The following is a 57,671-nucleotide window of genomic DNA, read 5'->3' on the forward strand; positions in this document are numbered from 1 at the left end:
AGGCGAGGAGGTCGCGTCGACCTTAATCAAGACGCTTCGGTGCGAGTGGATCCACGGCTTCATCGCCGACTTCTTCAACACTATCCACCTGAAGCAGACATTCGGCTCGCAGCTCGCTCCAGCAACGCGCCTATCGCCCCAACATTTCAATGGCAGACCGTACAGGCCGGCGGGCGGTGCAAGCCGTAAGCTCGCGCTTGCGACATATCACCTCTCGAAATGCCACGGCTGCATGCTAAGAGACTCAAAACATCAAACGGACTGAACTGAGGAGGCGGCCGTCATGACAGGCGAAAGCAAGAAGGCGGCTCGATCCGACCTCGACGAAGCAGCGCTCTATTTCCATAAGCATCCCCGTCCCGGAAAACTTGAAATCCAGGCGACGAAGCCACTGGGCAATCAGCGCGACCTGGCGCTTGCCTATTCGCCGGGGGTCGCCGCCCCCTGCCTTGAAATCCGCGACGACCCGGCAACCGCCGCCGACTATACAGCCCGTGCCAATCTGGTCGGCGTTGTCACCAACGGTTCGGCGGTGCTGGGCCTCGGCAACATCGGTCCGCTCGCCTCCAAGCCGGTGATGGAAGGCAAGGCGGTGCTGTTCAAGAAGTTCGCCGGCATCGATGTCTTCGACATCGAGATCGACGCACCGGGCATCGAGCGCATGGTCGAGACGATCTCGGCGCTGGAACCAACCTTCGGCGGCATCAACCTGGAAGACATCAAGGCGCCCGAATGCTTCGAAGTCGAGGAGCAGTTGAAAGCGCGCATGGGCATACCGGTCTTCCATGACGACCAGCACGGCACCGCCATCATCGTCGCCGCCGCCGTGCTCAACGGGCTGGAATTCGCCGGCAAGTCCATCTCGGATATCAAGATCGTCACGTCGGGCGCTGGTGCTGCGGCGCTTGCCTGCCTCAACCTACTGGTCTCGCTCGGCGCGCGGGTCGAAAACATCTGGGTCACCGACCGGTTCGGGGTCGCCCATAAGGGCCGCGTCGAGGAGATGGACCGCTGGAAAGACCCCTATGTGAAGGACACCGAGGCGCGCACGCTGGCCGACGTTCTGCCCGGCGCCGACGTGTTTCTCGGCCTGTCTGCCGCCGGCGTGCTGAAACCGGAACTGCTGCACCACATGGCGCCCAAGCCGCTGATCCTGGCGCTGGCCAACCCCAATCCCGAGATCATGCCGGAAGCGGCACGGGCGGCGCGACCCGATGCGATGATCTGCACCGGCCGCTCCGATTTCCCCAATCAAGTCAATAACGTACTCTGTTTTCCTTACATCTTCCGTGGCGCGCTGGATTGCGGCGCAAGTGCCATCAACGAAGAGATGAAAATGGCCGCCGTTCGGGCGATCGCAGCGCTTGCCCGCGAAGAGCCGTCCGACGTTGCCGCGCGCGCCTATTCCGGCGAGACGCCGATCTTCGGCCCGGAGTTCCTGATCCCCTCGCCTTTCGATCCGCGGCTGATCCTGCGCATTGCCCCTGCCGTCGCCAAGGCAGCTTGCGAGACCGGCGTCGCGACCCGGCCGATCACCGATTTCGCCGCCTATATCGACAAGCTGAACCGCTTCGTCTTCCGTTCTGGCCTGGTCATGAAGCCGGTATTCTCGATGGCCAAGACGTCGAGCGCCAAGCGCGTCATCTATGCCGACGGCGAGGACGAGCGCGTGCTTCGCGCCGCGCAGGTCGTGCTCGAGGAAGGCATTGCCGAACCGATCCTGATCGGTCGCCCGCATGTCATCGAGGTGCGGCTGAAGCGCTATGGGCTGCGCATCAAGCCGGGCGTCGATTTCGGCCTGATCAACCCGGAAGACGATCCGCGTTACCGCCACTATGTCGACCTTTTGATCGAGCTTGCCGGCCGCCGTGGGGTGACTACGGAAGCGGCACGCACCATGGTGCGCACCGACAATACAGTGATCGCCGCCCTTGCCCTGAAGCGCGGCGACGCCGACGCCATGGTCTGCGGCCTTGAGGGCCGTTTCGAGCGCCATTTGCGCAACGTCACGCTGATCATCGGGCCACGCGCCGGCATTAGGGATCGCGACCTGTCGACGCTTTCCATGCTGATTTCGCAGCGCGGCATCATTTTCCTCACCGATACCCATGTCTCCGTCGATCCGACCGCCGAGGAGATTGCGGAGATGACCGTTCTGGCGGCCGAGGAGATTCAGCGTTTTGGCATCGAGCCCAAGGCAGCCCTGCTTTCGCATTCGGATTTCGGCTCCCGCGATTCGCCAAGCGCCATGAAGATGCGGCAGGCGGCGGCGATCCTGGCGCGCATCGCGCCCGACCTGCAATGCGACGGCGAGATGCATGCCGACTCGGCACTGTCGGAGCAGCTGCGCCAGCGCGTCTATCCGCATTCGCGGCTGAAGGGCGAAGCCAATCTGCTGGTGTTCCCCAATCTCGATTCGGCGAACATCACGCTGACCGCGCTGCGCACGATGATGGACGCGCTGCATGTCGGCCCGATCCTGCTCGGCACCGACAGCCCGGCGCACATATTGACGCCGTCGGTGACGTCGCGCGGTGTCGTCAACATGACGGCACTGGCAGTGGTCGAAGCCGCGCATAAGGCGCAAGCCATCGTCGAGCTGGGCTAGCCATGGGCCTTCTCAGATTGGCTTGAACCGGAAATGCCCTGTCTGCCTGAAGGCAAACAAAGTGTCCTCTTCCCTGGCGCCGCCGCCGATATTGTGAATGACCAGTCTTCTTGTCGGTACCAATGTGGAGCGATTGGACGACACGATGGCAATATGCGGCAGATTGCCGGGCAGCATCTGGGCGACGAGATCCCCAGGCCGATAATCGGCGGGGTCTTGGCTGACGGGCAAGGCGGCACCGCGCCGCTCGAAATAGACCGCAAGATTGGGCACACGGCGGTGGTCGATGTTGCGGTCCGGCGCTTTCAAGCCCCAAGCCTTCGGATAGGCGGCAAAATTGGCCCGCATATCCTCATGCACCAATTTTTGCAGGTCGAGATCGAAGGCGCGGCGATAGGCACGGATCACGACATCCGTGCACACACCCCGCTCGGGCTCAACGTCCCCGCCCGGATAGGCCAGGCGTGTATAGGTCGGATCGTAGAGTGTGGTGACGCCGATCTGCTCACGGGCAGCTTCGACCAATTTGGTACCCCAATCCGGCGTGATGGGCTTTTCCTGCGCCAAGGCAACCGGCATCGCCAGGCACAAAAGACCAAATTGCAGTGCGGCTCGACGGGTAATCGCGGTCATGCCAAGCCTCCGGGCATTGCTGGATCCGGGCATTCTTCTGGGCGAATACGCCTTTTTTCGTGCAACGCCAGGATGTCGCGGATCTGGCTCTGTCCGAATATGTCGTGTGGCGTAGTCGATATGACAGCACCGGTCCTGATCGAAGCCGCGCACAAGGCGCAAGCCATCGCCGATTTGGGCTGAAGGCGGAATCGGCGGTATGCTAAACAAACGGTTAACCGCAAGCGCGGTAGCTTTCTGAACGACAGGCAGTCGGAGTTCCGGAGGGATGACGGGCGCAAGTTGGAAGCTGACGCGGGCCGCTGCGCTGCTCGGCGCCGTGGTGCTGTGCGGCATTGCCGCCACTCAGGCACAGGCCGCTTCCCGCCTCTGCCGCCAGCTTGAAGCCGATCTTGCCGCCGCTTCTCGTGGTGGCGGCGGCAAACCGGCATTGCTCAGGAAATATGACGACGCAATCGTCCGGCAGCGCCAGCAGATTTCAAAGGCCGTCAGGCAGGCCAGCAGCGCCGGCTGCGGCTTTTCGCTGTCTCGCCGCAACGCCAACGCATGCGCAGCACTCGACGCCACCATCGATCGCATGGCAGCCAATCTCGACGCCCTGCAGGCCAAGCGCGGCGACCTTGCCGGCGGTGGTTCGCGACGTGATCGTGCGCGCATATTGACGTTGCTTGACGCCAATGGCTGCCGCGATGATGCGGCGGCGCCGACGCCCGCGCCGGTCCGCGAAGCCAACCGTGAAAACGGCAAGCGAAACCTGCTCGACCAGCTTTTGGGCAGTCAGCCCGAAGAGGCCGACCAGGCTGAAGAACTGAGCCAGCCGGGCAACATCCGCACCGTGCTCAACAGCGCCGACATGGGCCAGCCCCAAGGCGAATTCCGCACCATGTGTGTGCGGACCTGCGACGGCTATTTCTTCCCGATGTCGAATGCTGCCTCGCTGGGCGATTTCGAGCGCGATCAGAAGAATTGCGAATCGAGCTGCCCCGGCACCGAGATGCAGGTTTTCTACACGCGCGGCGTGAACAGCGATTCGGCGTCGATGACGTCTTCGGTGACGGGCAGGCCTTATATCGAACTGCCGACGGCCTACCTCTACAAGCAATCCGACATGCCGCGGCCGCCGACCTGCGGCTGCAACGCCGCGCAGAATTTCGAGATCATCGCCGGCAACCCGCCAACCCGGGAACAATCCGAGGCGAATGTAGAGAGTACCCCGTTCATTCCGCTGCCGGTTGCCAGGCCTGATCCGGGCGCCGACCCGGAGTCCTTGGCCAATGCGCAAGACGGCCTCGACCGTGGGGCGATCAGACGCCTTGCTGTCAAACCTGTGCCCTCGCCGACATCGCTGCCGCCGCCGGAGCAGCGCAAGGTCAGGGTCGTCGGGCCAACGTTCCTTCCCGACCCAGCAACGGCAACAGATCTGCAAGCTCCGGACCCGAAGGCTGTCCCGTAAGCGCCAGCCTGAGCGGCATGAACAGCGCCTTGCCCTTACGGCCGCTCGCCGCTCGGATCTTGCCCGTCCAGTCCTTCCAGACGGTGCCGTTCCAAGGCTCTTCCGGCAGCAACTCGAATGCCTGGCGAAGAAAGTCGCGGTCCTCGTCGGAAAACTCCGCCGGCTCCTCTGGACCGTCTCGAAGCGTACGCCACCAGATCGCCGCATCGGCCAGCCTGTCGAGATTGCCGCGCACGGCCAGCCAGAAAGACTCGGCCTGTTCGCCGGAGATGCCGAGCACGATCAGCCGGTCGCGCGCCTCGGAAAACGGCATGTGATGCAGCAGCGTGCGGTTGAGCACGAAGAGCTCGTCCGGGTCGAATTTGGCGGCGGATTTCGATGTTGCAGCCGGATCGAAGCGCTCGACTAGCTCGGCCATCGTTGGCACCGCCACGACGTTTTCCGAGGTGCCGACGAGCACCGCCAGCGAAGCGATCGCCATCGGCTCGATGCCGCTCTCACGCAGGCTCTGGATGGACAGCGCGCCGGTGCGCTTCGAAAGTCCCTCGCCTGATGCCGTTGTCAGGAGATTGTGGTGGCCGAACACCGGCGGCTCCGCGCCAAGTGCTCGGAACAGGGCTATCTGGACGCCGGTATTGGTGACGTGGTCGTCGCCGCGAATGACATGGCTGACGCCCATGTCGATGTCGTCGACAACCGAAGGCAATGTGTAGAGGTAGGTGCCGTCCTCACGCCGCAGAACCGGGTCTGAAAGCGAGGCGAGGTCGACCGTCTCTTCGCCGCGCACCAGGTCGTTCCAGTGGATTTCGGTGCGCTCCGGCTGTAGCGGATCGCTGCTGAAGTTGGGCAGCAGAAAGCGCCAGTGCGGCCGCCGGCCATCGGCCTCATATTCCGCCACCTGCTCGGGTGCCAGCGTCAGCGCCTCGCGGCCATAGACTGGCGGCAGGCCACGCGTGCGGCGCACCTTGCGCCTCAGGTCGAGCTCTTCAGGCGTCTCATAGCAAGCATAGACGAGGCGCGCCTCCTTCAGCCTCTCCAGTGCGGCATCGTAGATTTCGACCCGCCGCGACTGGTACTCCGTGGCATCGGGGAAGATGCCCAGCCAATGCAGGTCATAGAGGATAGCGTCGGAAAACTCCTGCGTCGAACGGGCGACGTCGGTGTCGTCGAAGCGCTGGATGAAGCGGCCTTTGTTCTTGATGGCGAACAGCCAATTGAACAAAGCGGTGCGCGCATTGCCGATATGGATGCGGCCGGTCGGTGACGGGGCGAAACGGACGGTAACTGTCATGAGCGGGGCGTACCGGATGGTTTTGCTGTTGACAAGACGCGCCCCCGCGCTCGGCGGCAGACATAGAACATGACAAAGGCGAAGAAAAGACTGCAGCGCCGCACGTCTATCAAGACGCGCGGCACCGCAACCGTCAGATCACCAGGCCTTTGGTCAGTTCAAGCGCCTGGCGTTCGAACAGCCGGCGGTAGATGCCGCCTTGCAGCCGGATCAGTTGGTCATGCGAGCCCTCTTCGACGATGCGGCCGCGATCGAACACCAAAAGCCTGTCCAGCGCCCGCACCGTCGACAGCCGGTGGGCAATGACCAGCGTCGTGCGGCCGACCATCAACCGCTCCATCGCCTGCTGGATCAGCACCTCCGATTCCGAATCGAGGCTCGACGTTGCCTCATCCAGGATGAGAATGCGCGCATCGGCAAGAAAGGCGCGTGCGATTGCAACGCGCTGACGCTCACCACCCGATAGCTTTACGCCACGCTCGCCGACCAGCGTGCCATAGCCTTTCGGCAAATTGGCAATGAAGTCATGCGCGCTGGCCAATCGCGCCGCGTGCTCGATCTCGGCCTGCGTGGCGGCCGGCCGAGCATAGGCGATGTTTTCGGCCAGCGACCGGTGAAACAGGATCGGCTCCTGCTGGACGATTGCGATCTGTGCGCGCAGCGACGCCTGCGCCACATTCGCAATATCCTGGCCGTCGATCAGGATATTGCCCGCAGTCACGTCGTAGAGGCGCTGGATCAGCTTGACGAATGTCGTCTTGCCGGAGCCCGAATGGCCAACCAGCCCAACCCGTTCGCCCGGCGCGATGTCCACCGAAAAGTCGCGATAGAGCGGCAGGCGGTGGCTGCCATAGTGGAACGTGACATTGTCGAAGGTGATACGGCCATCGGTGATCCGGATCGGTTTGGCTCCGGGCCGATCCTCGATGCCGAGTGGTTCGGACTGGAAGTCGACCAGTTCCTCCATGTCGTTGATCGAGCGCTGCAGATTGCGGATATGTGTGCCGATGTCGCGCAGATAGCCTTGCAGCACGAAGAATGAGGTCAGCACGAAGGCGACATCGCCGGCGCTCGCCTGCCCCCACGACCACAACAGCAGGGAGAACCCGATGACCGCTGCCCTCAAAAGCAGCAGCATCGTCCCTTGCGTGGTGCCGTTGACGGTGCCGCGCATCCAGGTGCGGCGCGTGCGACCGCGCCATTTGGCGACGACCTCGGCAAGCCGCGTCTCCTCGCGTTCCTCGGCGCCAAAACCCTTGACCACGGCGTTGCAGCTTACCGCGTCGGCCAGCGAGCCGCCGAGCCGTGTATCCCACGCATTGGCAAGCCTTGCCGCGGGCGCGACATAGCCAAGCGACAGCATCGTCGTCACCGCGATGAACAGAACCGAACCGGTGGCGACGACAGCACCCATCAGCGGCCAGAACCAGCCAAGCAGCAGCGTCGAGCCGACGAGCATGACGACCGATGGCAGCAGCGCGATCAGGATCGTGTCGTTGAGCAGGTCGAGCGCCCACATGCCGCGCGTTATCTTGCGCACCGTCGATCCGGCGAAGCTGTTGGCGTGCCAGTCGGTGGAGAAGCGCTGGACGCGGTGGAAGGCGTCGGCGGCGATATCCGCCATCATCTTCAACGTCAGCTCGACAATGGCCATGAAGGCGAGATTGCGCAGCACGACACCGGTGAGCGCCAGGGCCACCAGCATCGAAAAGGCCGCTGTCGCCGCGTTCCACGCAACATCGTCGGCCGCAGCACTGCTGGCGACGGCATCCACCAGCCGGCCGGAATAGAGCGGCGTCAGCACGTCGGCCAAGGTCGACAGCAGGAATGTGCCCATAATGCCGGCAAGCCGCCACGGCTGACACCGCCAATGGCTGAGCGTGAAGCCAAGAACGCTGCGAAAGGCGCCCGCGCGCAAATCTATTCGAAAACGAGTCATGATGTCATTCGGGCGCAAACGAGCCCGATCCCACGAAAGTAGAAATTGAAAAACCGCGTCGGCGCCGTTTGGCGCCCGGAGATGCGGAGGTTTGGCGTATTTGGCGGCCCTGTAGAGGGGCGGCGACCGGCAGCGGCGAAATACCTGCCTCGGTTCAGCCTTGCCGCGAGGCTATCTCGCGGCGCACTGACCAAGACCTAGGCTTCGCAGCCTCGCATAACGATGTCAAATCCTGGCATTCGGTTCCTCCTGAAGGGGAATCGCGGAGAGGTGTTTATAGAGACGCCTCAACGCCGCGCCAAGTCAGTAGATAGCCAAAAGCGCATCTGGTCCAAGCAGTGAGACGATTTTGCAACAATCGCGGGTTGTGCGCTGCCTCTGTTCAGGTTGCCGGGATGCGGTCGAGGCGCATATAGCGGCCATCGGTGGAAGGCCTGAAGCCGAGCTTCTCGTAAACCGCATGGGCGTCGTTGGTCGACAGGCTCCAATGCGTGACCGTCTTGACGTCCGAGTGGTCGATAAGCGCCTGGACAAGCCGGGTTCCGATGCCTTGTCCGCGATACCCGGGCCAGACAATTATGTCGGCGAGATAGGCAAATACCGTACGGTCGGTGATCGCCAGGCCGAAGCCGACCTGATTGCCGCCGACATAGGCGCCGACGCACAGTGAGTTGGCAAAAGCGCGGCGGTGCAGTTCATCGCTGCGGCCGCTGCCCCAATAGCTCGCCTTCAAAATGTCGGATGTCGCCCGGAAGTCGATCCGCGACAGGTCAAAGCTAATTTCAAGGTTGGCCATGGCTAAACCGTTACGCAGGCCAATGGCCTACCCGCGATCCCTGAACCGGTTGGTGATGGGATAACGGCGGTCGCGGCCAAAGTTCTTCCTGGTGATCTTCACGCCGGGCGCCGCCTGCCGGCGCTTGTATTCTGCGACGTAAAGCAGGTGCTCGACACGCGCCACCGTCGCCCGGTCATGGCCGCGCGCAACGATCTCGTCGACGCCCATCTCGTTCTCGACCAGACACTCCAATATGTCATCGAGCACTGGATAGGGCGGCAGCGAATCCTGGTCGATCTGGTTCTCTCGCAGTTCCGCCGAGGGCGCCTTGTCGATGATGTTGGTCGGGATCACCTCGCCGGACGGACCGAGCGCACCCGGCGGCACATGCGCGTTGCGCCAACGCGACAATGCATAGACCTGCATCTTGTAAAGATCCTTGATCGGATTGAAGCCGCCATTCATGTCGCCGTAGAGCGTCGCGTAGCCGACCGACATCTCGCTTTTGTTGCCGGTGGTGACCACCATCGAGCCGAACTTGTTGGAAATCGCCATCAGGATAGTGCCACGTGCACGGCTCTGCAGGTTCTCCTCGGTAATACCTTCCTTGGTGCCCTCGAAAAGCTGCGTCAGCGCGTGCAGGAAACCTTCGACCGGCTCGAAGATCGGCACGATATCGTAGCGGCAGCCGAGTGCGCGGGCGCAGTCCTCGGCATCCTTGAGCGAGTCCTTCGAAGTGTAGCGGTAAGGCATCATCACGGCGCGCAGCCGTTCCTCGCCGAGCGCGTCGACGGCAAGTGCCGCGCAGATCGCCGAATCGATGCCGCCTGAGAGGCCGAGCACGACATTCTTGAAGCCGTTCTTGTTGACGTAATCGCGCAGGCCCAACATGCAGGCGCGGTAGTCGGCCTCCTCCTTCTCCGGGATTTTCGACATCGGTCCGTCAGAGCAGACCCAGATGTCATTCTTTCGCTTCCAGGTGGTGACGTTGACCGTCTCCTCGAACTGGCTCATCTGGAAGGCCAGCGTCTTGTCAGAACCTATGGCAAACGATGCGCCATCGAAAACCAGCTCGTCCTGGCCGCCAAGCTGGTTGGCATAGATAATCGGCAGTCCGCATTCGATGACCTGGCGGATGACGATCTGGTGGCGGACGTCGACCTTGCCGCGGTAATAGGGCGAGCCGTTCGGGACCAGCAGGATTTCCGCGCCGCTTTCGGCCAGCGTCTCGCAGACGGCAACCTCGCCCCAGATATCTTCGCAGATCGGCACTCCCACGCGCACGCCGCGGAAATTGACCGGCCCCTGGATCTCGGGACCGGCCTGGAAGACGCGCTTCTCGTCGAACTCACCGTAATTCGGCAGATCGAGCTTGTAGCGTTCGGCAAGGATCTTGCCGCCATCGGCAAAGATGATCGAATTGTGCGTGCCGGTCTTGCGCTTCAACGGCGTGCCGATGACGAAACCCGGGCCGCCGTCGGCGGTATCGCCGGCGAAATCCTCCGCCGCCCGCTCGCAGGCCTTCAGGAAGGCGGGCTTCAGCACCAGATCCTCAGGCGGATAGCCGGCAAGGAAAAGCTCGGTAAACAGCACGAGGTCGGCGCCTTGGCGGGCGGCATCCGCCCTCGCCTCGCGTGCCTTGGCAAGATTGCCGGCGACGTCGCCGACCGTCGGATTGAGCTGGGCGACGGCGATGCGCAATATGTCTGGAGCGGTCTTGTCTGTCATGCCCGTGGGTTTAGCGCGGCAAAATTCGTCGAGCAATGGCGTTCGTTTGGACCAAACAGTCGATCCTATTCGCCCATATATTCGCGCAAGGCTTCCGGCGGATGGTTCTCGCCGATCGACATTGCCAGAATGCGCGAAATGTGCCGGCGCGGCAGTCCGGTTTCCGCCGCCCAGGCGTTTATCTGCACTTGGATCTTGCCCAGGTCCTTCTTCGATGTCGGGCTCTGCGCGAGGTCGAGCCCGGCGTCGCGCAGCGCTGCCGCCATGTCGGCCGAGACGATGAAGGCGTCCCACTCCAGCCAGCGCAGAAAATACTGGCCGGTATTGCCGCCGAGCCGGCTGCCATGCTTGCCGAGATAGGCCATCAATCCGACCTGGTCATCCGCCGGCCAATTGGCCAGGAACTTGCCGAAGCTGCCATGCTCCTTCGACACGCGCTCGACGAAGGCTGCGTTGTCGCGTACGGATTTGATCTTCTGCGGATTGCGGACGATGCGCTTGTCGGCTGTGAGATCGTGCCAGAAATCGTCAGGCTGGAACAGCAGCCGCTTCGGCTCGAAGCCAAGAAATGCTTCCTCGAAACCCGGCCATTTCTGCTCGATGACGCGCCAGACAAAGCCGGCGGCAAAAACCCGCTCGGCCATAGTCGACAGGATCCGGTCGTCCGCAATCTTTGCCACCGCGGCATTGTCGGGCATAGGACCCAGCAGCGACGTCAGCGCTGCCTCACCGCCTTTGCGCTTCGCTGCACGGGCGCGAATTTTCTGAAAATCCACCATTGTTTCCTGACCCCATCGCGTCAATCTACCACTTCCCGTAGGAACCGGCAGCTTCTACCTCATCGCGGACGACGGAGGCGACGATGAACAAAACGATCGAGGACCTGGCAAGCCGCTGGCTGAAGCGAAAGCCGGACGGCCTCAGCGCGCTCGAAAGCCGGGTACTGCAATCTACGCTCGAGCGCACCACGATCTCCAAGGACACCAACAAGGCCGTCGCCTTTCACCAGACGTTTGGAGATCGCCTGGCCGACACCATCGCCCGGATCGGCGGCTCTTGGTCCTTCATCCTGGCATTCATTGGCTTCCTGATCCTGTGGACGGCAGGCAATGTCTGGCTCTTGTCGCGCGCCGCCTTCGATCCCTATCCCTTCATCTTCCTCAATCTCGTGCTTTCCATGGTTGCCGCCCTGCAGGCGCCAGTGATCATGATGGCGCAAAACCGCCAGACGGAGCGCGATCGAATCGACGCCGCCCACGACTATGAGGTTAATCTCAAGGCCGAGATCGAGATCATGGCGTTACACGAAAAGCTCGACGAACTGCGCCACAGCCAGATCATCGGCATGCGAGACGAGATCGCCCGGCTGGCCGAGCAGGTGAAGCGCATCGACGACATTCTGTCGAAGCAGCGAACGTCTTCATGACGGAAGTCATCCATCGTCTCATTGAGCAATATGGATTGGTCGCGGTTTTTCTGGGCTTCGTCGCAGAGGGCGAAAGCGCCGCAATTCTTGGCGGTTTTTTTGCGCATCAGCATGTCTTCATCCCGTGGCAGGCGTTTCTCGCAGCCGCGCTCGGCGCCTTCGGTGGCGACACGTTCTTCTTCATCTTGGGACGGAGCTTCGCCGACCATAAATTCGTGATCAGGCTCCGAGCCCGGCCGGGCTTCAGCCACGCCTACCGCCTTGTCACCTCTCATCCCAACATTTTCGTGCTGTCGAACCGCTACATCTATGGCCTCCGCCTGGTCGGCGGCATCGCCGCCGGGCTGTCGGGCATTGCGGCGGCGCGCTTCGTCATCCTCAACGCCATCTCATCGGTGGTCTGGGCGGCACTGTTCTGCACTGTCGGTTATGTCTTCGGGCTGGGCGCGGAGCACATCGTCGGCCAAGCGCTGGCTCGTCACGAGCGATTACTGATCGCTCTGGCAATCGGCCTTGTTGTGGCCATCCTCGGCTGGCTCGCGGCCCATATCGTCGCCATGAAGGAACTCCGCAAGGGAAGCTGATCGTCAATCAATGCCGAGCGCGCGATCACCCTTCTCGAGGATCAGCGGAATGATCAGGTCTTCCTCGTCGGCAAGATGCCGGGTCAACATGGCGATCAGCCGGCCGTTCTCGTCGGCATAGGCATCGGCGGCGAAACGCTGTTTGTCTTCGCTCTTCTGAAGCGTGCGGATGAAGGCATTGCCGCCTCGGCATTGCGCTCCAGTCCCTCATGGATTGTGTGGTGATCGGCATCGAGAATCTCGAAGCCGCGCTTCAGACGGGTCTCGGCCCTGGCGAAGACCGGGAAATAATGATGGTCCTCGACATTGTGATGGCCGTCGAGATTGCCGAGGAAATGGTTGAGGCGCGGCGCGAACCAGCGCGCGAATTCCGGCGCGTTCAGCCTACTTTCTCGATAATCGCCGATACCATTGGTGAGCATGCCGCCAAGCTCGCGGAACATGTCGTGCCGCTGCAGCCACATATTGGCTATGCCGTGGATATTGGCATGCGCCTGCCAGTCCTCGCGCGGATATTTTTCGACCAGCCAGCGCAGATCGTCCGGCAGGCCCTCACGTTCAAGCAACAGAAATCCGGTGGTATCGGCCATGTCGGGCCCCTCAGTTGACCTGCATGTAGTGTCTGAAACGTCAGATCGGTACCCCGAGGATCCGCTCGATGACGGCGACGCCCCATACCCCGGCAGCGATCACCACCGAAATCAGCACCGCCAGCGAACCGCAATCCTTGGCCAGTTGGATATCGACGTTGAATTCGCGGCTGAACGCGTCGCATGCCGCCTCGATGCCGGTGTTCAGCACCTCGATCATGATCATGAGCAGCACCGCGCCGATCAGCAACGCATAGCCGCGCCACGATTCCGAAAGGAACCAGCCGAGCGGCAAGGCAAGCACGAGCAGCGTCAGCTCCAGCTGGAAGGCCTCCTCGCCGGCGGCCAGTTTGCGAAACGCCCGCACCGAATTGTAAAAAGCGTCGATCAGTCGCTGCATGCCAAAACCCTTCGGAATCACCGGCAGGGGATAGCGCAATGGCTGGACCAAGGGAATAAGGCGGCCTCTGCAAAGAATCAGCCGGCTGCCACCTTGATCGACGGCGTCGACTTCTCGAACTGCGGCAGCCCGTCATCGATGGCGTAATAATCGCCCTTGTCGCCGACGAAGATATGACATTCGCCTTGGAGCCTAGTTGGCGCGTCGAACAGCCCTGCCATGACCGAAACATAGCCGTCATCGCTCGGCTTCCAGAACAACAGAGAGCCGCATGTCTTGCAGAAGCCGCGCCTGGCGAACGAAGAGGCCTCGTACCAGGTGATGCTCTTCGCGCCGGTGATTGTAATGTCGCGGTCGGCAACGTTGGTCGCCGCATAAAAATGCCCGCTCTGCTTCCGGCACTGCGAGCAATGGCAGTAGACGACACCGCGTAGCGGTCCTAGTGTCTGGAACCGCACTGCCCCGCACAAGCATGATCCGGTGTGACTTTCAGCCATGTCGGCCTCCCGATGCAATTGCCATCGCCTGGCAGGATTCCAGTTTTGCGCGCGTTAGGCACGAGCAAATGCGACACCGGCGGGATTGAATACAAAAAGCGCCGGTTTTCGCCCGGCGCTTCTTCAATGACATCAAAGTTCAGATCATATCAGCCGTTAACGGCCTGCTTGTGCTGGACCGGATGGGTCTTCTTGAGCAGATCGGAGACCAGGAACGCCAACTCGATCGCCTGGTCAGCGTTGAGGCGCGGATCGCAATGGGTGTGGTAGCGGTCCTGCAGCTCTTCGGCGGTGATGGCGCGGGCGCCACCGGTGCATTCCGTGACGTTCTTGCCGGTCATCTCGACATGGATGCCGCCCGGATGCGTGCCTTCGGCGCGGTGCACCTCGAAGAAGGTCTGCACCTCCTTCAGGATGCGGTCGAATGGCCGTGTCTTGTAGCCGGCGGCCTCGATCGTATTGCCGTGCATCGGGTCGGACGACCACACCACGCTGCGGCCTTCCTTCTGCACCGCGCGCAGCAGTTTGGGCAGATGGTCGGCAACCTTGTCGGAGCCGAAGCGGGCGATCAGCGTCAGCCGGCCGGGCTCGTTCTCCGGATTGAGCAGGTCGATGAGCTGCAACAGGCCATCCGGCGTCAGCGACGGACCGCATTTCAGCCCGAGCGGGTTCTTGATGCCGCGGCAATATTCGACATGCGCATGGTCGGGTTGGCGCGTGCGATCACCGATCCAGATCATGTGGCCAGAGGTGGCGTACCAGTCGCCGGAGGTCGAATCGACGCGGGTCAGCGCCTCCTCGTAGCCGAGCAGCAACGCTTCGTGGCTGGTGTAGAAATCCGTCTCGCGCAGCGCGTAATTGGTCTCCGAGGTGATGCCGACGGCCTTCATGAAGTCCATCGTCTCGGTGATGCGGTTGGCGAGCGATTCGTATTTCTCGCCCTGCGGGCTGTCGGACACGAAGCCGAGCATCCATTGATGCACGTTCTCCAGGCTGGCGTAGCCGCCCTGGGCGAAGGCACGCAAAAGGTTGAGCGTCGCCGCCGATTGGCGGTACGCCATCTCCTGTCTTGCAGGATCGGGAATGCGCGACTTGGCGTCGAACTCGATGCCATTGATGATGTCGCCGCGATAGCTCGGCAGCGTTACACCGCCCTTGGTCTCATTGTCGGACGAGCGCGGCTTGGCGAACTGGCCGGCGACACGGCCGACCTTCACCACCGGCTGGGCGCCGGCGAAGGTCAGCACCACCGACATCTGCAGGAAGACGCGGAAGAAGTCGCGGATATTGTCGGCGCCATGCTCGGCGAAGCTCTCGGCGCAATCGCCGCCCTGCAGAAGGAATGCGTCACCGGCAGCGACGGCTGCAAGCTGCTTCTTCAGCTTGCGTGCCTCACCTGCAAAAACCAACGGCGGAAACGTGGCAAGCTGGGCTTCCGTGTTCCTCAGCGCGGCAAGATCCGGATAGGCAGGAACCTGCTGGATCGGCTTAGCTCTCCACGAATTCGGCGACCATTTCGTCATCGAAGCACCTAACGCTCTTTCACACGGACGCCATCGCCCGCCAATCCGCCCCATATGGGGTCGCGGCTCCATACACGAAGCCGATTTCCTATTCTAGACCGGAAGTGGTCGCGTGGCGAATGAGCACGGCACTGCGAAAGTGCCGATGCGGCTGTGCCCAGAGCACCAGCCACGCGCTGCTACGCCGCCTTCTCCACCAGCCGCGCCAGCTGCGTCATGACAACCGCTGAGCCAGCCAGCCGCTTCTCGGGCGTCGCCCAGTCACGGCTGAAGACGACGCTCTGGTCGGGTCGGATCTTGGCCAGCGAGCCCTGTTCGCCGATGAGCTTGACCAGCCCGACCGGATTGGGGAATTCCCGCTTGCGGAAATGGACGACGACACCTTTCGGCCCGGCGTCGAGCTTCTCCACGTTGGCCTTGCGGCAAAGCGCCTTGATGAAGACGATCTTCAACAGATGCTTTACCTCTTCCGGCAACGGTCCGAACCGGTCGATCAGCTCGGCGCCGAAAGCATCGATCTCTTCCGTATTTTCGAGATCGCCAAGACGGCGATAGAGCGCCAGCCTGAGCTGCAGATCCGGGACGTAGCTTTCCGGGATCATCACCGCCGTGCCGACGGCGATCTGCGGCGACCAGCCGCCGTCCTGCACCTCGCCGGAATCCTTCACTTCGGCCACCGCCTCCTCCAGCATCTGCTGGTAGAGCTCGAAGCCGACCTCCTTGATGTGGCCCGACTGCTCTTCGCCAAGCAGATTGCCGGCGCCGCGGATGTCGAGGTCGTGGCTGGCCAGCTGGAAACCGGCGCCTAGCGTATCGAGCGATTGCAGCACTTTCAGCCGACGCTCGGCTGTATCGGTTAGCTTGCGGTTGGCGGGCAGAGTGAACAGCGCATAGGCGCGCACCTTCGAACGGCCGACGCGGCCACGCAACTGATAGAGCTGAGACAGGCCGAACATGTCGGCGCGGTGTACGATCAGCGTATTGGCGGTCGGTATATCGAGGCCGGATTCGACGATGGTGGTCGACAAAAGCACATCGTACTGGCCGTCATAAAAGGCATTCATGATATCGTCGAGCTCGCCGGGCGGCATCTGGCCGTGGGCCACCGCCACTTTCAGCTCAGGCACGGATTCGCTCAGGAAATCATGGATTTCCGTGAGATCGCTGATACGCGGTACGACGTAGAAGGAATGGCCGCCACGGTAGCGCTCGCGCAGCAGCGTCTCGCGGATGACCAGCGGATCGAAAGGGGAGATGAAGGTACGCACGGCCATGCGATCGACCGGCGGCGTGGCGATCAGCGACAGCTCACGCACCCCGGTCAAGGCAAGCTGAAGCGTTCGCGGGATCGGCGTCGCCGACAGCGTCAGAACGTGGACGTCGGTCTTGAGATCCTTCAGCCGCTCCTTGTGCTTGACGCCGAAATGCTGCTCCTCATCGATGATCAGCAGGCCGAGATTCTTGAACGAGATCGAGGAGCCGAGCAGTGCGTGCGTGCCGATGACAATGTCGACTTGGCCTTCGGCGACGCCCTTCTTGGTCTCGGCCAGTTCCTTGGCGCCGACCAGCCGCGAGGCCTGGGCAACGCGGATCGGCAGGCCGGAGAAGCGCTGCGAGAAGGTCTTGAAATGCTGGCGCGACAACAATGTCGTCGGCACCACCACCGCGACCTGAAAGCCTTCCATCGCCGCGATGAAGGCGGCACGAAGCGCGACTTCGGTCTTGCCGAAGCCGACATCGCCGCAGATCAGCCGATCCATCGGCTTTCCAGCGCCCAGATCACCCATGACCGAATCGATTGCCGTTTGCTGGTCGTCGGTTTCTTCATAGGGGAAACGCGCCGCAAACTCGCCATAGAGGCCTTCCGCCGACACCAGCGCCGGCGCGGCCCGCATTTGTCGCTCGGCGGCGATGCGGATCAGCTGCCCGGCCATGTCGAGCAGGCGTTTCTTCAGCCGTGCCTTGCGCGATTGCCAGGCGCCGCCGCCAAGCTTGTCGAGCGTCGCCTCGGCCGAATCCGAGCCATAGCGCGACAGCAGCTCGATGTTTTCCACCGGCAAGAACAGCCGATCGTCGCCGGCATAGTGGATTTCAAGGCAATCGTGCGGCGCACCGACCGCCTCGATGGTGCGCAGCCCGATGAAGCGGCCAATGCCATGGTCGGCATGCACGACGATATCGCCTGAAGACAATGCCGAAGCCTCGGCGATGAAGTCGGACGCGCGCTTCTTGCGCTTCGAGCGCCGGATCAGCCGGTCGCCGAGAATGTCCTGCTCGGCGACGACGACCAGTTTCTCGGTCTCGAAGCCGGATTCGAGCGGCAGCACGGCCAGGGCCGCCTGCCCTGGCTCAAGCCTTTCGGCTTCGGCAAGCGTCGCCACCGGCTCCAGATTGCCAAGGTGATGCTCGACCAGGATCTGGCCGAGCCGGTCGAGCGAACCTTCAGTCCAGCCGGCGACGACGACACGGCGGCGTGCAGCGCGCTCGTCGGAAATGTGTTTGACGACGACGTCGAAGACGTTGGCGTTAGGGTCGGCGCGTTCCTCGACGAAGCTGCGGCCATGGCGCGAGCCGGCATGGAACACCTTTTTCGCACCGGCATCGGGCGCGTCGAAGGAGGTGAAGTCGATCGCTTCGCGCGGACCAAGCGAGGCAATCAGGTTCTCGGGCGACAGATAAAGCTGATCCGGCGACACCGGCTTGTAGGGCACGGCATCCTTCAAGGCGCCGTCGGCCTGTTTTTTTCGCGCCTCGTAATGATCGAGGATCAGAGTGTGGCGCTCGGCCAGTGCCTCATGCGCCAGATGATCAAACACCACGGGCGCATCCGGCAGGTAATCGAACACGGTTTCCAGCCGCTCATAGAAGAACGGCAGCCAGTGCTCCATGCCGGCAAACCGCCTGCCCTCGCTGACCGCCGCATAGAGCCCATCGTCGCGCGAGGGCGCGCCAAAGGCTTCGATGTAGGCGCGGCGGAAGCGGCTGATGGTTTCCGGCGTCAGCGCCACCTCGCTCATCGCCTGCAGCGCCATCGACTTGCGTTGGCCGATGGTGCGCTGGGTTGCGGTGTCGAAGACGCGGATCGATTCCAGCGTATCGCCGAAGAAATCGAGGCGCAGTGCCTCCGTCCAGCCGGGCGCGAAGAGATCGAGAATGCCGCCGCGCACGGCAAATTCGCCGATGCCGCGCACCGTCGGCACCCGCTCGAAGCCGGAAGTCTCCAGCCGTGACACCAGCGCGTTCATGTCGATCTGGTTGCCGGGCTTGGCGTGAAAGGTCTGCGCCTCGACGAGTTCCGCCGGCGGAATGCGTTGAAGCAAGGCGTTCGCGGTGGTGAGAATGACGGCGCGGTGCGGCTTCTTCGCCAGCGCGATCATCGCTGCCAGCGCATCGAGCCGCCTTGCGGCGGCGTCGGCGCCGGGCGAGACGCGGTCGTAAGGCAGGCAGTCCCAGGCCGGCAGTTCCAGCACCGGCAGGCCCGGCGCGGCAAAGGCAAGCGCCTCGACGATCGCCGGCAGACGCTGGCCGTCGCGCGCCACGAACAGCACCGGCTTGTCAGGGGCGATCTCGTGCGCAGCCTGCACCAGCGCAAAGGCTTCGTAGCCGTCGGCGACGCCATCGACGATGAACTGGCCGGCGCGGCCTTTCGGCAGACCGATCGTAGGGATAAGGCTCATGGCTACACGTTGTTCAGAAGGTCATCTCCCGGCGCGAAGCCAGGATTTTTTGCAGGACGGTACAGTCGATATCCGCCGGAACCGGGCGTTCGCCAGTGACGAGAGGCAGGAATTCGGTGTCGGGAATGTCGAGGAGCCTCTCATATTGGTCGATTTCGTCGCCGGTCAAGGCGCCGATCTCGGCATCGGCGAAGCTGCCGAGTATAAGGTCCATCTCGCGCATGCCGCGGTGCCACGAACGAAACAGAAGCTTGCGGCGGCGGGCATCGAGCCCCTCGCTTGATCGTTTCGTTCCGGTCATCTTGCAACATCCTTGCCCAGGCGGCGCATATAGCGTGGATAGAAGGCGGTGTCAGCCTTGCGCTACAGTCGCCGCAACATAAGCTGACATCATGCGTCCCTCCCTCCTCGATCCGCTGTTTGTCCCGATCACCTCGCTTGCCGGGGTCGGGCCAAAAGTTGGCGCCCTGATCGAAAAAGTCGTAGCAGCCGACCTCGGCGACCGGGCCGCGCGCGCCGGGGATCTCTTGTTCGTGCTGCCGCATACTGTCATCGACCGCCGCAACCGGCCTGGCATCGCCGGCTCGGCGGAAGGCGCCATCGTTACGCTCGACGTCCGCATCGACCGCCACCAGCCGCCGCCACGCGGCAACAGGTCGGTCCCGTACCGGGTCTACGCCCATGACGACACCGGCGAGATCGCGCTGACCTTCTTCCATGCCCATGCCGCCTATCTCGAAAAAGCAATGCCCGTAGGCGAGCATGTCGTCGTCTCCGGCCGCATGGAATGGTTCAACGGCCGCCCGACCATGGTTCACCCCGACCATATCGCACTTGCCGACGACGCGGAAAACCTGCCGCTGGTCGAGCCGGTCTATCCGCTGACCGCCGGGCTCTCGGGCAAGGTACTGCGCCGGGCCATCGGCCAGGCGCTGGCCCGCCTGCCGGTGCTGCCCGAATGGCAGGACGGTGAGTTCCGGCGCCGCCATGCCTTTCCTGCTTTCAGCGATGCGCTCAACCGCATCCACAATCCTGCCGACCCGATCGACGTCTCCGTCGACGGCGCAGCGTGGCGGCGCCTTGCCTATGACGAGTTCTTGGCCGGCCAGGTATCGCTGGCGCTGGTGCGGGCCAAGGTCCGCCGATTATCTGGCCGGCCATTGGTCGGCGACGGCCGCATAGTCGAACAACTGCGCGTGGCACTCCCCTATTCGCTGACCATGTCGCAGGAAATGGCGCTTGCCGAAATCAACGCCGATCTCGGTGACCCCGAACGCATGCTGCGCCTTTTGCAGGGCGATGTCGGCTCCGGCAAGACGGTGGTCGCGCTGCTTGCCATGGCGCGTGCCGTCGAGGCCGGCGGCCAGGCGGCATTGATGGCGCCGACCGAAATCCTGGCGCGCCAGCATCTGGCAACAATTGCGCCGTTGGCGGAACGGGCCGGCCTGCGTGTCGCCGTCCTCACAGGTCGCGAAAAGGGCCGCGAGCGTGCCGACACACTGACCGGGCTGGCCAATGGTGACATCGACATCGTCGTCGGCACCCATGCGCTGTTCCAGGAAACGGTGACGTTCCGTGACCTCGTGTTCGCCGTCGTCGACGAGCAGCACCGTTTCGGCGTCCATCAGCGCCTTGCCATTACCGCCAAGGGCGATGCGCCCGACATGCTGGTGATGACAGCAACGCCGATACCGCGGACGCTGGTGCTGACTGCATTCGGCGACATGGATGTGTCGAAGCTGACGGAAAAGCCGGCCGGCCGCCAGCCGATCCGCACCGTCACCTTGCCGCTTGAACGGCTCGACGAACTGATCGGACGCATGCTCGACGCCGTCGCCGATGGCCAGAAAATCTACTGGATCTGTCCGCTGATCGAGGAATCCGAGGAGATCAAGCTGATGTCGGCCGAGGACCGTTTTGCCTCGCTGAAGCCGCTGTTCGGCGACCGCATCGGCCTGGTGCACGGCCGCATGAAAGGCACCGACAAAGACGAGGCGATGCGCGCCTTCAAGCAGGGCGACACCCGTATCCTGATCGCCACCACCGTCATCGAGGTCGGCGTCGATGTGCCTGATGCGACGATCATGGTCATCGAGCATGCCGAGCGTTTTGGCCTCGCCCAGTTGCACCAATTGCGTGGCCGGGTCGGGCGTGGCGACAAGCCTTCATCCTGTGTGCTGCTCTACAAGGACCCGCTCGGCGAGACGGCAAAACGCCGTTTGTCGGTGATGCGCGAGACCGAGGACGGCTTCCGTATCGCCGAAGAGGATCTGAAGCTGCGCGGCGAAGGCGAGTTGCTCGGCACTCGCCAGTCTGGCACGCCGGGCTTCCAGGTGGCGCGCATCGAGGTGCATGCCGACCTGCTCGAGGCCGCTCGCGACGATGCGCGGCTGATCCTGTCGCGCGATCCGGAATTGCAGTCCGAACGCGGCACGGCGCTGCGCCTGTTGCTCTATCTGTTCGGCCGCGACGAGGCCGTGCGGCTCCTGCGTGCCGGCTGAGGCATCGTGTCGAGCGGCGGATTGGCAAGCGCGCCGTGGATCTGCTCGCCATTCACCGTCACCATTTTGACCGCCGGCGCCACCAAGCCGGCCGACACGATCAGCTTGGCTCCGTCCTCGATTGTCATGTCGAGCAGCACAATGTCGGATTTCGGCACATACATCAGAAAGCCCGTCGTCGGGTTGGGCGTACATGGCATGAATACGGCAATCAGCGGATCGCCTTCCCGGTCGAGCTTCTGGTTGATCTCGGTTTCCTTCTCGCTGGCGACGAAGACCAGCGACCAGACCCCTTTGCGCGGATATTCGACCAACCCGACCTGGCGGAACATGTCGCCCTTGTTCGACAGCACGGTCTCGAAAATCTGCTTCAGCGAACGGTAGATGCCGCGCACCAGCGGCATGCGGCCAAGCAGGCGCTCGCCGAAATTGACGATGGCGCGGCCAACGATATTGGCGGTCATAAAGCCGATGAAGGTGATGAGGATCAAGGCAACGATCAGCCCAAAACCCGGCACTGGAAACGGCAGGTAGGTGTCCGGATTGTAGCGTACCGGAATGTAGGGTTTCACCCAGGAATCGACCCAACCGATCAGCGACCAGGCAATGTAGGCGGTAATCGCCAGCGGCGCGCAAACGACGAAGCCGGTCAGGAAATAGTTTCTCAGCCGGGTCATGCCTGAGGTCTTGAGAGCATCCGACATGGTTCACCGCAGCGTGTGTTTGCAGCGCGACACTACTGAACCCCAAGGCGCTTTGGAATGGCGAAGTTTTTAAAAGATCAACTATGCCGCGGCTTCCAGCGGTTCGATCTTCTCGAGCTCCGGTGCGAGTTTCTTCGCCTCGGTTTCAAGTTCATAAGCCTGCTGAAAATTCATCCAGAATTCCGGCGTGGTGTTGAAGAGCCTGGCGAGGCGAAGTGCGGTATCAGGAGTCAGGCCGATCTCTTCCTTGGCAATGCGTTCGATACGGGTACGAGGAAGATTGAGCTTCTTCGCCAGCGCACCGGCACTCATACCGAGCGGGACGAGATATTCCTCGCGCAGGAACTCTCCGGGGTGAATTGGACGTACGAACTTGAGCATGGTTCAGAGACCTCAAGGGTTTAGGGCAAGTGCCCGCTCAATGGTAGTCGACGATCTCCACCTCTTCGGCGCCAGCGTTGGTCCATTTGAAGCAGGCATTGGTCGTTGATACGAATTGAATGCTGCCCAGCTCTGCTCCCTTCAGGGCTTCAAGGCGATTTCCGGGTGGCGATCGTTCAATTGTCCGGCGTTTTCGATCGCTCGAAGACGACGTTCGCCACGGGCAACCAGATCCGGTGGAAAACCTTTCGGTGCCTTCCCCTCGGCAACCGCTTCCACCGCTTTGCCTTTGAACGAAACGATCAACTTGGACCCTATCGGTAGCCGTTTGGAACCGATCATTCCACCGTTACCGATTTCGCCAGATTGCGCGGCTGGTCGACATCCGTTCCCATGAACACGGCGGTGAAATAGGCGAGCATCTGGATCGGCAGTGCGTAGATGATCGGCGAGATGATTTCCGGCACGTCCGGCAAAACGATCGTCTCCATCGTCTTCACCGTGGCGTGCGCGGCGCCCTTGCTGTCGGTGATCAGGATGATCTTGCCGCCGCGCGCCGCCACCTCCTGCATGTTCGAGACGGTCTTTTCGAAGATACGGTCATGCGGGGCGATGACGATGACGGGCATGTTCTCGTCGATCAGCGCGATCGGGCCGTGTTTCAACTCGCCGGCGGCATAGCCTTCGGCGTGGATATAGGAAATTTCCTTGAGCTTCAGCGCGCCTTCCAGGGCCAGCGGAAAATTGGTGTCGCGGCCGAGATAAAGCACATTCTTGTAGTGCGAGAGGTCGCGCGCGACCTTTTCGATCTGCCCGTCGAGCTTTAGCACCTGGTTCGCATAACGCGGCGCTTCCGACAGCTCGCGTATCAGCGTTTTCTCCTGCTCCTGCGAAATCGTTCCGCGCGCCACGCCCGCCCGCACCGCCAGCGAGGCCAGCACGGAAAGCTGGCAGGTGAACGCCTTGGTCGAAGCGACGCCGATCTCCGGGCCGGCCAACGTCGGCAGGATGACGTCGGATTCGCGCGCCATGGTCGATTCGCGCACATTGACGACCGCGCCGATCTTCATGCCGGCCTTGCGGCAGTAGCGCAGCGACGCCAGCGTGTCGGCGGTCTCACCCGATTGCGAGATGAAGAAAGCGGCATCGTTCTTCGACAGCGGCATCTCGCGATAGCGGAACTCCGAAGCGACATCGATGTCGACCGGCAGCCGCGCATAGCGCTCGAACCAGTATTTGCTGATCAGCCCGGCGAGATAGGCGGTGCCGCAGGCCGAGATCGCCAGCCGGTCGATCTTGGCGAAATCGAACGGCAGGTCGAGCGGCTTCGAGACGCCGCTGATGAAATCAACATAATGCGCCAGCGTGTGCGAGATCACTTCCGGCTGCTCATGGATTTCCTTTTCCATGAAATGGCGGCGGTTGCCTTTGTCGACCATGAAGCTCGTGCTGAGCGACTGTTGGCGTTTGCGGTCGACCTTGTTGCCGCCCATGTCGAAGATATCGACCTCGTTGCGGCGCACCACCGCCCAGTCGCCGTCTTCCAGATAGGTGATCGAATTGGTGAAAGGGGCAAGCGCAATGGCGTCGGAGCCAAGGAACATCTGGCCGTCGCCATGACCGACCGCGAGCGGCGGGCCATTGCGCGCGCCGACGATCAGATCCTCGTCGCCCTTGAACATGATGGCGAGCGCAAAGGCGCCTTCCAGCCGCTTCAGCGCCTTGTGCGCCGCCTCAACCGGCTTCAGCCCCCTGGCCAGTTCGCGCGCCACCAGATGTGCGACGACTTCGGTATCGGTCTGCGAGGTGAAGCTGTAGCCGTCGCGCATCAGCTCGTCGCGCAATTCGGCGAAATTCTCGATGATGCCGTTATGGACGATGGCGACGCCGTCGGAAAAATGCGGATGCGCATTACTCTCGTTCGGAACGCCATGCGTGGCCCAGCGCGTGTGGCCGATGCCGATCATGCCGTCGAGCGGTTCGTCCTTCAGCAGGCGCTCGAGATTGACCAGCTTGCCCTCGGCGCGGCGGCGGTCAAGCCTGCCGTGCTCGATCGTGGCGACGCCGGCCGAGTCATAGCCGCGATATTCGAGCCTTTTCAGCGCATCGACGATAAGCGGCGCGACCGGCGAGTCACCGACAATTCCAACGATACCGCACATGGCGCTTGCCCCCGATTCCGACCTCAAACCCGGCGCTATTTAGAGACTGCCGGGCTGTCGCGAAAAATCACATTCCATTTCGTCCGGTATCAGCCGGACTATCCTGCACAGATGCACCATGACAGGGCGCACTTGCAATCCGGTTACTGCAATTGCTCAGTTTCTCCGCTTATGTATCCTATCTCGGCTCAACGGCTCCAGAAATCAGTCAAAGACATGATGCGGCTACGAACGAACGAATTGACACGGTGACGCTTTGGCGTCCGGTTAGGCCCCGCGAACTGGAGTTGATCCAGAGGGCAGGGATGCGCGCCTTTCCTCCTCGACTTGCCGATCAGCCGATCTTCTATCCGGTCACCAGCGAGGCCTATGCCACCCAGATCGCCCGAGACTGGAATGTGCCCGCGAGCGGATCAGGTTTCGTGACGCGTTTCGAGGTGCGTCGCAGCTTTCTGGACCGTTACAGCGTCCAGCATGCCGGCAGCCGGGCGCATCTGGAATACTGGATCCCGGCCGAAGACCTGTCGGCCTTCAACGATGCAATCGTTGGCGAAATCCAGCTTGTCGCCGAGTTCCGCTAGTCTACCCTTTTTTGCGGGCCGCCGCGGCCTGAGAAAAACGCTCTCGCAACTCCTTGCCCTTGCCGGGTAGAGTCCGCTGGCGGGCGCGGCCGAAGGCCAGCGCATCGTCGGGTACGCTTTCGGTGATGACGCTGCCCGAGGCGATGTAGCCGCCCTTGCCGATCGACACCGGCGCCACCAGCGAGGAGTTCGAGCCTATGAAGGCGCCTTCGCCGATATCGGTGAAGAATTTCGAATAGCCGTCATAATTGCAGGTGATGGTGCCGGCGCCGATATTGGCACCGGCGCCGATGCGAGCATCGCCGATATAGGTCAGATGGTTGACCTTGGCGCCCTCCTCGACGATCGCCTGCTTGACCTCGCAGAAATTGCCGACCTTGGCCTTGGTTCTCAGATCGGCCCCGGGCCGCAGCCGCGCGAACGGCCCGACATCGCAATTCGACGCGATGGTGGCGCCTTCGATGTGGCTGAAGGCATGGATCTTGGCGCCCGTGGCGACTTTCACGCCCGGTCCGAACCAGACATTGGGCTCGACGATCGTGTCGGCACCGATCTCGGTATCGTGCGAGAAGAACACGGTTTCGGGCGCGATCAGCGTAACGCCAGAAAGCATCGCCTCGCGCCGGCGGCGCTGCTGCCAGATACCTTCCGCCTGGGCAAGCTCGGCACGGTTGTTGATGCCGAGCGCGTTCTCGAAACTGGCTTCGGTGGCGACCACATCAAATCCCTGCGCAGCGGCGATCTCGACGATGTCGGTGAGATAATACTCGCCCTTGGCGTTCTTGCTGCCGACTTGATCGAGCAGCTTCAGCGCGTGCCTGCCGGCGACCGCCATCAGCCCGCCATTGCAGAAGGTGATTTTCTTCTCCTCGTCCGAGCAGTCCTTCTCCTCGCGGATGGCCACGAGCTTGCCGGCCTTTTCGATAAGCCGGCCGTAGCCCGAAGGATTTTCCGTACGGAAGCCGACTACGACGACGGCCGCACCTTCCGCCAGCTTCAGCCGCGCCGTCGCGAGCGCTTCCGGATCGATCAACGGCGTGTCGCCAAACATCACCAAGATGTCGTCATAACCTTTTGATATTGCTGCGCGTGCGGCAAGCACGGCGTGCGCGGTGCCGAGACGTTTTTCCTGAACGAAAGCCTCGGCCTTCGGCGCAAACTTGAGTGCGGCCTTGCGCATCTCATCGGCGCCATGGCCGATCACCAGCGCCAACTCGCCGCTGCCGGCGGCTTCGGCCGCCTTGACGACATGGGCAACCATCGGCAGGCCGGCGATTGTGTGCAGCACTTTCGGCACCGCACTTTTCATGCGCGTGCCTTCGCCGGCAGCGAGGATAACGGACAGGCAGGTTCTCTGGCTCATGGGATGGCAACCGTTGAAAGGGGTCTGGAATCGAAGCGTTAGTAGCACTGGCGCCATGCTGCACCAATGCGGTTAAATTCCGGTGAGACGGTGGAATCTCCAACCCGCGACACGCCCAAGCCGATCGGCTCAGGCGGCTTCCGCCTCGTCACGTGACGCGAAGGCCGGAGCCCGGCCACGGCCATATTGCCGTGGTGAACAGTTCATGACCCGCTTGAAGGCTGTGCTGAAGGCGCTTTCGGATTCGTAGCCGAGCGAAAGCGCTATGACGGCGACGGGATCGCTGGAATTCGTCAGCCGGTCGCCGGCCAGCAGCATTCGCCAGCGCGTCAAATAGTCCATCGGCGACGCGCCGACCGTCTCCTTGAATCTGAGCGCAAAGGTCGATCGCGACATGCCGGCCCGTTCCGCCAGTTCCTGTAACGTCCAACCATGCGCCGGATCGTCATGCATCGCGCTGATCGCCGCGCCGATCTGTTTATCCGCGAGGGCAAAGAGCCAGCCGATGCCACCTTTCAATCCTTCCGAAAGATGCAGCCGCAGCGCCTGAACCAGCATCATGTGGGCGAGGTGCTGGATCATCAGAAAGCCGCCCGGCTGCGGCTTGCGCAGCTCCTGCATCATCCGCTCCACCGACCAGCGCAGCGCCGACTGGTCCGACTCTTTGCGGATATGCACAATGGCTGGCAGCATCCGCAACAGGATGCCGGCATGATTGCCGCCAAGCGCGAAGCGGCTGCTGACCAGAAAGAAATCACCACCGCCATTGTGGGTCACGACACCGCCGGCTCGCGCAGGCGGAAAAATCTTGACGGCTTCAACAGGCGTCAAGCTCATGTCGCTTGCAAGGCGGAAAGGCCGTCCACTCGGCAACAGGAAGCAGTCTCCCGTCTCAAGGCGCACTGCGTCAGCAACGCCCTCCACAGATAGCCAGCACCGGCCGGAGACCACCGCTCCGGTCTTGATGCTTTGCTGCTGGTCGGGGAACTGGATCGACCATTCACCACCAGCATCGAAACCGGCCGACATATAGTTTCGCGGCTTCAGCAGCGAGAGCACATCTGAAAGGGGATCCACAGGTCATTCCGGACGATTGCGAAGATAATACGGACTTTATCGCATAGATCGTATTTTCTCAAGCGCCTATCACGACACAACTGAGCCGCGAAAATGGTCGTGGTCAGAAACGGACAGGAGAAGTCGTGATGCGTGTTTTCGTTACCGGAGCGACCGGATTCGTCGGTTCTGCCGTCGTTCAAGAACTCATCGGCGCCGGCCATCAGGTGCTCGGCCTCGCCCGCTCGGCGGCGTCGGCCAAGTCGCTTGCAGCCACCGGAGCCGAGGTGCATCGAGGTGACCTCGAAGACCTCGAAAGCCTCAGCAGGGGCGCAGCGGCAGCTGATGGAGTGATCCATACCGGCTTCAACCACGACTTCTCGAAATTCGCGCAAAATTGCGAGATGGACCGGCGCGCCATCGAGGCCTTGGGCGGTGCACTCGAAGGCTCCGAGCGGCCCCTGCTCGTCACCTCCGGAACCGCGCTCCAGGCGCGGGGCCGTATCGCGACCGAGGAAGATGCGCCTGTCCCCTCTTCCGCTTCGTATCCCCGCGCCTCCGAAGCAACAGCCGCCGCGCTGGCGGCACGCGGCGTGCGCGCGTCGGTTGTGCGCCTCCCTCCGTCGGTCCATGGCCAGGGCGACCACGCCTTCGTTCCTATTCTCATCGACCTCGCTCGCAACAAGGGCGTGTCGGCCTATATCGGCGAAGGGCTCAATCGCTGGCCTGCCGTGCATCGGTTCGATGCCGCCCGCGTTTACCGGCTTGCGCTCGAGCATGGAGCCTATGGCGGGCGATATCACGCGATCGCCGAAGAAGGCGTGCCGTTCAAGGACATCGCCGGCGTGATCGGCCGGCGCCTGAACGTGCCGGTCGTCGCCAAGTCCGCGGAAGAAGCCGCCGATCATTTTGGCTGGTTCGCGATGTTCGCGGCGATGGATGTCCCAACCTCGAGCGAGCGGACTCGCGCGCTGCTGGGGTGGGCGCCGAGCGGACCCGGGCTCATCGCCGATATCGACCAGCCGGGCTATTTCGAAGGCTGAACGGATCACTTAGCTGCGGTGCCCTTGCGCCGCAGCTACGGCCTCGCGCTTCGGCCGGGCGGCAAACCTATCCCAACTGCCCCAGCACCGGAAAATTCTCGAGCAGCCAATAGGACACCGCCTGCACGCCGCCGGTCAGGAAAAACACGCCGGCCACGACCAGCAGCGCGCCGATGGCCTTTTCGACGCGGCCGAGATGGACGCGGAATTTCCCGAGAAAGCGCATGAAGGCGCCTGAAAACAGCGCCGCAACCAGGAAGGGAATACCGAGGCCGAGCGAATAGGCGGCAAGCAGCAGCGCGCCCTCGCCCACCGTCTCGCGGCCGCCGGCAAGCGTCAGGATCGGCCCCAGCACCGGGCCGATACAGGGCGTCCAGCCAAAGGCGAAGGCCAGGCCCATGACGTAAGCGGCGATCAGGCTGGCCGGCTTGCCTTGTGACTGGAAGCGCGCCTCGCGTGAAAGCAAAGGGATGCGCAGTACGCCGAGGAAATTCAGCCCCATCAGGATGATGAGCACGCCGGCCGCCATTGCCAGCGGCTCCTGCCAGACTCGCAGCAGATGGCCGATGGTCGAGGCGCCGGCGCCGAGCGCGACGAAGACGGTCGAGAAGCCGAGCACGAAGGCGATGGAGGAATTAACCAGCGCGCCTCGCGCACCGGCCTTTGCCGTAATGCCGGCCTCGCCGCGGAAATCGTCGACCGACACGCCGGCCATATAGCACAGGTAAGGCGGCACCAGCGGCAGCACGCAGGGTGACAGGAACGAAATCGCTCCCGCCCCGATCGCACTGACATAGCCGACGTCCAATGCCATTTCCGTCTCCCGATGACTGCGCAGCCATATAGCCGCGACAACGGCCGTCCGCCAATCACCATCGCGTGGCCCCATCACATTGGGTGGCAAGTCGACGCCCGCCCGGGAAGAAAGGGCAGCCAGGCAGCGTTGATCAAACGAAGCTGCGTTGTTCCGCGCGCTCTTCGAATGATCCAGGGAGAAGTCCATGAAAACGATCGCAATTGGCATGGCCGCGCTTTTGCTCGGCACCACGGCGTCCTTGGCCGCCGAGGCGTGGAAGGAAGCAGAGGTCGGCGGCACCAAGATCTACACCGACGCCAGCGGCATGACGCTCTACACCTACGACAAGGACGAGGCGGGCAAGTCGAACTGCTACGACAAATGCGCCGCCAATTGGCCGCCGCTGAAGGCTGACGCCAACGCCAAGGCCGAGGGCGAGTGGACGATCGTCGACCGCACCGACGGCACCAGGATGTGGGCCTACGAAGGTAAGCCGCTCTACACGTTCATCAAGGACAAGAAGGCCGGCGACGTGACCGGCGAGGGTGTCGGCGGCGTCTGGCATATCGCCAAGGCCGACTAGGCCTTGAGCTTCTAATCGGCTGTAACAGGCAATAACACGGCTGGTCGCTGGGAACTCGACCCAACCGCCCCGGCGGCCAGCTTTTCAGCACGGTACTTCCTTGCGACTGTCCGAGCAAAATGCCGGGCAAGCGATTGCGCGCTTTACAGCATCTGTTCAAGCAGGGCTGGCGCGTGCTCCATGTTTCTCTTATATCCGCGGGAGAGTTTGTCCCGTTCTCCAGGATCAATTGCCGGGTTTGTCCAGCGATAGGCTGCTCATTTCCCTTGTCCAGGATTGCGGAAATCGCATGGCGCGCCGTTGGGTTGCGCATTCGGTACAGGGCCGCATTTTGACTGCTTGGCCTTGACCGGATGCAAAAGCGCGGCCATGTGAGCGACACATTGAACGAGATTTCGTCGCGCGCAGCGGAATTCTTCTGCCGCATCACAACTGATATGAGACCGTATGGACGTCGTCGTCGTCGAATCGCCGGCCAAGGCGAAGACAATCAACAAGTACCTCGGCAAGAACTACAAGGTTCTGGCCTCGTTCGGCCATGTCCGCGATCTGCCGGCCAAGGATGGCTCGGTGCGTCCGGATGAGGACTTTGCCATGTCCTGGGCCGTCGACACCGCGTCTGGAAAGCGTCTCGCCGATATCGCCAAGGCGGTCAAGGACGCCGACGGGCTGATCCTCGCCACCGATCCGGACCGCGAGGGCGAAGCGATCTCCTGGCATGTCCTGGAAGTGCTGAAGCAAAAGCGCGCATTGAAGGACAAGCCGGTCAGCCGCGTCGTCTTCAACGCCATCACCAAGGCGTCCGTGCTGGAGGCGATGGCCAATCCGCGCCAGATCGACGCGCCGCTGGTCGATGCCTATCTCGCTCGCCGCGCGCTCGACTATCTGGTCGGCTTCACGCTGTCGCCCGTGCTGTGGCGCAAGCTGCCCGGCGCCCGCTCCGCCGGCCGCGTCCAGTCGGTGGCGCTGCGTCTGGTCTGCGACCGCGAATCCGAGATCGAGCGCTTCATCCGCGAGGAATACTGGCAGGTCGCCGCCATTCTCGGTACGCCGCGCAAGGATAATTTCGAGGCGCGGCTGACCGCCTTCGAGCGCAAGAAGCTGCAAAAGCTCGACATTTCCAACAAGGCGCAGGCCGACGACATCAAAGCGATGCTCGAAGGCGCCAGCTTCAAGGCGGCGTCTGTCGATGCGAAGCCGACCAAGCGCAATCCCGGGCCGCCCTTCACCACCTCGACGCTGCAGCAGGCAGCCTCATCGGGTCTCGGCTTTTCGGCCAACCGCACCATGCAGGTGGCGCAGCGGCTCTATGAGGGCATGGAGATCGGCGGTGAGACCACCGGCCTGATCACCTATATGCGGACCGACGGCGTGCAGATGGCACCGGAGGCGATCTCTGCCGCACGCGATGCGATTGCCAAGGAATTCGGCCCTAAATACCTGCCTGAAAAGCCGCGCTACTATTCCGCCAAGGCCAAGAATGCCCAGGAGGCGCACGAAGCGATCCGTCCGACCGATTTCATGCGCACGCCGGCTTCCGTCAAGCAGTATCTCGACGCCGACCAGGCGCGGCTTTACGAGATGATCTGGAAACGCGCCATCGCCAGCCAGATGCAGCCGGCCGAGATAGAGCGCACCACGGTCGAGATAGAGGCAGTCAACGGCCCGCGCACCGCCGAGCTTCGCGCTGTAGGCTCGGTTGTTCGCTTCGACGGCTTCCTTGCCGCTTACATCGAGCAGAAGGAAGAAGATTCGGAAGACGAGGAAAGCCGCCGCCTGCCCGAGATTCGTGCCGGCGAGCAGCTCACACGCGAGGCGATCAACGCCACCCAGCACACCACCGAGCCGCCGCCGCGTTATTCGGAAGCTTCGCTGATCAAGAAGCTGGAAGAGTTGGGCATCGGCCGGCCGTCGACTTATACGGCGATCCTGAAGACGCTCGAGGATCGTGACTATGTCACCATCGACAAGCGCAAGCTGGTGCCGCAGGCAAAGGGCCGGCTATTGTCGGCCTTCCTCGAAAGCTTCTTCGAGCGATATGTCGAGTACGACTTCACCGCTTCGCTGGAGGAAAAGCTCGACGAGATTTCCGACGGCAAGCTCGCATGGAAGGACGTGCTGCGCGATTTCTGGAAGGATTTTTCCGGCGCCGTCGCCGACATCAAGGAGTTGCGCGTCACCGACGTCCTCGATGCATTGAACGAGGAACTGGCGCCGCTGGTCTTTCCCGCGCGGGAAGACGGTTCGAACCCGCGCATCTGTCCGAAATGCGGCACCGGCAACCTGTCGCTGAAGCTCGGCAAGTTCGGCGCCTTCGTCGGCTGTTCGAACTATCCCGAATGCTCCTTCACCCGCCAGCTCGGCGACGCCGCCAATCCCAATGGCGAGAACGGCGGTGGTGAAGACGGCACCAAAGTGCTCGGCAAGGACCCCTATACCGCCGAGGAGATCACGCTGCGCAATGGCCGGTTCGGCCCCTATGTCCAGCGCGGCGACGGCAAGGATGCCAAGCGCTCCAGCCTGCCCAAGGGCTGGACGGTCGATTCGATCGATCACGAAAAGGCGCTCGCCTTGTTGTCGCTGCCGCGCGACGTCGGCAAGCATCCGGAATCCGGCAAGATGATTTCGGCCGGGCTGGGGCGCTACGGGCCGTTCGTGCTGCATGACGGCACCTACGCCAATCTCGACAGCATCGAGGACGTGTTCTCGATCGGCCTCAATCGCGCCGTCTCGGTGATCGCCGAGAAGCAATTGAAGGGCAAAGGCGGCCGCAATGGCGGCACAGCCGCTGCGCTCAAGGAACTAGGCGATCATCCTGCCGGCGGCGGCAAGATAGTCGTGCGCGACGGCAAATACGGGCCTTATGTGAATTTCGGCAAGGTCAATGCGACGCTGCCGAAGGGCAAGGATCCGCAATCGGTGACGATCGAGGATGCGGTGGCGCTCATTGCGGAAAAGGAAGCCAAGGGCGGCAATGGCGCCAGGAAGCCCTTCCGCAAAGCGGCCGCGCCTGCGAAGAAATCGGTTGCGGCCAAAAAACCGGCGGCCAGGAAAAAGGGATAGGACGGGTTGGCGCGCAAAGTCTCCGGAAGAAGCCACGGCGATCTGCGCACCGCCGATACCCGTGCCAAGGTCAGGGACAATTACCGGCCTTCACGCGACGAGATACTGCGTTACATCGCCGAAAATCCGGACCGCGCCGGAAAACGCGACATCGCCAAGGCGTTTGCGCTGCGCGGCGAAGACCGTATCTGGCTGAAGGACGTCTTGCGCGACCTGCAGGATGAAGGCCTGCTGACCAAGGAGCGCAAGCGGCTTGCCCGTGTCGGCGCGCTGCCCCACGTCGCGGTGCTCGACATCTTCGGCCGTGACGCCGACGGTGTGCTGCTGGCGCACCCGACCGAAGCGATTGGCAATGGCGAACCTCCGGTCATAGCGATCCGCGTGTCGCGCGGCGGCAATGGCCCGACGCCGGGCATCGGCGACCGCGTGCTGGCCAAGACCTTTCCGACCGACGATCCGGCAGGCCCGGCCTATACCGGCCGGGTGATGAAGATATTCGAGAAGCGCACCGATGCGGTTCTCGGCGTTTTCCGTGTGCTGAAGGACGGCACGTTCCGCATCGAGCCGGTGGAAAGGCGGCAGCCGGAGCTGGTCGTCGACAAGGAATTCCAGAACGGCGCCAAGAACGGCGACCTGGTCGAGGTCGAGCCGGCGCGGGCCTCGCGCTACGGGCTGCCGCGAGCCAAGGTTCTGGCGGTGTTGGGGTCGCTGACCAGCGAAAAGGCGGTCTCGATGATCGCCATCCACGCACACGACATTCCACATATTTTTCCCACGGACGTCATCGCCGAGGCGGAGGCGGTCAAGCCGGCGACGCTTGCCGGCCGCGAGGATTGGCGCGAGCTGCCGCTGCTCACCATCGATCCGGCCGACGCCAAGGATCATGACGACGCGGTGTTCGCTATGCCCGACACCGACGAGAAGAACGCCGGCGGCGTGGTTGTCACCGTCGCCATTGCGGATGTCGCTGCATACGTGCGCTATGCCACGGCGCTCGATCGCGAAGCGCTGAAGCGCGGCAATTCGGTCTATTTTCCCGACCGCGTCGTACCGATGCTGCCGGAGCGCATCTCGAACGACCTCTGTTCACTGCGCGAGGGCCAGGATCGTCCGGCGATAGCGGTGCGTATGACTTTCTCGGCCGATGGCCACAAACTCAGACACTCCTTCCATCGCGTCATGATGAAGTCGGCGGCGAAACTCGCCTATCAGCAGGCGCAAGCGGCGATCGACGGCGCACCGGACGACACGACTGGCCCGATCCTCGATACGGTGCTGAAGCCGCTATGGGACGCCTACGCGATCCTGAAGCGCGGCCGCGACACGCGCCAGCCGCTCGAACTCGATCTGCCCGAGCGCAAAATCCTGCTCAAGCAGGACGGCACCGTCGACAAGGTCATCGTGCCGGAGCGGCTCGACGCGCACAAGCTGATCGAAGAGTTCATGATCCAGGCCAATGTCGCCGCCGCCGAGACACTCGAGGCGAAGCGCCAGGCGCTGGTCTACCGCATCCACGATGCGCCTTCGCTTGCCAAGCAGGAATCGCTGCGTGAATTCCTGCAGACGCTCGGCCTGTCGCTGGCGCGCGGCGCGCAAATGCTGCCGAACCAGTTCAACGGCATCCTCGCTCGCGTGCGCGGCGCCGACAATGAGGGGCTGGTCAACGAAGTGGTGCTGCGCTCGCAGAGCCAGGCCGAATATTCGCCCGCCAATATCGGCCATTTCGGCCTCAACCTGAAGCGCTACGCGCATTTCACCTCGCCGATCCGTCGCTATGCCGACCTCATCGTGCATCGTGGGCTGATTGCCGCACTCGGCCTTGGTCCGGGGGGCCTGACGCAGGACGAGGCGGAGCGGCTGGAAGAGGTCTCGGCCCTGATTTCGGCGACCGAGCGGCGCGCGATGGCCGCCGAGCGCGACACGGTCGACCGGCTGATCGCCGCCTATCTCGCCGAGCGCATCGACGACCGTTTCGACGCCCGCATCTCGGGCGTCACCAAATCGGGCCTGTTTGTCCAATTGCCGCAGTACGGCGCGGATGGCTTCATTCCGGTTTCAACCCTGGGCGGCGACTACTATATATACGACGAAACTGCTCGATCGCTTTTCGGAGAACGCACCGGCAAGGGCTATCAGCTTGCTGATCGCGTCGAGGTTCGCCTGATCGAGGTGGCGCCGATGGCCGGCGCGATGCGTTTCGAGATGCTGACCGAGCCAAAGCCGCTGCCCGGCTCCAAACGGTCGTTCCACAAGGCCAAAGGCCGCGCCCGGGCGTTGCAATCGCGTCCAGGCTCGCGCGGCAGGAGACGGTAATGCCAACAGAACTGCAGGTGGAAGAACGGATTTTCGGTGGCGAACATCACTCGGGCCGGACCGCCCGGCCGCTATGGACGGCAATGAAGCGCGGCATGCTCGGCCGCTGCCCGCATTGCGGCGAGGGCAAGCTGTTTCGCGCCTTCGTCAAGACCGTCGACAAATGCGATCATTGCGGCGAGGAGCTCCACCACCATCGCGCCGACGACCTGCCGGCCTATCTCGTGGTCGTCATTGTCGGCCACATCGTGCTCGGGGCCTTCATGGGTGTCGAGGCGACCTCGACGCTGTCTACCTGGCAGCACATCGCCATCTGGGTGCCATTGACCATCATTCTGGCCGTCGTCCTGCTGCAGCCGGTCAAGGGCGCTGTCATCGGCCTGCAATGGGCGTTTTATATGCACGGCTTTGGCGGTGAAGAAGATCTGATCGAGTCGCATCCCGAGGCTTGAAACCGAGGCTGGCGCAATCGGCATGGCTGGACGCCACTTTCGCATCGGAGAAGATTCCGCTAGGTCGACCGCATGGACGTTATGACCAAGGCGGAAGTCGACAAGGTTGAGCGGATCGCGCTCGAGGCCAAGCCTATACGCCCGCGCGACGCCGCGACGCTGATCCTGCTCGACCGCAAAGGCGACGAATTCCTGGTGCTGATGGGTCGCCGCCACGCCGGTCATGCCTTCATGCCGGGAAAATTCGTGTTTCCCGGCGGCCGCACCGATCCGGCCGACAGCCGCATCTCGACAGCCACCGCACTTCATCCCGAGGAAGAGGCGAGATTGACCGCTGGCATCGGTCGCACCAGCCCGGCTCGCGCCCGCGCCATTGCCTTGTCGGCAATCCGCGAAACCTATGAGGAGGCCGGCCTGCTGATCGGTCAAAAAGGCGTGTTCGTAACCGCCAGGCGCGACTGGCAGGGCTTTGTCGAACACGGCGTCATCCCATCACTGCAAGCGCTGCGCTTCGTCGCACGCGCCATCACCCCGCCCAACCGGGTGCGCCGCTTCGATACGCGCTTTCTCGCCGCATGGCGCGACGATGTCGCCGTTGAACTGCCGGGTGGCGGTCCGACCAACGAGTTGGAGGACGTCGTTTGGCTGCCGCTGGCCAAGGCCAGGCAAGCCGATATTCCAGACATCACGCGCACGGTCCTGGAGGAACTGGAAACGCGGCTCGCCTGGGATCCGCTGCTGAGCCCCGGCAGTCCCGTACCGTTCTACCGGCTTGTCCGCAATCGCTTCGTCCGCGAAATTCTCTAGAGCAGCCAGGCATTCCATGACAGTCGATACCCAGCCGCAGGGCAAGGAACGCGTACACTGGCTGCCGATGGTCGCGGCGATCTCGTCGATCAGCGTCGTCGGCATTGCCATCGGCCTTGGCATGCCGCTGCTCAGCGTGATCCTGGAAACGCGTGGCCATTCCGCGTCGATGATCGGTCTCAACACCGCGGTCGCCGGCCTCGCCTCTATCGCCGGCGCGCCGCTCGCCACCCCGCTTGCCATGCGGTTCGGGGTCGCCTGGACGATGCTTGCCATGATCGCCGCCGGGGCGCTGGCCTTTGTCGGTTTCCATTTCGCGCCAGCTTTCTGGATGTGGTTTCCGCTGCGCGTGCTGCTGCATATCGCGCTGACGGTGCTGTTCATCCTGTCGGAATTCTGGATCAGCACCTCGGCGCCGCCACACCGGCGCGGACTGGTCCTCGGCATCTATGCCACCGTGCTGTCTCTCGGCTTTGCCGCCGGGCCTTGGCTGTTCGCCCATCTCGGCAGCAGTGGCTTCCTGCCCTTCGGCGTTACCATCGCCTTGGTTACGCTCGCTGCCATACCGGTCCTGGCGGCACGCAACGAGAGCCCGACGATCGTCTCGGACGGCGAAACCAGCAATTTCCTGCGTTACATCTGGCTGGTGCCGACGGCGACCGCCGCCGTGCTGGTGTTCGGCGCGGTCGAGACCGGCGGCTTTGCACTGTTCCCGGTCTACGGTAGCCGCATCGGCTACTCAGAGGCGGACGCCGCCCTTTTGCTCACCATGATCGGGCTTGGCAACGTGCTGTTGCAGATCCCGATCGGCATGATCAGCGACCGCGTAAGCGACCGTCGCTATCTGCTGATGGCCTGTGCCACCGTCGGGCTTGCCGGCACGGTCTTCATGCCGTACTTCGCGCAGAACTGGCATTTGATGGCAGCGCTTCTGTTCGTCTGGGGCGGTGTGGTCGCTGCCATGTACACAATCGGCCTGGCGCATCTCGGCTCGCAGCTTTCCGGCCACGAATTGGCCTCCGCCAACGCCGCCTTCGTTCTCTGCTACGGCGTCGGCATGGTGCTTGGCCCGCAGGCGATCGGCATCGGCATGGACGCTTTCGGGCCGTCGGGCTTCGGTTGGGCGCTCGGCCTGTTCTTCGCCTGCTATATCGTGCTGGTCGGCACCAGGCTGCTCCGCAAAATCCTCTGAGTCGGCCCAGCTGCCGACTTCCCTCCCACTGCTGACCAACTACTGACACAACCATGTCAGGAGGGCTCGAGTATATGCTCCCCCAAAGTGCATAAGCAGGGAGACCTCGGATGATCGATAGTGGCTTTGAAACGAAATCGCTGCGGATGGAATTGCTGCTGCTGGTGACCTTTCAGGCACCGGCAGCCGATGTCGACCGCATCATGGAGGCGGTGGTCGCGATCGTACCGCTCGGAATGGGCAAATATGACAGCAATGCCTTTCAGTCGGCGGACGGCATCGAACGTTACCGGCCGCTTGAAGGTGCCGCCGCCGGCGCCGAGACGGAATTGCGCAGGCGGTCGGGCACTGTCGAGGTGTCGTTCGAACTGCCTGATGACCAGAAGCTCGCCGCACGCGTCGTCGAGGCGATTTATCAGGTTCACAGCTATCAGGAACCGGTGATCCGCATTCAGCCACTGCTTGCCAGCCGCTCCAAGGGTCTCGACGACCGCACCAACCCGAACCGCTGGTGGAACACGACGGGAGACTGGAAGAAGGCGTTACAACCGGAAACCGTCGCGGCGGAGTGACCGGGACCTGGTCGTATCTCGGTTTGAATCTGGCTGTCAGGAAGCCTGCCGATGAATGATGAAGCAAACCGCAAACCGGCAAGCGATCCCCAGGACCTGGCGCGGCTATTGGTTTCTCGCGAGCAAGCGGGAGACGCGGAAGGAATGGCTGCTCTTTACGAACCCGGTGCCATCCTCGATACCGGCAACGGACAGTTGGCCTGCGGCAGAGATGCCATCCGCCGATTTTACGCCAAGTTGGTGGCAGCGGGACGAAAGTTTGATCTCGGAGATCAGCGTCCGGCTATCATCAACAGGGATTTGGCGCTCACTTCCACGCGCCTTGCCGACGGCACCGTTACTGCGGAAATCGCTCGCCGGCAAGGTGACGGGAACTGGCTTTGGGTGATCGATCAGCCGTCCATCGCTCGATATTCATAGCCAGCATTCAAACTGAGACGCCACCCAGAGGACGGCCGGAGGCACACAGGAGCCTCCCGCGGCTGTCGGCACCCAATCAAATTGTCGGGTTTTGGTAGCACTCAATGTCCGCTTCGTCCCCAGCCTCCATCGGCTGGCATAAACCCGGACAACTCATGTGCTACCTAATCCGGACAACTCATCTGCTTACGACACAGAACCTGGACAAGGGTTGACTTTCCGGGCGCGTTCTTTATGTGTCGCGGCAAGTTTCCCGCGTCCGGGTGTTTCCCCGTGCTCCAGCGGCCAAAACTCCACGAACATTTAACGGACGAATATCATGGCCAAAGCCGCAAACATCAAGATCAAGCTTCTGTCGACCGCCGACACCGGTTTCTTCTACGTGACCAGCAAAAACAGCCGCACCAAGACGGACAAGCTGTCGTTCCGCAAATACGACCCGGTCGCCAAGAAGCACGTCGAATTCAAGGAAACCAAGATCAAGTAATCGGGTTTTCTCTCGCAGTACCGAATCGCCGCCCTCCGGGCGGCGATTTTCGTTTCGGGATGCAGGGTTAGCCGATGCGATCGCCGCTTGCCGGATCGAACAGATGGAGCGATGCCGGATCGGCCGACAGGCGCACGGCCTCACCTGGCTTCACGCTGGCCCGGCCCATGGCAAACACGCAGACCTGCTGGCCGGCAAGCCTGGCATAGAACTGGGTGGACAGGCCGAGCGGCTCCACGACACCCACCTCGCCCTTCAGCGCGCCATTGTCGGCGAGCCGGATATGCTCGGGCCGCAAGCCGACGGTGATCGTATCGCCATCCCTGAGCGGCAGGCCGTCCGGCAGCCTCAGCTTCTGGCCGTCGGCCAGGATTGCATCCGGCTTGGCGCCCTTTTCAACCACGGCAGACAGAAAATTCATGCCGGGCGAGCCGATGAACCCGGCGACGAACATGTTGACCGGCCGGTCGTACAGATCGAGCGGCACACCGACCTGCTGGACGAGGCCGTCATGCATGACGACGATGCGGTCGGCCATTGTCATCGCTTCGGTCTGGTCGTGGGTGACATAGACCGAAGTGGTCTTCAATTGCTGGTGCAGCGCCTTGATCTCGGCACGCATGTGAACGCGCAGCTTGGCATCGAGGTTCGAAAGCGGCTCGTCGAAGAGAAAGACCTTCGGGTCGCGTACGATGGCACGGCCCATGGCGACGCGCTGACGCTGGCCGCCGGACAATTGCCGAGGCAGGCGCTGCAGAAGCGCATCGAGCCCGAGCCGCTTGGCGGCCCCGTCCACCCTTGCATCGATCACCGGCTTCCCGGCCTTCCTCAGCATCAGGCTGAAGCCCATGTTCTTCGACACGTCCATGTGCGGATAGAGCGCGTAGGACTGGAATACCATGGCAATGTCGCGGTCCTTTGGCGCCATATCGTTGACCAGGCGCTCACCAATATGGATTTCGCCGTCGGAGACCTCCTCCAGCCCGGCGATCATACGCAGCAGTGTCGACTTCCCGCAGCCGGACGGGCCGACCAGAACGACGAACTCGCCGTCGGCGATTTCGAGATCGACTGCGTGCAGAACGCGCACCGCTCCATAGTCTTTGCGGACTTTGTCAAGTGTAACGGAGGCCATCGATCTATCCCTTGACAGCGCCGGCGGTAAGGCCGGTGACGAGGTAGCGTTGCAGGAAGGCAAAGAAGACGCAGACCGGGATCAGCGCCAGGATGGAAGCCGCCATCATCTGTCCCCAGTCGACCGCGAATTTGCCGATATAGGTGAGCAGGCCGACCGCGAAAGTCTTCTGGTCGTCGCTGGAAATCAGCATCAGCGCAAACAGCAACTCGCTCCACGCGGCGGTAAAGACGAAGCCGAGCGTCGCGCCCATGCCGGGCAGCGTCAGCGGCACGATCACCTTGCGCATCGCCTGCAAGCGCGTGCAGCCGTCGATCATGGCTGCCTCTTCCAGGTCTCGCGGGATGCCGTCGAAGAAAGATTGCATCAGGAAGGTCGCAAAGGCCGTATTGAATGCGGTGTAGATGATGACGAGGCCGATCAGGCTGTTGATGAGGCCGATCTGTCCCATGATGCGGTAGATCGGCGGAATGACCATCACCAGCGGAAAAGTCTGGGTGAGCAAAAGCAGGATGGCCAGGGTCGCCTTGCCGCGGAAGGAAAATCGCGACATGGCGTAGCCGGCCAGCGTGGCAATGACCGTTACGAAGGCTGCCGTCGACACCGAAACGATAACGCTGTTCAGGAAGTAGCGCGGGAAATCGGTGGCTTCGAGCACGGTGACAAAGTTCTGCAGCGTCGCTTGCGACGGCCAGAAAGTGATGCCTTCGGAATAGAGCAGCCGCTCCGGCGTAACCGAGATCTTCAACGTCCAGAAGATCGGGAACAACGCGAAGGCCATATAGGCGGCGATGGCGCCGTAAAGGCCGATACCGCCGAGGACGCGCGAGGAAGCGGAGCGTCCGGCAATCATCAGACGTGCCTCACCAGCGAACGGCGGATGCCGATAAGCGCAACCGCGTAGACGATGAGCAGCACAAGCAGCAGGACCGCCACTGCGGAGGCATAGCCTTTGTCCAGCGACTTGAACGCGCTGACATAGATATAGACCGGCACTGTGGCGGTCGAACCGGCAGGCCCGCCTTCGGTCATGACGAAGATCAGGTCGGCGAATGTGGCGATCCATATCGTGCGCAGCATGACGGTAATGACGATGGTCGGCGCCAGGAACGGCAGCGTCACCTTGGTGAAGCGCTGCCACGGCGAGGCGCCGTCGATCGCCGCCGCCTCATGCAGTTCTGACGGGATCGACTTCAACGCCGCCAAAAGGGTGATGGCAAAAAAGGGAATGCCGAACCAGACATTGGCGACGATCGGCCCCCACATGGCTGTCGAGGGATCGGAGAGCACGTTGGTTGGCTCGGCTTTCAGCCCCAAGGCGTAGAGCCAATGCGGCAGCGGCCCGATGATCGGGTTGAACAGCCAGGCCCAGGTCAGGCCCGAGAGGAAGGACGGTACCGCCCAAGGCAGGAACACCACGGCCTGCACGATCTTTCTGCCCCGGAACGGCGTATCGAGCAGCAGCGCCAGGCCAAGTCCAAGGAAAAATTGGAAGAACAGGCTGGCTGCCGTCCACCATAGCGTGTTGACGAGCGCCTGCCCGAGCACAGGATCCGACAGCATCGCCTGATACTGCCCAAGCCCGACATATTCGGATTTGAAAGCGGAGAATTTGCGGAACGAGTAGCCGACACCGATAACCAGCGGCACCAGGAGCACGACGACCAGCAGCGCGATCGCCGGGCTGAGATAGAGCCAAGGCTCGATCACGGCATGGGATAGCCGCTTCTTTCGCGGCCTGCCGGCGGATCGGATTTCGGACACGGCATAGGTCATTGGTACTGGATCGTCTCCTGGGTAAGCACGGGCTGGCGACAGCGCCTTCCCCGTTTACGGGGAGATGCCGGTCCACCCTCCGCAGCTGCAGCGCAGCTGCTGCGGAGGACGAGCAGGCAGATGAGAGGCAACACGAGCCACGACGGGTTGGCGCCGCCCTCATCCGTCACTTCGTGACACCCCCTCCCCGTGAACGGGAGAAGGAAGAAGAGCTATTTCTTGTTCTTGGCCAGCCAGTCCTGCTGTTCCTTGGTCAGGAACTTGGCCCATTCGTCAGCCACGTCCTTGGCCGCTTTCTGGCCAAGCAGCACTTCCTGAAAATTCTTGATCGCCACCTGGTCGACGAAATTGCCCAGATTTTCCAAATGCGTCGGAGGTGTCACCATCTCGTATTTGTCGCCGTTGTTCAGTTCCTCGAACCAGCCTTTGAACTGCTCGGTCCTGAAGTGGGCGTCCTGGTCGGCGCCGTTGTGGATTGGAATGACGCCGACTTCCTTTGCCCATTCCAGATTGTCCTTGGGCGACAACAGCGTCGCCATCAGCTTCCATGCATCGTCCTTGTGCTGGGAATTGGCGAACATCGCCCAGCCGGCATAACCGAGCGTCGGATAGGATTTGCCGCTCGGTCCGACCGGCATCGGCGCCACGGCGAAATCGTCGGCGCTCATCTTGTCGGCGATGCCGAGCAGCGCGTCAGGATCCTGGTTCAGCATGGCGCAAGTGCCGGAATAGAAGCCGGTGACGGTCTCGTTGAAACCCCAGCTCACCGCATCTTTCGGCGCCAGGCCGTTCTTGTACATGTCGGCGAGCATCTGCAGGCCCTTGACCGAGCCTTCCTCATTGATGGTCGAGGTGCCGTCCTCGTTGAAATAGCCGCCCTTGCCGGCGGCGATGTTCATGAACATGTGCATGCCGTTGAAGGCGCCCGGGCCGCCGCGCAGGCAGTAGCCATATTTGCCCGGTATCGCCGAGATTTTTTTGGAGTCCTCGACGAATTCATCGAGCGTCGCCGGCGGACCGTCCAGACCGGCCTCCTTGAACAGCTTCTTGTTCCAGAACAGCGCGTTCAGGTAATAGCCGTAAGGGATCATGTACTGCTTGTTATCGACCGTCGAGCCGAACTGCTTGGCACGCTCGCCAAGCGTTTTGGCATCGTCCCATTTGGCCATGTATGGCCCGAGATCCTCGAGCTGGCCGTTGGTCGCATAGAGGCCCATCCAGCGCTCCGGCATCTCGACGATGTCGGGCGTGTCGCCGGCCTGCACCATGGTGAGGAACTTCTCGAACGCCTGGCCCCAGGGCAGCGATACCAGCTCGACCTTGACACCCGGATTGGCCGCCTCGAATTCGGCGATCTGCTTCTTGAGGAATTCGGTACGCGGCGGGCTGGTGATGACCTCGACCATCTTGACCGTGGAATCGGCCAGCACGCTGCCGGCGGAAATCGCCAGACCCAAGACGGCACCAAGAAGGATGCTCAGTTTTTTCATGTTCAGCACTCCCATTTTGAACGGCTCCTTTATCTTTTTGCTCTGTCGAAGGCCCGGGCAACATCCGCCCACAAGTCTTCGACACTTTCCAATCCGACACTGAAGCGGATGGTTCGTGGGCTGACGCCGAAGCGCGCCATCGAATTCAGGCCCGGCGTCTGCTCGAGCGAGGCCTTTGCCGGAACGACCAGGCTCTCATGGCCGCCCCAGCTGACGCCGATGCGAAAGAGTTTCAGCGCATCGACGAAAGCCGGGATGTCGACGTCTTCCGTCACTTCGAACGAGAACAGCCCGGCATAGCCGGCAAGCGTCGCCTTGCCTGGATGGTTGGAATAGGCCGGGTGGTTGATCCGCTCGACATGGTCATGCGCTTTCAGCCGTTCGGCGATGGTCAGCCCGCTCTTCATGTGGTGCGGCAACCGCAGCGGCAATGTGCGCAGGCCACGCAGCAACAGCCAGGCCTCGAAAGGCGAAAGTTTGCCGCCGAGATAGGAATAGGTCTGCTCGTTGATATGTCGGATATGGGCGGCCGAACCGGCCACCACACCGGCGACGGTGTCGCTGTGGCCGCCGAGATATTTCGAGGCCGAATGCAGCACCAGGTCGACACCGTGCGAAATCGGCTTCTGGAACACCGGCGTCGCCCAGGAATTGTCGATCGAGGTGATGATGCCCTGCTCTTTGGCCAGCCGCGCGAGCTGGGTTATGTCCTGGAGCTCGAACATCATCGACGTCGGGCTTTCCAGGTAGAGCAGCTTGGCGCCGGGAAGTGCTGCCGCGACCGCGTCCGGATCGGCACCGTCGACATAGTCGACCTTGATGTTGAGCCGTGGCAAAAGCCGTTCGAACAGCCGGTAGGCATCGCCGTAGCAATTGCGCACGACAACCATGCGCTCACCGGCGCCGACGAAAGCAAGCACCGTGGCGCTGATCGCCGCCATGCCGCTGGAAAAGCCGCGCGCGGCCTCCGCGCCTTCGAGAGCGGCGACACGCGCCTCGAACTCCATGACCGTCGGGTTGTCGCCGCGCGAATAGATCGGCTGACGTCGCCTGCCGGCGAATGTGTCGGCCATCTCGGAATAGTTGGCGAAGGTGAAGAGCGAAGTCTGGTAGATCGGCGGGACCACCGCGCCGCCGGGGAAAGGCTCGTCATGGGCGAGAAGCGTCGCTGCCTCGGCGAGATAGTCGTTTTCGAAACCGGCGGGATGATCGCTCATTTCTGGCCTGAAAGTTCGAGTTTGGCCGCGCCGCGCTTCAGATCGTCCTCGACGGTGGCGATCAGCTTGAGCGCCTCGGCCCGGGCCCCCTCCGGATCGTGCGCGGCAATGCGTTCGTAGATGGTGCGGTGGTAAGGAAAGCTGGCGTGGCCGAAATCACGAACGCCGAGCGGATGCTCCCAGAAACGATGGAACAGTTCGTGCATGGCGGCGATGATCTGCTCGAACAGCGGATTGCCGGAACTGCGGTAGATCGACTGGTGGAATTCCCAGTCCTCCTCCGCCGACATCCCGGCGCGGGTGTGGAAGGCCTGCTCCATAATGTCGAGCTTGCGCCCGATCTCGACGAGATCTGCCTGGCCCGCGCGGACGGCGCACAGGGCGGCGGCTTCCGCTTCCAGCGCCCGGCGGATTTCCAGCGTCTGCATCAGGCTGGTGAAATCATTGCCGCCGGCCAGCGTCAGCGGCATGTGCAGCATGTCCAGCGAGACCACTCCCTTGAGATAGGTGCCGCTCCCTTGGCGCCGTTCGACCAGGCCGAGCCCTTCCCACCGCGTCAACGCCTCGCGCACGGTGTTGCGGCTCACCTTGAGGCGCTCGGCAAGGATTCGTTCGGTCGGCAGTCTCTGGCCGGGCCCGAGAGCTTCCCGCATCACAAAGCCGGCCAGCGCCTTGAGCACCGCGTCGTCACGAGCAGTTGCCTGTATGGGGGAAAGGCCGAATTCGGTCATGCCAACGGGTCACCAAATGGCTCAATGGTCCAACCAATTTCTGCATAGAAGACAGGGGCCTGTCAATCGACTGCGGGCGCATACGCCCTGCCCAGCCGGCTATTTCAAAGGGCGCTGTCGCTGCCGCAACAAAAACCAAGCGTTTTCCGGGTCTTGGCGTAGAATCCTGATGTGTTCTGAAAATTGGGGGCCGGCCGGCGTTTGGCAGCGGTACGAGGAGGCCACTATGTGCCAGCGCCGGCCGGCCGACCCCACGGACCCAGGAGATGCGGCGGACCTGAGCATCATGGGGTATTCTTCGGGTCGAACCGGCGATCTAGCCTCGTTGCCGGTTACGTCTAAGGGCTGCACATTTGCGCAACAACTTATGGAAATCAACCGTTTCTTAACCAAGCCTCGCAAATCGCTTGGATTAAGGTAAATTCGTAACCTTGTCGCGTTGACCCGGCAATTGGTGTTCGGTGCTAAGCCGCCTTGGCGACGACGCGATTGCGGCCGCCGCTCTTGGCTTCGTAGAGCGCAAGGTCGGCGCGTTTCATTAGCGCGGAGACCGTGTCCACCCCTTTCAGCACCGACGAAACGCCGACGCTGACGGTGACTTCGACGGCTTTGCCTTCGGCGCCGACGGGAAACGGCAGTTGGGCGATTTCGGCGCGAATGCGCTCGGCGACCTTTTCGGCCACCGCGCCGTCGGTGTCCGGCATCACCACGACGAACTCCTCGCCGCCGAAGCGGCAGGCTAGGTCGATGCCGCGCACATTCTTGCGCAGCCGCCGCGCGAATTCGCGCAGCACGTCGTCGCCGCCGTCATGGCCATGCGCGTCATTGATGCTCTTGAAGCGGTCCAGATCGGTGATCATCACCGACAGCGGCCGGCGCCGTGCCACGGCGCGGTCGAACAGCGTCTGCAGATGGCTGTCGAGATAGCGCCGGTTGTGCAGGCCGGTCAGGGCATCGGTCACCGCCATCTCGATGGTCTGGGTGACGCTGGCGCGAAGCTGGTCGTTGTAGCGCTTGCGGCGCACCTGCGTACGCAGCCGCGCGGTCAGCTCCTGCTGGTCGATCGGCCGCATCAGATAATCATTGATGCCGAGTTCGAGGCCGCGGATGATACGCCCCTCCTCGCCCTCGTCCGCCAGAAGGATGATCGGCAGGAAACGGGTGCGATCGAGCGAGCGCAATTGCGAGCAGAGCCTCAGCGGGTCGAAATCGGCGAAGGCCGTCGAGATCATCACGCATTCATACGGCTGCTCGGCGGCCTGGAAGAAGCCTGCATGCGGATCGTTGGCGACGTCGAGATCGGCACTGCCGCGCAGCATCTTCTGGACGCGCTCGAACGAGGATTTGCGCTCGTCGACCAGCAGCACCTTCGGCACCGCGTCGTCGGCAGCGAAGTTGCGGCTCAAAAGCTCCTCGATGCCGATATTGCGTGTCGTCGAGGCGCGCAGCCGCAGCTCGTCGGTCAGCGATTTCAGCCTGACCAGGCTCTTGACGCGCGTCATCAGCTGCAGATCGTTGACCGGCTTGGTCAAAAAATCGTCGGCGCCGGCCTCGAGGCCGCACACCCGGTCCGAAACCTGGTCGAGCGCGGTGATCATCACGACAGGGATATGCGACGTCGCCGGGTCGCCCTTCAGCCGCCGGCAGACCTCAAACCCGTCCATATCGGGCATCATCACGTCGAGCAGCACGACGTCGACCTTGCCGTTCTCGCAGATCTCGATCGCGTCCGGCCCGTTGGTGGCGGTCAGGACCTCGAAATATTCGGCGAGCAGCCGAACCTCCAGCAGCCTGACATTGGCTGGGATGTCGTCGACGACGAGGATCCGCGCGGTCATTTCACAAAGCTCCGGCTCGGCTGAGAAGGGACATCAGGCATCGCCCAGGTAGGATTTGATGGTTTCGATGAAACGCGGCACCGAGATCGGCTTGGAGATATATGCCTCGCAGCCGCCCTGGCGAATGCGCTCCTCGTCCCCCTTCATCGCGAAGGCGGTGACGGCGATGACCGGGATGACGTGGAGATCATCGTCCTCCTTCAGCCATTTGGTGACCTCGAGGCCCGACACTTCCGGCAGCTGGATGTCCATCAGGATGAGGTCCGGCCTGTGCTGCCGCGCCAGATCCAGCGCTTCCAGGCCGTTGCGTGTGCGCACCGTCTCGTAGCCGCTCGCTTCGATGAGGTCGCGAAAGAGCTTCATGTTGAGCTCGTTGTCTTCGACGATCATAACCTTCTTTGGCATCGATTTCCCGTCCCGGCTGACCTTCCACTCGAAGGGTGCCGTCATGCGCCCCTTGTCGGCACGCACCAAACCTGTTCCCACTATACGGCAATATGATTGACGAAACGCAAACCGGCCGCCCTAAAAGCGTTCGGATTCCAGATCGGCGGCTTGCTGCCGGCGACACTTGCCACTACTGCGAAAACAGAACGATTCCGCCCATGAAGGAAGGTAGCGATGGCAAACGCAGCGTCAATGCGCGAGGAAGCGGAAACCATTGCCGTAAAGGCGTTGGGCTTCGTCGCCGCCGATCCGGAACTTCTGCCCCGCTTCCTGGCGATCACCGGCATCGAAGCCCATTCCATCCGCCGGGCGGCGGGCGAGCCGGGATTCCTGGCCGGCGTGCTGCAGTTCATCCTTGCCCATGAGCCGACGCTGATGCGTTTTTCCGAGGAGACCGGAACGCCGCCCGCCGCAGTCGGCAAGGCATTGCGGGCGCTGCCGCTCGGCGACGACAATCATGAGCATTCGGTATGAGCGACGATCCCGAGACGGCGCGGCAGATCGAGGAGCTGGCCGCCGACGACCGGCCGCTGCTGGTGCTCGACGTCGACGACGTCGTGCTCGAATTCATCCGGCCGTTTCCGCATTTCCTCAAATCGCGCGGCTTCGGCCTGACGCTGGCTTCCTTCCGCCTCACCGGCAACATCACCGAAACGGCGAGCGGCCGTTTGATCGAACAGCCCGAGGTTACGGCACTTCTGGGGGAATTCTTTGACGCCCAGGCCGATTGGCAAAGCATCACCGACGGTGCCGAGGATGCTCTTGCAGCGCTTAGCGACAGCGCCGAGATCGTTCTGCTAACCGCCATGCCGCACAAGCACCGCGTGGTGCGCCGTGCGCATCTCGACGCGCTCGGATTGCCCTACCCGCTTTTGACCACCGAAATGGCCAAGGGACCGGCGGTGGCCAAATTGCGCGGCAACAAGGGCCGCCCGGTCGCTTTCGTCGACGATCAGCCGTCCAATCTTGTGTCGGTGCAGAACTCGGTCGCCGATGCGTATCTCTTCCATCTGATGGCCGACAATTCGCTGCGCGCTTTCCTGCCGCCGCCGGACGGCGTCAGAGTCGTCGAAGACTGGCGCGACGGCGCGCCGAAGATCGCGAGCGCTCTGGGGCTTTAATGCGAGCGCTCAGGGCTGCAGCTTCGGTCCTGCCCCGCCATTGTCGCCGCCGTCCGAATCCTCGCCCCCGGTCGAATTGTCCGTTCCATTCGCGCCATCATCGCCCGAGTTGTCATCCTGGCCGGCGCTGTCGTCCTGGACTTCATCCGGCCCCTTCAGCATGGCGCCGTTGACCGCAACGGACCCATCGGCCTTGGTGTTGATCACCCATTCCAGCCGGCCATCCGGCAGCGTCTTGCCAAAACCTTTGACGGCCAGCGCAAAGGGGAAGGCCTGCGCCATCTGCTCATCGCTCTTGGCGCCTTCCTTCAAGGCATCGACGATCCTGTCGTAGCCGGCCACAGCGACGGTCACGGTCGCATCAGGCTTTTCGCCGCCCGGGAAAGTCATCTCGCCTTCCATGGCGACTTCGACGTCGCCATTCTTCACGGTCGAGTGGCCGAGGATTACTTTGGGTTTCTTGGCCTTGAAATCGGCGACCAAAGCCTTGCCGAATTCCCCCGGCAACGGCGGATTCTTATTGAGATCAAAGGCTTCGATCGCCTTCTTCGCCATCGTGTCGAGATCGATATTGGCACCGCCGAAGTTGAGGTCGATATCCGTCGGCACCAGTGGACCAGTCCAGGCGGGCAGCAATTGCCGGGGGATCGTCAGACCGGAGGCCTTGATCCCATAGTTGATCTTGCCGTTCTGGGAGACGCCATCCATGCCGCTAGCCAAATCCAACTGCTTCGCACCCCACTTGCCGACTGGGCTCTCAATTGCGAAATCCTTGAAGGCGTACGTTCCGTCGATTCTTTCCCAGACAGGCAACGCCGCAAGGAGACGTGACTTAAGTTCCGCCTGATTTACTTTCAGTTTCGCCTCGTCTTCATTAGCGACGGCAAAAGCAAGCAGATCCATCAACGGCTTTGTCCGAACACCCTTGCCGTTTGCATGCACCGAAAATTCCGGCGCATTGAGGGTGACCGGGAAATTCAACCCTCGCTCGGGATCGTTGATTTTGAGGACTTCAGCAAAATTCAAGATCTTTTCCGCGACAGTGAAATCGATGCCGCCGTTCGCCGATTTCGTCGAATTTAGCGTGGCGGTGCCGGCACCGGCAGAGACATCGGCCTCTTGCTTCGGCTCCCGGGTTTTCATCGTCATAGCGTCCATTGACCCCGTGGCGCTGACGAAGGCCACCAGGGCCGGATCATACACACCGGTGAACTTGTTGTTCGACACCGAAAAGTCGATGTGCTGCGGCCCTTGAGGCCCCTTGAAATCGAACGATCCGGTCAGCGACGTATCCGCCGACACGTCCCACTGCCCGTCCTGGCGCGGCTTGACCCGCATGTCGTAAGGCGTGACGTCGAACTTGAAGGAATCCTGTTTCGACAGCAACGCGACGAGCGGCTTGAAATCGACGGCGAGTTTGTACGCATCGCCGTCGGCAGTGATTTTCACCAGCCCGATATCGAAACCCTGCCTGCCGAAATAATGTGCCAGATCATCGGTAAGCTTCTTCGCGCCTTGGCTGTCGACGGTCTGGGCGAAAGCGGGCGCGCTAAACGCGACGGCGAGAACAAGTGGCAATACACGCTTCACGTCGATTCTCCGTTGTCTCGGGCCAAATCATTGCTTGTATTAGTGAAACAGCGTTACAGCGGCAAGACGCCGGCTGTAGGCCAAAAGCGCATCCGGCTAAAGCACCAGCCGCACCAGCGGTCGGCCTGGCTTACGTTCGACCAATCGCTGGAACCCGGCCTTCTCGAAGACCCGCGACGAGCCTACGAACAGCCCGATCGAGCGCGAATCCTTCGACAGGTCGATCGGGCAGGCCTCGATCAGCCGCGCGCCGTTCTCGCGGGCGAACTCGATGCCGCCTTGGACCAGGCGGTGCGACAGGCCCTTGCCGCGTGCTTTGGTGCGGATGAAGAAGCAGGAGATCGCCCAGACGCCCGGATCGCTGGCGTCGGCGGGGTCGATCGGCGCCGACCCCCTGCCCTGGTTGTTCCATTCGGGCACGTCGGCACGCGGGCCGATCTGCATCCAGCCGACCGCCTGGCCACCCTCGAAGGCCAACAGGCCCGGCGGCGGCCCGGCCTCGATCCGCGCCTTGATGTGGTCCTTGTTGCGCTCCCGGTTGCTCGCGCGGCGCGCTGCGGGCGACAGCCGGAAATGTGTGCACCAGCAGCCGTAGCAGGCGCCTTGCCTACCGAAAAGATCTTCGAAATCCGCCCAAAGCTCGGGCACTAGCGGCGCTGTGGTCGTATTCATGAGCTCTCTCCCGGCCCACCGCCTTGTCGTGGCATCCGTCCTGACGTACCATTGCATTTGTTCTCTTTATGTTCGCAGCGATGGCGGCCCCTGTCAACAATCCCGAACACGGTTTTTGCCGCGACTGCCTGAGTTTTCAGCGCAGCGAGGCACGCCGTTGCGAGCGCTGCGGCAGTCCACGGCTCGCCCGCCATCCGGAGCTCTACCGGCTGCGCCTTGCCCATATCGATTGCGACGCGTTCTACGCGGCGGTCGAAAAGCGCGACAACCCGGCGTTGAAGGACCGGCCATTGATCATCGGCGGCGGCAAGCGCGGCGTCGTCTCCACCGCATGCTACATTGCCCGCATCCACGGCGTGCGCTCGGCAATGCCGATGTTCAAGGCGCTCGAAGCCTGCCCGGAAGCGGTGGTCCTGCCGCCGGACATGGAAAAATACGTCCGCGTCGGCCGTGAGGTGCGCGCCATGATGCAGGCGCTGACGCCGCTGGTCGAGCCGCTCTCGATCGACGAGGCCTTTCTCGACCTCGCCGGCACCGAGCGCCTGCATGGCCTGCCGCCTGCGGTGGTCCTGGCGCGCTTCGCACTCGGCGTGGAAAAGGAGATCGGCATCACCGTTTCGGCCGGTCTTTCCTACTGCAAGTTCCTGGCCAAGGTGGCATCGGACTTCCGCAAGCCGCGCGGCTTTTCGGTGATCGGCGAGGCCGAGGCTATCGGCTTCCTGGCCGAGCAGCCGGTGACGCTGATCTGGGGGGTCGGCAAGGCCTTTGCCGCCACGCTCGAGCGCGACGGCATCCGCACCATCGGCCAGTTGCAGCGTATGGAACGTGGCGATCTGATGCGCCGCTACGGCGTCATGGGCGACCGGCTCTACCGGCTTTCGCGCGGCGAGGACGACCGTCGCGTCGTTCCCGACCAGGACGCGAAAAGCGTCTCGGCGGAAACCACTTTCGATACCGACATCGCCTCCGTCGACGAACTGGTTTCGGTGCTGAGGGCGCTGTCGGAAAAAGTCTCGGCCCGGCTGAAGAAATCCGGCATTGCCGGACGCACCGTCGTCCTCAAGCTGAAGACCCAGGATTTCAAGATCCGCACGCGCAATCGCCAGCTCGGCGATCCGACCCGGCTGGCCGACCGCATCTTTCAGACCGGGCTCGAGCTGCTGCGCAAGGAAGCGGATGGCACGAAATACCGGCTGCTCGGCATTGGCGTCAGCGATCTCTCCGACGATGACCGGGCGGACCCGCCCGACCTGGTCGACGTCCAGTCACGCAAGCGCGCCATGGCCGAAGGCGCCATCGACACGCTGCGCGGCAAGTTCGGCCGCAGGGCGGTGGAAACCGGCTATACCTTCGGCAAGGGCCGCGATGCCCATCCGCCCGAACCGGTCGAGGAATGATACCGGCATGTTTGAGATTCAGGTCAGGCCGAGTCGAGAAGGGTGGTTTCCGAGAACCGGAGCGGAGCGCACTTGTGAGTACGTGAGCACTGGATGCGCAGGAAACCGCTTTTCGCAGGCCGGCCTCACCTGAATATCAACTTGCCCCAGTCACGTGCGCTGCAGATCGATCCGGGTGGTCACCACACTCTTCCCGGTTTTCGGATCGGTATCGACGACGATCAGCCGCATGCCATTCTCGCCGTTCTTCTCGACCGTCATTTGCGCCTTGCGATCGCCATTGACCTCCTTGGCCCAACGGATGCCGAGATTGATTGCGTTGCCGGAGCGGCTGCCGCTCAATTGCGCCGGCCCGGTGCGCGATCCGACATAGATGCCGGTGTATTTCGTCCCGCTCGATTTGAGATCGGCGCTGATGGCGCGCGTTACCACGATAAGACCGCGGCAGCTGCCGTCGAGCGATAGCGAGCTCGACGTTGCGTCGGAATTGAAATGACAGGAGACATTCACCGTCGGCGCATCGGTGGTCACCTTGACGATGCCTTTGCCGGCGAAATTCCCCTGGAATGAGCGAAGAAAATCCGGATCGTCGGCATGCGCTGCCCCGGCCCCGGCCGTCAGGCAGCCGGCAAGTACAAATCGTGCAAGTGATTTCATCGGACCGCTCCTCGTTGGTATCCAAAACACAGCACGCAAACACTGAGGGACCAACGCTCCCCTCAGCGGCGGGTTCCGGCTTCAACATCACTGTTTGCAACGCTGCACGGCTGGCCCAGTCGAATGCGTCGGCTAGCGGTTGCGATGAGCGCTCCGGCTTGCGACATAGCCGCATGGCACCCGCACCCTCGATCCCCAAGGCCGCGTTCTGGATGGCGCTGTCGATCGCCTCGTTCCTGGCGATGTCGGTGGCCGGCCGTGCCACGACGGCCGAACTAAACGTCTTCCAGGTGCTCGAGCTGCGCTCGGTGATCGGCTTTTTCATCCTGTTGCCGCTGGTCATGATGTCAGGCGGTTTTGCGGCGATGCGCACCGGACGCCCGCTGGCTCATATCGCCCGCAACGTCGTCCACTATACCGGCCAGGCTGCCTGGCTCTACGCCCTGACGCTGATCCCGCTTGCGGTACTGATCTCGATCGAATTCACGACGCCGATCTGGACCGCTTTGCTGGCCGTCGCTTTCCTCGGCGAAAGGCTCTCCCGGCCACGGCTGGCGGCAATCGTGCTCGGGCTGATCGGCGTTGTGATCATCGTGCGTCCGGGCGTCGGCGCGGTCAATCCGGGACATGTCATCGTGCTGGGAGCCGCGGTCTGCTTCGGCGTCTCGGTGGTCCTCGTCAAGTCGCTGACGCGGACGGACAGCGTCGTGCGCATCATCTTCTGGATGCTGATCATCCAGTCGCTGCTTGGCCTCGTCCCGGCGCTTTACGAATGGCGCAACCCGCCGCTTGAGCTCTGGCCGTGGATCCTGCTCATCGCCTTCACCGGCATGTCGTCGCATTTCTGCATGGCCCGCGCACTTGTCTATGCCGATGCGACGGTCATCTCGCCAATGGACTTTTTGCGCGTGCCGCTGTCGGCGGTGATCGGATGGCTGCTCTATCACGAGCAGATCGACGCCTTCACCGCCGGTGGCGCCCTGCTGATCCTCATGGGAAATCTGCTCAACCTGCAGCGGAGAGCACCGCAACCGGCGGAGATCGCCGCTTCATAAGCGTGCGCTAACTCTTAGACCAGTTCCACCTCGACCACGCCCGGCACCGCCCGCATCGCCGACGCGATCTGCGGCGATACGCGGTAGCGGTTGGGCAACTCGATCTCGACCTCGCCCTCGCCGCCTTCCTTGATGACGATGATGCTCACCTGACTGTCGCCACGCTGGCCAAGCTGCGATTGGATTGTCGATGCCGGTGCGTCATTTCTGACGAAGATGCGCAACGCTTTCTGGATACGGCTTGCCTCTTCCTCCAACGACTGCACGGTCTGGATGCGCAGATTGACGCCTTCAGGCCTGTCCTCGGCCGAAACGGTGATCACCACCGAGCGGCCGGGTTCGAGCAGGTCGCGGTATTGCGCCAGCCCCTCGGAAAACAGCACCGCTTCATACTGGCCGGAGGTGTCGGAGAACTGCACGACGCCCATCTTGTTGCCGGTGCGCGTCTTGCGCTCCTGCTTGGTGGTCACCGTGCCGGCGAGCCGGCCGGCGGCAGCACCGCGTTTGACGGCGGCCGAAAACTCGCCCCAGGTCTGCACCCGCATTTTCTGCAGCGCCGCCTTGTATTCGTCGAGCGGATGCGCCGAGAGATAGAACCCGACCACCTGGAATTCACGGTGCAGGCGGTCGGCGGCGAGCCAGGGATCGGTCGCCGGCAAGTTGAGCGCCTGCGACTGTGCGCCGAGCGAGGCGCCAAAGATGTCATGCTGGCCGGTGACGGCATTCTGCTGCGCCAGCGACGCCAGCCCCATCATCCGCTCGACGCCGGCCATCATCGCCGCGCGGTCATGACCGAAGCAGTCGAGCGCGCCGGCCATGATCAGGCTTTCGAAGACGCGCTTGCCGACGATCTTCGGATCGACCCTTTCACAGAAATCGGCGAGGCTCTTGAAGGGTTTTTCGCCGCGCGTGGCGACGATGTGCTCGACCGCCGCATCGCCGACGCCCTTGAGCGCGGCCAGCGAATAGAAGATGCGGTTCTCGCCGACCTCGAAATCCCGGAACGACGTCATGACCGACGGCGCCACCACCTCGATGCCGAGGCGCAGCGCATCCTGGCGGAAATCGGCGAGCTTGTCCGTATTGCCCATGTCGAGCGTCATCGATGCCGCCAGGAATTCGACGGGGTAATGCGCCTTCAGATAGGCGGTCTGGTAGGAGACGACGGCATAGGCGGCGGCATGCGATTTGTTGAAACCGTAGTCGGCAAACTTTGCCAGCAGGTCGAAGATGAAGTCGGCTTGCGGCTTGCCGACGCCGCGCTCGACCGCGCCCGAAACAAAGCGCTCGCGCTGCTTGTCCATCTCGGCGCGGATCTTCTTGCCCATGGCGCGGCGCAGCAGATCGGCTTCGCCCAGCGAATAGCCGGAGAGCTCCTGCGCGATCTGCATCACCTGTTCCTGGTAGACGATGACGCCTTGCGTCTCCTTGACGAGATGGTCGATCTTCGGGTGGATCGACGCCATCTCCTCCTCGCCGTGCTTTCTGGCGTTGTAGGTCGGTATGTTCTCCATCGGCCCCGGCCGGTAGAGCGCGACCAGCGCGATAATGTCCTCGATACAGTCGGGCCGCATGCCGATCAGCGCCTTGCGCATGCCGGCACTTTCCACCTGGAACACGCCGACCACCTCGCCGCGCGACAGCATGGCGTAGGTTTCGGGGTCGTCGAGCGGAATGTGGGCAAGATCGATCTCGATGCCGCGGCGGCGGATCAGCTTGACGGCCCTGTCCAGCACCGTCAGCGTCTTCAGGCCAAGGAAGTCGAATTTCACCAGCCCGGCCTGCTCGACATATTTCATGTTGAACTGCGTGACCGGCATGTCCGAGCGCGGATCGCGGTACATCGGCACCAGCTCCGACAGCGGCCGGTCGCCGATGACGATGCCGGCGGCGTGCGTCGAGGCGTGCCGATAAAGACCTTCCAGTTTCTGCGCCGTATCGAGCAGCGTCTGCACGATCGGCTCACGCTCCGCCTCTTCGGCAAAGCGCGGCTCGTTGGCGATGGCGTCGGCGAGCTTGACCGGATTGGCCGGGTTCGACGGCACCATCTTGCTCAGCTTGTCGACCTGCCCGTAAGGCATCTGCAGCACGCGGCCGACGTCGCGCAGCACCGCGCGCGCCTGCAACGTGCCGAAGGTGATGATCTGGCCAACCTGGTCGCGGCCGTATTTCTGCTGGACGTAGCGGATGACTTCCTCGCGCCGGTCCTGGCAGAAGTCGATGTCGAAGTCGGGCATAGACACGCGGTCGGGATTGAGGAAGCGCTCGAACAGCAGCGAAAAACGCAGTGGATCGATGTCGGTGATGGTCGTGGCATAGGCGACCAGCGAGCCGGCGCCCGAACCGCGGCCCGGGCCGACCGGAATGCCTTGTGCCTTGGCCCATTTGATGAAGTCGGCAACGATCAGGAAATAGCCCGGATATTTCATCTTCTCGATGACGCCGAGCTCGAAATCCAGCCTTTCGCGATATTGCTCGACGGTATAGCCGGGCGTCGGGCCGTGCGCCGCCAGCCGCGCCTCCAGCCCTTCATGCGCCTGCCTGGCAAGCTCCTGCGCCTCCGCCTTGACCGCAGCATCGGCGTCGGCGACATCGCGGCCGGCAAAGCGCGGCAGAATCGGATTGCGGGTCTTCGGGTAATACGAGCAGCGCAGCGCGATCTCGACGGTGTTGTCGATTGCTTCCGGCAGGTCGGCGAACAGCCTCGCCATATCGGCCTGGCTTCTCAGGAAGTGGTCGGGCGAAAGGCGGCGGCGATTGTCGGCCGCAACCACGGAACCTTCGGCGATGGCGATCAGGGCGTCATGCGCCTCATAGTCTTCACGAGAGAAGAAAAACGCCTCGTTGGTGGCAACCAGCGGCAGATCGTGGCGGTAGGCGAGGTCGACCGACGACTGCTCGATGGCGCGGTCGTAGCCGGAGACCCGCTCAAGCTCGACATA

The 57,671-nt window shown here is 62.6% G+C and carries 51 protein-coding genes and 1 pseudogene (1 of these 52 running past the window's edge); 21 read left to right on the forward strand and 31 right to left on the reverse strand.

From position 1 onward, the window contains the following. Positions 1-265: hypothetical protein (locus NKH33_RS27215; RefSeq protein ID WP_352922342.1), on the forward strand; the 265-nt coding region annotated here is incomplete at its 5' end. 18 nt (positions 266-283) lie between these two features. Then, a complete protein-coding gene (locus tag NKH33_RS27220; RefSeq protein WP_352922345.1) occupies positions 284-2,608 on the forward strand; it encodes an NADP-dependent malic enzyme in 2,325 nt (774 codons plus the stop codon). A 12-nt stretch (positions 2,609-2,620) separates the two neighbouring features. On the opposite strand, the gene NKH33_RS27225 is transcribed toward NKH33_RS27220, so the two are convergent. After that, the gene (locus tag NKH33_RS27225) at positions 2,621-3,394 is read right to left on the reverse strand and encodes a DUF1287 domain-containing protein (RefSeq protein ID WP_352922347.1); all 774 of its coding nucleotides are present in this window, start codon (positions 3,392-3,394) and stop codon (positions 2,621-2,623) included. A 115-nt stretch (positions 3,395-3,509) separates the two neighbouring features. On the opposite strand from NKH33_RS27225, the gene NKH33_RS27230 reads away from it, so the two are divergent. Beyond that, on the forward strand, positions 3,510-4,694 hold the full coding sequence (locus NKH33_RS27230; protein WP_352922350.1) for a DUF2865 domain-containing protein: 1,185 nt from the start codon (positions 3,510-3,512) through the stop codon (positions 4,692-4,694). On the opposite strand, the gene gltX is transcribed toward NKH33_RS27230, so the two are convergent. From gltX to NKH33_RS27255, 5 genes are all read right to left on the reverse strand, one after another. Further along, entirely contained in the window at positions 4,612-5,985 is a 1,374-nt protein-coding gene (gene gltX / locus NKH33_RS27235) for a glutamate--tRNA ligase (protein ID WP_352471740.1), read from the reverse strand. The two genes, NKH33_RS27230 and gltX, sit on opposite strands and share 83 nt — an antisense overlap. Before the next feature lie 133 nt (positions 5,986-6,118). After that, complete coding sequence (locus NKH33_RS27240) at positions 6,119-7,924, reverse strand: ABC transporter ATP-binding protein (protein WP_352613797.1); 1,806 nt, start codon at positions 7,922-7,924, stop codon at positions 6,119-6,121. Between the two features lie 382 nt (positions 7,925-8,306). Next, positions 8,307-8,720: a GNAT family N-acetyltransferase gene (locus tag NKH33_RS27245; RefSeq protein ID WP_352922352.1), complete on the reverse strand. Its 414-nt coding sequence runs from the start codon at positions 8,718-8,720 to the stop codon at positions 8,307-8,309. A 27-nt stretch (positions 8,721-8,747) separates the two neighbouring features. After that, on the reverse strand, positions 8,748-10,430 hold the full coding sequence (locus tag NKH33_RS27250) for an NAD+ synthase (RefSeq protein ID WP_352613799.1): 1,683 nt from the start codon (positions 10,428-10,430) through the stop codon (positions 8,748-8,750). 65 nt (positions 10,431-10,495) lie between these two features. Beyond that, positions 10,496-11,209, reverse strand: a complete 714-nt coding sequence (locus NKH33_RS27255) for a DNA-3-methyladenine glycosylase I (protein ID WP_352540625.1) — start codon at positions 11,207-11,209, stop codon at positions 10,496-10,498. Between the two features lie 83 nt (positions 11,210-11,292). Here NKH33_RS27255 and NKH33_RS27260 point away from each other — a divergent pair, with 83 nt between their 5' ends. Next, positions 11,293-11,856, forward strand: a complete 564-nt coding sequence (locus tag NKH33_RS27260; RefSeq protein WP_023680015.1) for a DUF1003 domain-containing protein — start codon at positions 11,293-11,295, stop codon at positions 11,854-11,856. Continuing rightward, entirely contained in the window at positions 11,853-12,440 is a 588-nt protein-coding gene (locus tag NKH33_RS27265; RefSeq protein WP_352922354.1) for a DedA family protein, read from the forward strand. Before NKH33_RS27260 ends, NKH33_RS27265 begins: the two co-directional genes overlap by 4 nt. A gap of 95 nt (positions 12,441-12,535) precedes the next feature. Here the strand turns inward: NKH33_RS27265 and NKH33_RS27270 are convergent, their stop codons facing one another. The 6 genes from NKH33_RS27270 to NKH33_RS27295 form a co-directional block, all read right to left on the reverse strand. Continuing rightward, a complete protein-coding gene (locus tag NKH33_RS27270) occupies positions 12,536-13,030 on the reverse strand; it encodes a hemerythrin domain-containing protein (protein WP_352922357.1) in 495 nt (164 codons plus the stop codon). Between the two features lie 40 nt (positions 13,031-13,070). Then, entirely contained in the window at positions 13,071-13,430 is a 360-nt protein-coding gene (locus tag NKH33_RS27275; RefSeq protein ID WP_352471749.1) for a diacylglycerol kinase, read from the reverse strand. A gap of 77 nt (positions 13,431-13,507) precedes the next feature. Continuing rightward, complete coding sequence (locus NKH33_RS27280) at positions 13,508-13,927, reverse strand: GFA family protein (protein WP_352540629.1); 420 nt, start codon at positions 13,925-13,927, stop codon at positions 13,508-13,510. Positions 13,928-14,076: 149 nt separating this feature from the next. After that, positions 14,077-15,450: a class II 3-deoxy-7-phosphoheptulonate synthase gene (locus NKH33_RS27285; RefSeq protein WP_352540630.1), complete on the reverse strand. Its 1,374-nt coding sequence runs from the start codon at positions 15,448-15,450 to the stop codon at positions 14,077-14,079. A 179-nt stretch (positions 15,451-15,629) separates the two neighbouring features. Then, entirely contained in the window at positions 15,630-19,127 is a 3,498-nt protein-coding gene (gene mfd / locus NKH33_RS27290; protein WP_352922359.1) for a transcription-repair coupling factor, read from the reverse strand. A gap of 13 nt (positions 19,128-19,140) precedes the next feature. Next, positions 19,141-19,428, reverse strand: coding sequence for an FAD assembly factor SdhE (locus NKH33_RS27295; RefSeq protein ID WP_352471754.1), 288 nt, complete (start codon positions 19,426-19,428; stop codon positions 19,141-19,143). 91 nt (positions 19,429-19,519) lie between these two features. Between NKH33_RS27295 and recG the strand changes: the two genes are divergently transcribed. Then, entirely contained in the window at positions 19,520-21,628 is a 2,109-nt protein-coding gene (gene recG / locus NKH33_RS27300; RefSeq protein WP_352816410.1) for an ATP-dependent DNA helicase RecG, read from the forward strand. On the opposite strand, the gene NKH33_RS27305 is transcribed toward recG, so the two are convergent. The 4 genes and pseudogenes from NKH33_RS27305 to glmS all read right to left on the reverse strand — a co-directional run bounded on the left by NKH33_RS27305 (position 21,580) and on the right by glmS (position 24,875). After that, positions 21,580-22,332, reverse strand: a complete 753-nt coding sequence (locus tag NKH33_RS27305; protein WP_023680026.1) for a DUF502 domain-containing protein — start codon at positions 22,330-22,332, stop codon at positions 21,580-21,582. The two genes, recG and NKH33_RS27305, sit on opposite strands and share 49 nt — an antisense overlap. Before the next feature lie 81 nt (positions 22,333-22,413). Then, positions 22,414-22,713 carry a HigA family addiction module antitoxin gene (locus tag NKH33_RS27310; RefSeq protein WP_352540632.1) on the reverse strand — a complete coding sequence of 100 codons (300 nt, stop codon included), beginning with the start codon at positions 22,711-22,713 and terminating at the stop codon, positions 22,414-22,416. A 37-nt stretch (positions 22,714-22,750) separates the two neighbouring features. Continuing rightward, positions 22,751-23,019, reverse strand: a pseudogene (locus NKH33_RS27315) (type II toxin-antitoxin system RelE/ParE family toxin). Between the two features lie 32 nt (positions 23,020-23,051). Then, on the reverse strand, positions 23,052-24,875 hold the full coding sequence (gene glmS / locus NKH33_RS27320) for a glutamine--fructose-6-phosphate transaminase (isomerizing) (RefSeq protein ID WP_352770298.1): 1,824 nt from the start codon (positions 24,873-24,875) through the stop codon (positions 23,052-23,054). A 287-nt stretch (positions 24,876-25,162) separates the two neighbouring features. Between glmS and NKH33_RS27325 the strand changes: the two genes are divergently transcribed. Beyond that, complete coding sequence (locus NKH33_RS27325; protein ID WP_352471802.1) at positions 25,163-25,456, forward strand: hypothetical protein; 294 nt, start codon at positions 25,163-25,165, stop codon at positions 25,454-25,456. Position 25,457: 1 nt separating this feature from the next. Here NKH33_RS27325 and glmU read toward each other — a convergent pair whose 3' ends face one another. Both glmU and NKH33_RS27335 read right to left on the reverse strand, forming a co-directional pair. Next, positions 25,458-26,819: a bifunctional UDP-N-acetylglucosamine diphosphorylase/glucosamine-1-phosphate N-acetyltransferase GlmU gene (glmU, locus tag NKH33_RS27330; protein WP_352922363.1), complete on the reverse strand. Its 1,362-nt coding sequence runs from the start codon at positions 26,817-26,819 to the stop codon at positions 25,458-25,460. 129 nt (positions 26,820-26,948) lie between these two features. Continuing rightward, on the reverse strand, positions 26,949-27,896 hold the full coding sequence (locus NKH33_RS27335; RefSeq protein ID WP_352922366.1) for an AraC family transcriptional regulator: 948 nt from the start codon (positions 27,894-27,896) through the stop codon (positions 26,949-26,951). 128 nt (positions 27,897-28,024) lie between these two features. On the opposite strand from NKH33_RS27335, the gene NKH33_RS27340 reads away from it, so the two are divergent. Then, positions 28,025-28,918, forward strand: a complete 894-nt coding sequence (locus NKH33_RS27340; RefSeq protein ID WP_352922369.1) for an SDR family oxidoreductase — start codon at positions 28,025-28,027, stop codon at positions 28,916-28,918. A 67-nt stretch (positions 28,919-28,985) separates the two neighbouring features. Here NKH33_RS27340 and NKH33_RS27345 read toward each other — a convergent pair whose 3' ends face one another. Next, a complete protein-coding gene (locus NKH33_RS27345) occupies positions 28,986-29,732 on the reverse strand; it encodes a cytochrome c biogenesis CcdA family protein (protein ID WP_031212847.1) in 747 nt (248 codons plus the stop codon). A 187-nt stretch (positions 29,733-29,919) separates the two neighbouring features. On the opposite strand from NKH33_RS27345, the gene NKH33_RS27350 reads away from it, so the two are divergent. The 9 genes from NKH33_RS27350 to rpmG all read left to right on the forward strand — a co-directional run bounded on the left by NKH33_RS27350 (position 29,920) and on the right by rpmG (position 39,603). Beyond that, positions 29,920-30,297 (forward strand): COG4315 family predicted lipoprotein, encoded by a 378-nt coding sequence (locus NKH33_RS27350; RefSeq protein WP_352448701.1) that lies wholly within the window; start codon positions 29,920-29,922, stop codon positions 30,295-30,297. A gap of 447 nt (positions 30,298-30,744) precedes the next feature. Then, entirely contained in the window at positions 30,745-33,360 is a 2,616-nt protein-coding gene (gene topA, locus NKH33_RS27355) for a type I DNA topoisomerase (RefSeq protein WP_352922372.1), read from the forward strand. A 6-nt stretch (positions 33,361-33,366) separates the two neighbouring features. Next, positions 33,367-35,673, forward strand: coding sequence for a ribonuclease R (rnr, locus tag NKH33_RS27360; RefSeq protein ID WP_502906776.1), 2,307 nt, complete (start codon positions 33,367-33,369; stop codon positions 35,671-35,673). Then, positions 35,673-36,125 (forward strand): DUF983 domain-containing protein, encoded by a 453-nt coding sequence (locus tag NKH33_RS27365; RefSeq protein WP_023679976.1) that lies wholly within the window; start codon positions 35,673-35,675, stop codon positions 36,123-36,125. The genes rnr and NKH33_RS27365 overlap by 1 nt, the downstream gene beginning before the upstream one ends. 72 nt (positions 36,126-36,197) lie before the next feature. Next, on the forward strand, positions 36,198-36,932 hold the full coding sequence (locus NKH33_RS27370) for an NUDIX hydrolase (protein ID WP_352922375.1): 735 nt from the start codon (positions 36,198-36,200) through the stop codon (positions 36,930-36,932). Between the two features lie 16 nt (positions 36,933-36,948). Further along, a complete protein-coding gene (locus NKH33_RS27375) occupies positions 36,949-38,124 on the forward strand; it encodes an MFS transporter (protein WP_352502459.1) in 1,176 nt (391 codons plus the stop codon). A gap of 110 nt (positions 38,125-38,234) precedes the next feature. Continuing rightward, positions 38,235-38,696, forward strand: a complete 462-nt coding sequence (locus tag NKH33_RS27380) for a YqfO family protein (protein WP_352922378.1) — start codon at positions 38,235-38,237, stop codon at positions 38,694-38,696. Between the two features lie 51 nt (positions 38,697-38,747). Further along, positions 38,748-39,116 carry a YybH family protein gene (locus NKH33_RS27385; protein ID WP_352471772.1) on the forward strand — a complete coding sequence of 123 codons (369 nt, stop codon included), beginning with the start codon at positions 38,748-38,750 and terminating at the stop codon, positions 39,114-39,116. A gap of 319 nt (positions 39,117-39,435) precedes the next feature. Beyond that, a complete protein-coding gene (rpmG, locus tag NKH33_RS27390) occupies positions 39,436-39,603 on the forward strand; it encodes a 50S ribosomal protein L33 (protein WP_006201775.1) in 168 nt (55 codons plus the stop codon). Between the two features lie 67 nt (positions 39,604-39,670). Here the strand turns inward: rpmG and NKH33_RS27395 are convergent, their stop codons facing one another. The 8 genes from NKH33_RS27395 to NKH33_RS27430 all read right to left on the reverse strand — a co-directional run bounded on the left by NKH33_RS27395 (position 39,671) and on the right by NKH33_RS27430 (position 48,240). After that, positions 39,671-40,738 carry an ABC transporter ATP-binding protein gene (locus tag NKH33_RS27395; protein ID WP_352922381.1) on the reverse strand — a complete coding sequence of 356 codons (1,068 nt, stop codon included), beginning with the start codon at positions 40,736-40,738 and terminating at the stop codon, positions 39,671-39,673. A 4-nt stretch (positions 40,739-40,742) separates the two neighbouring features. After that, positions 40,743-41,591, reverse strand: a complete 849-nt coding sequence (locus NKH33_RS27400) for a carbohydrate ABC transporter permease (RefSeq protein ID WP_352770280.1) — start codon at positions 41,589-41,591, stop codon at positions 40,743-40,745. After that, positions 41,591-42,514 (reverse strand): carbohydrate ABC transporter permease, encoded by a 924-nt coding sequence (locus NKH33_RS27405; RefSeq protein ID WP_352613811.1) that lies wholly within the window; start codon positions 42,512-42,514, stop codon positions 41,591-41,593. Before NKH33_RS27405 ends, NKH33_RS27400 begins: the two co-directional genes overlap by 1 nt. Before the next feature lie 212 nt (positions 42,515-42,726). Continuing rightward, a complete protein-coding gene (locus tag NKH33_RS27410) occupies positions 42,727-44,004 on the reverse strand; it encodes an ABC transporter substrate-binding protein (RefSeq protein WP_352770278.1) in 1,278 nt (425 codons plus the stop codon). Between the two features lie 29 nt (positions 44,005-44,033). After that, on the reverse strand, positions 44,034-45,221 hold the full coding sequence (locus NKH33_RS27415) for a PLP-dependent transferase (protein ID WP_352922384.1): 1,188 nt from the start codon (positions 45,219-45,221) through the stop codon (positions 44,034-44,036). Next, complete coding sequence (locus NKH33_RS27420) at positions 45,218-45,952, reverse strand: FadR/GntR family transcriptional regulator (protein ID WP_023679986.1); 735 nt, start codon at positions 45,950-45,952, stop codon at positions 45,218-45,220. Before NKH33_RS27420 ends, NKH33_RS27415 begins: the two co-directional genes overlap by 4 nt. Positions 45,953-46,416: 464 nt before the next feature. Beyond that, positions 46,417-47,790: a PleD family two-component system response regulator gene (locus NKH33_RS27425; RefSeq protein WP_352502453.1), complete on the reverse strand. Its 1,374-nt coding sequence runs from the start codon at positions 47,788-47,790 to the stop codon at positions 46,417-46,419. Between the two features lie 33 nt (positions 47,791-47,823). After that, positions 47,824-48,240: a response regulator gene (locus NKH33_RS27430; RefSeq protein ID WP_352876500.1), complete on the reverse strand. Its 417-nt coding sequence runs from the start codon at positions 48,238-48,240 to the stop codon at positions 47,824-47,826. A 171-nt stretch (positions 48,241-48,411) separates the two neighbouring features. Between NKH33_RS27430 and NKH33_RS27435 the strand changes: the two genes are divergently transcribed. Both NKH33_RS27435 and NKH33_RS27440 read left to right on the forward strand, forming a co-directional pair. Then, entirely contained in the window at positions 48,412-48,711 is a 300-nt protein-coding gene (locus NKH33_RS27435) for a DUF3572 domain-containing protein (protein WP_352502452.1), read from the forward strand. Then, positions 48,708-49,358, forward strand: a complete 651-nt coding sequence (locus tag NKH33_RS27440) for a hypothetical protein (protein ID WP_352922387.1) — start codon at positions 48,708-48,710, stop codon at positions 49,356-49,358. Before NKH33_RS27435 ends, NKH33_RS27440 begins: the two co-directional genes overlap by 4 nt. 9 nt (positions 49,359-49,367) lie before the next feature. Here the strand turns inward: NKH33_RS27440 and NKH33_RS27445 are convergent, their stop codons facing one another. Beyond that, positions 49,368-50,807: a hypothetical protein gene (locus NKH33_RS27445; protein WP_352922390.1), complete on the reverse strand. Its 1,440-nt coding sequence runs from the start codon at positions 50,805-50,807 to the stop codon at positions 49,368-49,370. Positions 50,808-51,044: 237 nt separating this feature from the next. Then, positions 51,045-51,620 carry a GNAT family N-acetyltransferase gene (locus NKH33_RS27450; protein ID WP_352922393.1) on the reverse strand — a complete coding sequence of 192 codons (576 nt, stop codon included), beginning with the start codon at positions 51,618-51,620 and terminating at the stop codon, positions 51,045-51,047. 68 nt (positions 51,621-51,688) lie between these two features. Between NKH33_RS27450 and NKH33_RS27455 the strand changes: the two genes are divergently transcribed. Next, complete coding sequence (locus NKH33_RS27455) at positions 51,689-53,017, forward strand: DNA polymerase IV (protein WP_352922396.1); 1,329 nt, start codon at positions 51,689-51,691, stop codon at positions 53,015-53,017. A 150-nt stretch (positions 53,018-53,167) separates the two neighbouring features. On the opposite strand, the gene NKH33_RS27460 is transcribed toward NKH33_RS27455, so the two are convergent. After that, entirely contained in the window at positions 53,168-53,674 is a 507-nt protein-coding gene (locus tag NKH33_RS27460) for a hypothetical protein (protein WP_352922399.1), read from the reverse strand. Positions 53,675-53,847: 173 nt separating this feature from the next. Between NKH33_RS27460 and NKH33_RS27465 the strand changes: the two genes are divergently transcribed. Then, a complete protein-coding gene (locus tag NKH33_RS27465; protein ID WP_352471788.1) occupies positions 53,848-54,729 on the forward strand; it encodes a DMT family transporter in 882 nt (293 codons plus the stop codon). 14 nt (positions 54,730-54,743) lie between these two features. On the opposite strand, the gene dnaE is transcribed toward NKH33_RS27465, so the two are convergent. Beyond that, positions 54,744-57,671, reverse strand: the 3' portion of a protein-coding gene (dnaE, locus tag NKH33_RS27470; RefSeq protein ID WP_352770264.1) for a DNA polymerase III subunit alpha. It continues 600 nt past the right edge of the window; only the last 2,928 of its 3,528 coding nucleotides appear in the window; its start codon lies beyond the right edge, outside the window; its stop codon occupies positions 54,744-54,746.

Source organism: Mesorhizobium sp. M1182, assembly GCF_040318335.1.
Lineage (GTDB): Bacteria > Pseudomonadota > Alphaproteobacteria > Rhizobiales > Rhizobiaceae > Mesorhizobium.

Coding starts and splice junctions, on each gene's coding strand:
- NKH33_RS27220 (WP_352922345.1), top strand. CDS start 284: ATGACAGGCGAAAGCAAGAAGGCGGCTCGATCCGACCTCGACGAAGCA.
- NKH33_RS27230 (WP_352922350.1), top strand. CDS start 3,510: ATGACGGGCGCAAGTTGGAAGCTGACGCGGGCCGCTGCGCTGCTCGGC.
- gltX (WP_352471740.1), bottom strand. CDS start 5,985: ATGACAGTTACCGTCCGTTTCGCCCCGTCACCGACCGGCCGCATCCAT.
- NKH33_RS27240 (WP_352613797.1), bottom strand. CDS start 7,924: ATGACTCGTTTTCGAATAGATTTGCGCGCGGGCGCCTTTCGCAGCGTT.
- NKH33_RS27245 (WP_352922352.1), bottom strand. CDS start 8,720: ATGGCCAACCTTGAAATTAGCTTTGACCTGTCGCGGATCGACTTCCGG.
- NKH33_RS27250 (WP_352613799.1), bottom strand. CDS start 10,430: ATGACAGACAAGACCGCTCCAGACATATTGCGCATCGCCGTCGCCCAG.
- NKH33_RS27255 (WP_352540625.1), bottom strand. CDS start 11,209: ATGGTGGATTTTCAGAAAATTCGCGCCCGTGCAGCGAAGCGCAAAGGC.
- NKH33_RS27260 (WP_023680015.1), top strand. CDS start 11,293: ATGAACAAAACGATCGAGGACCTGGCAAGCCGCTGGCTGAAGCGAAAG.
- NKH33_RS27265 (WP_352922354.1), top strand. CDS start 11,853: ATGACGGAAGTCATCCATCGTCTCATTGAGCAATATGGATTGGTCGCG.
- NKH33_RS27270 (WP_352922357.1), bottom strand. CDS start 13,030: ATGGCCGATACCACCGGATTTCTGTTGCTTGAACGTGAGGGCCTGCCG.
- NKH33_RS27275 (WP_352471749.1), bottom strand. CDS start 13,430: ATGCAGCGACTGATCGACGCTTTTTACAATTCGGTGCGGGCGTTTCGC.
- NKH33_RS27280 (WP_352540629.1), bottom strand. CDS start 13,927: ATGGCTGAAAGTCACACCGGATCATGCTTGTGCGGGGCAGTGCGGTTC.
- NKH33_RS27285 (WP_352540630.1), bottom strand. CDS start 15,450: ATGACGAAATGGTCGCCGAATTCGTGGAGAGCTAAGCCGATCCAGCAG.
- mfd (WP_352922359.1), bottom strand. CDS start 19,127: ATGAGCCTTATCCCTACGATCGGTCTGCCGAAAGGCCGCGCCGGCCAG.
- NKH33_RS27295 (WP_352471754.1), bottom strand. CDS start 19,428: ATGACCGGAACGAAACGATCAAGCGAGGGGCTCGATGCCCGCCGCCGC.
- recG (WP_352816410.1), top strand. CDS start 19,520: ATGCGTCCCTCCCTCCTCGATCCGCTGTTTGTCCCGATCACCTCGCTT.
- NKH33_RS27305 (WP_023680026.1), bottom strand. CDS start 22,332: ATGTCGGATGCTCTCAAGACCTCAGGCATGACCCGGCTGAGAAACTAT.
- NKH33_RS27310 (WP_352540632.1), bottom strand. CDS start 22,713: ATGCTCAAGTTCGTACGTCCAATTCACCCCGGAGAGTTCCTGCGCGAG.
- glmS (WP_352770298.1), bottom strand. CDS start 24,875: ATGTGCGGTATCGTTGGAATTGTCGGTGACTCGCCGGTCGCGCCGCTT.
- glmU (WP_352922363.1), bottom strand. CDS start 26,819: ATGAGCCAGAGAACCTGCCTGTCCGTTATCCTCGCTGCCGGCGAAGGC.
- NKH33_RS27340 (WP_352922369.1), top strand. CDS start 28,025: ATGCGTGTTTTCGTTACCGGAGCGACCGGATTCGTCGGTTCTGCCGTC.
- NKH33_RS27345 (WP_031212847.1), bottom strand. CDS start 29,732: ATGGCATTGGACGTCGGCTATGTCAGTGCGATCGGGGCGGGAGCGATT.
- NKH33_RS27350 (WP_352448701.1), top strand. CDS start 29,920: ATGAAAACGATCGCAATTGGCATGGCCGCGCTTTTGCTCGGCACCACG.
- topA (WP_352922372.1), top strand. CDS start 30,745: ATGGACGTCGTCGTCGTCGAATCGCCGGCCAAGGCGAAGACAATCAAC.
- NKH33_RS27365 (WP_023679976.1), top strand. CDS start 35,673: ATGCCAACAGAACTGCAGGTGGAAGAACGGATTTTCGGTGGCGAACAT.
- NKH33_RS27370 (WP_352922375.1), top strand. CDS start 36,198: ATGGACGTTATGACCAAGGCGGAAGTCGACAAGGTTGAGCGGATCGCG.
- NKH33_RS27375 (WP_352502459.1), top strand. CDS start 36,949: ATGACAGTCGATACCCAGCCGCAGGGCAAGGAACGCGTACACTGGCTG.
- NKH33_RS27380 (WP_352922378.1), top strand. CDS start 38,235: ATGATCGATAGTGGCTTTGAAACGAAATCGCTGCGGATGGAATTGCTG.
- NKH33_RS27385 (WP_352471772.1), top strand. CDS start 38,748: ATGAATGATGAAGCAAACCGCAAACCGGCAAGCGATCCCCAGGACCTG.
- rpmG (WP_006201775.1), top strand. CDS start 39,436: ATGGCCAAAGCCGCAAACATCAAGATCAAGCTTCTGTCGACCGCCGAC.
- NKH33_RS27395 (WP_352922381.1), bottom strand. CDS start 40,738: ATGGCCTCCGTTACACTTGACAAAGTCCGCAAAGACTATGGAGCGGTG.
- NKH33_RS27400 (WP_352770280.1), bottom strand. CDS start 41,591: ATGATTGCCGGACGCTCCGCTTCCTCGCGCGTCCTCGGCGGTATCGGC.
- NKH33_RS27405 (WP_352613811.1), bottom strand. CDS start 42,514: ATGACCTATGCCGTGTCCGAAATCCGATCCGCCGGCAGGCCGCGAAAG.
- NKH33_RS27410 (WP_352770278.1), bottom strand. CDS start 44,004: ATGAAAAAACTGAGCATCCTTCTTGGTGCCGTCTTGGGTCTGGCGATT.
- NKH33_RS27415 (WP_352922384.1), bottom strand. CDS start 45,221: ATGAGCGATCATCCCGCCGGTTTCGAAAACGACTATCTCGCCGAGGCA.
- NKH33_RS27420 (WP_023679986.1), bottom strand. CDS start 45,952: ATGACCGAATTCGGCCTTTCCCCCATACAGGCAACTGCTCGTGACGAC.
- NKH33_RS27425 (WP_352502453.1), bottom strand. CDS start 47,790: ATGACCGCGCGGATCCTCGTCGTCGACGACATCCCAGCCAATGTCAGG.
- NKH33_RS27430 (WP_352876500.1), bottom strand. CDS start 48,240: ATGACGGCACCCTTCGAGTGGAAGGTCAGCCGGGACGGGAAATCGATG.
- NKH33_RS27435 (WP_352502452.1), top strand. CDS start 48,412: ATGGCAAACGCAGCGTCAATGCGCGAGGAAGCGGAAACCATTGCCGTA.
- NKH33_RS27440 (WP_352922387.1), top strand. CDS start 48,708: ATGAGCGACGATCCCGAGACGGCGCGGCAGATCGAGGAGCTGGCCGCC.
- NKH33_RS27450 (WP_352922393.1), bottom strand. CDS start 51,620: ATGAATACGACCACAGCGCCGCTAGTGCCCGAGCTTTGGGCGGATTTC.
- NKH33_RS27455 (WP_352922396.1), top strand. CDS start 51,689: ATGTTCGCAGCGATGGCGGCCCCTGTCAACAATCCCGAACACGGTTTT.
- NKH33_RS27460 (WP_352922399.1), bottom strand. CDS start 53,674: ATGAAATCACTTGCACGATTTGTACTTGCCGGCTGCCTGACGGCCGGG.
- NKH33_RS27465 (WP_352471788.1), top strand. CDS start 53,848: ATGGCACCCGCACCCTCGATCCCCAAGGCCGCGTTCTGGATGGCGCTG.